The organism is Streptomyces sp. NRRL S-350 (assembly GCF_000719705.1).
Lineage (GTDB): Bacteria > Actinomycetota > Actinomycetes > Streptomycetales > Streptomycetaceae > Kitasatospora.
In genome coordinates this window covers 1-55,268 of sequence record NZ_JOHO01000007.1, presented here as the reverse complement: position 1 = coordinate 55,268, position 55,268 = coordinate 1, and the positions used below count along the sequence as shown (strand labels likewise).

At 73.5% G+C, this 55,268-nt stretch carries 53 protein-coding genes (1 of these 53 running past the window's edge); 26 read left to right on the top strand and 27 right to left on the bottom strand.

The features are described from left to right. Both IF30_RS43355 and IF30_RS43350 read right to left on the bottom strand, forming a co-directional pair. Window positions 1-598 carry the 5' portion of a hypothetical protein gene (locus IF30_RS43355; protein ID WP_158834858.1) on the bottom strand. The gene continues 59 nt to the left of window position 1, outside the view, so only the first 598 of its 657 coding nucleotides appear in the window; it begins with the start codon at window positions 596-598; its stop codon lies beyond the left edge, outside the window. Between the two features lie 161 nt (window positions 599-759). Continuing rightward, a complete protein-coding gene (locus IF30_RS43350) occupies window positions 760-1,392 on the bottom strand; it encodes an RNA polymerase sigma factor (protein WP_030234589.1) in 633 nt (210 codons plus the stop codon). A 225-nt stretch (window positions 1,393-1,617) separates the two neighbouring features. Between IF30_RS43350 and IF30_RS0109130 the strand changes: the two genes are divergently transcribed. The 5 genes from IF30_RS0109130 to IF30_RS0109110 all read left to right on the top strand — a co-directional run bounded on the left by IF30_RS0109130 (window position 1,618) and on the right by IF30_RS0109110 (window position 6,263). Then, window positions 1,618-2,421, top strand: coding sequence for an SAM-dependent methyltransferase (locus IF30_RS0109130; RefSeq protein ID WP_030234587.1), 804 nt, complete (start codon window positions 1,618-1,620; stop codon window positions 2,419-2,421). A 183-nt stretch (window positions 2,422-2,604) separates the two neighbouring features. Continuing rightward, entirely contained in the window at window positions 2,605-3,579 is a 975-nt protein-coding gene (gene bla / locus IF30_RS0109125; protein ID WP_051709665.1) for a class A beta-lactamase, read from the top strand. Between the two features lie 163 nt (window positions 3,580-3,742). After that, the gene (locus IF30_RS0109120) at window positions 3,743-4,630 is read left to right on the top strand and encodes a hypothetical protein (RefSeq protein ID WP_030234579.1); all 888 of its coding nucleotides are present in this window, start codon (window positions 3,743-3,745) and stop codon (window positions 4,628-4,630) included. Window positions 4,631-4,708: 78 nt separating this feature from the next. Further along, window positions 4,709-5,509 (top strand): SDR family NAD(P)-dependent oxidoreductase, encoded by an 801-nt coding sequence (locus IF30_RS0109115; RefSeq protein ID WP_051709579.1) that lies wholly within the window; start codon window positions 4,709-4,711, stop codon window positions 5,507-5,509. A gap of 7 nt (window positions 5,510-5,516) precedes the next feature. After that, entirely contained in the window at window positions 5,517-6,263 is a 747-nt protein-coding gene (locus IF30_RS0109110) for a polysaccharide deacetylase family protein (RefSeq protein WP_030234573.1), read from the top strand. 99 nt (window positions 6,264-6,362) lie between these two features. On the opposite strand, the gene IF30_RS0109105 is transcribed toward IF30_RS0109110, so the two are convergent. From IF30_RS0109105 to IF30_RS0109095, 3 genes are read right to left on the bottom strand one after another with little or no spacing between them, the layout of a single operon-like run. Continuing rightward, window positions 6,363-7,454 (bottom strand): glycosyl hydrolase, encoded by a 1,092-nt coding sequence (locus IF30_RS0109105; RefSeq protein ID WP_030234569.1) that lies wholly within the window; start codon window positions 7,452-7,454, stop codon window positions 6,363-6,365. Window positions 7,455-7,467: 13 nt separating this feature from the next. Further along, on the bottom strand, window positions 7,468-8,409 hold the full coding sequence (locus IF30_RS0109100) for an NAD-dependent epimerase/dehydratase family protein (protein ID WP_037899412.1): 942 nt from the start codon (window positions 8,407-8,409) through the stop codon (window positions 7,468-7,470). 32 nt (window positions 8,410-8,441) lie between these two features. Continuing rightward, window positions 8,442-9,596 (bottom strand): DegT/DnrJ/EryC1/StrS family aminotransferase, encoded by a 1,155-nt coding sequence (locus IF30_RS0109095; RefSeq protein ID WP_030234564.1) that lies wholly within the window; start codon window positions 9,594-9,596, stop codon window positions 8,442-8,444. 495 nt (window positions 9,597-10,091) lie between these two features. On the opposite strand from IF30_RS0109095, the gene IF30_RS0109090 reads away from it, so the two are divergent. From IF30_RS0109090 to IF30_RS0109065, 6 genes are all read left to right on the top strand, one after another. Beyond that, window positions 10,092-10,439: a PRC-barrel domain-containing protein gene (locus tag IF30_RS0109090; RefSeq protein WP_030234561.1), complete on the top strand. Its 348-nt coding sequence runs from the start codon at window positions 10,092-10,094 to the stop codon at window positions 10,437-10,439. A gap of 107 nt (window positions 10,440-10,546) precedes the next feature. Next, on the top strand, window positions 10,547-10,807 hold the full coding sequence (locus IF30_RS0109085) for a metal-sensitive transcriptional regulator (RefSeq protein WP_030234559.1): 261 nt from the start codon (window positions 10,547-10,549) through the stop codon (window positions 10,805-10,807). A gap of 376 nt (window positions 10,808-11,183) precedes the next feature. Further along, window positions 11,184-12,620, top strand: coding sequence for an endonuclease/exonuclease/phosphatase family protein (locus IF30_RS0109080; RefSeq protein WP_030234556.1), 1,437 nt, complete (start codon window positions 11,184-11,186; stop codon window positions 12,618-12,620). Between the two features lie 44 nt (window positions 12,621-12,664). Beyond that, entirely contained in the window at window positions 12,665-14,656 is a 1,992-nt protein-coding gene (locus IF30_RS0109075; RefSeq protein ID WP_030234553.1) for a phosphocholine-specific phospholipase C, read from the top strand. A 92-nt stretch (window positions 14,657-14,748) separates the two neighbouring features. Beyond that, a complete protein-coding gene (locus tag IF30_RS0109070) occupies window positions 14,749-15,222 on the top strand; it encodes a VOC family protein (protein WP_030234551.1) in 474 nt (157 codons plus the stop codon). 4 nt (window positions 15,223-15,226) lie between these two features. Beyond that, window positions 15,227-15,676, top strand: a complete 450-nt coding sequence (locus IF30_RS0109065) for an SRPBCC family protein (RefSeq protein WP_037899410.1) — start codon at window positions 15,227-15,229, stop codon at window positions 15,674-15,676. Window positions 15,677-15,801: 125 nt separating this feature from the next. Here IF30_RS0109065 and IF30_RS0109060 read toward each other — a convergent pair whose 3' ends face one another. The 3 genes from IF30_RS0109060 to IF30_RS41160 all read right to left on the bottom strand — a co-directional run bounded on the left by IF30_RS0109060 (window position 15,802) and on the right by IF30_RS41160 (window position 19,831). Then, a complete protein-coding gene (locus tag IF30_RS0109060) occupies window positions 15,802-17,082 on the bottom strand; it encodes an FUSC family protein (protein WP_051709576.1) in 1,281 nt (426 codons plus the stop codon). Between the two features lie 159 nt (window positions 17,083-17,241). Then, window positions 17,242-17,976, bottom strand: a complete 735-nt coding sequence (locus IF30_RS0109055) for a polyprenol monophosphomannose synthase (protein WP_030234542.1) — start codon at window positions 17,974-17,976, stop codon at window positions 17,242-17,244. A 241-nt stretch (window positions 17,977-18,217) separates the two neighbouring features. Beyond that, window positions 18,218-19,831 carry a N,N-dimethylformamidase beta subunit family domain-containing protein gene (locus IF30_RS41160; RefSeq protein ID WP_078891247.1) on the bottom strand — a complete coding sequence of 538 codons (1,614 nt, stop codon included), beginning with the start codon at window positions 19,829-19,831 and terminating at the stop codon, window positions 18,218-18,220. 538 nt (window positions 19,832-20,369) lie between these two features. Here IF30_RS41160 and IF30_RS0109045 point away from each other — a divergent pair. Then, window positions 20,370-22,271 (top strand): APC family permease, encoded by a 1,902-nt coding sequence (locus IF30_RS0109045; protein ID WP_051709574.1) that lies wholly within the window; start codon window positions 20,370-20,372, stop codon window positions 22,269-22,271. Between the two features lie 219 nt (window positions 22,272-22,490). On the opposite strand, the gene IF30_RS0109040 is transcribed toward IF30_RS0109045, so the two are convergent. From IF30_RS0109040 to IF30_RS0109030, 3 genes are all read right to left on the bottom strand, one after another. Continuing rightward, window positions 22,491-22,760: a GlsB/YeaQ/YmgE family stress response membrane protein gene (locus IF30_RS0109040; protein ID WP_030234533.1), complete on the bottom strand. Its 270-nt coding sequence runs from the start codon at window positions 22,758-22,760 to the stop codon at window positions 22,491-22,493. 203 nt (window positions 22,761-22,963) lie between these two features. Then, window positions 22,964-23,764 carry a HEAT repeat domain-containing protein gene (locus tag IF30_RS0109035; RefSeq protein WP_030234530.1) on the bottom strand — a complete coding sequence of 267 codons (801 nt, stop codon included), beginning with the start codon at window positions 23,762-23,764 and terminating at the stop codon, window positions 22,964-22,966. 185 nt (window positions 23,765-23,949) lie between these two features. After that, window positions 23,950-24,660 carry a TetR/AcrR family transcriptional regulator gene (locus tag IF30_RS0109030; RefSeq protein WP_030234528.1) on the bottom strand — a complete coding sequence of 237 codons (711 nt, stop codon included), beginning with the start codon at window positions 24,658-24,660 and terminating at the stop codon, window positions 23,950-23,952. A 268-nt stretch (window positions 24,661-24,928) separates the two neighbouring features. On the opposite strand from IF30_RS0109030, the gene IF30_RS0109025 reads away from it, so the two are divergent. After that, window positions 24,929-26,143 carry an FAD-dependent monooxygenase gene (locus IF30_RS0109025; RefSeq protein WP_051709572.1) on the top strand — a complete coding sequence of 405 codons (1,215 nt, stop codon included), beginning with the start codon at window positions 24,929-24,931 and terminating at the stop codon, window positions 26,141-26,143. 159 nt (window positions 26,144-26,302) lie between these two features. Here the strand turns inward: IF30_RS0109025 and IF30_RS0109020 are convergent, their stop codons facing one another. Continuing rightward, window positions 26,303-28,249, bottom strand: a complete 1,947-nt coding sequence (locus IF30_RS0109020; protein WP_158834855.1) for a hypothetical protein — start codon at window positions 28,247-28,249, stop codon at window positions 26,303-26,305. Window positions 28,250-28,767: 518 nt separating this feature from the next. Between IF30_RS0109020 and IF30_RS0109015 the strand changes: the two genes are divergently transcribed. Together IF30_RS0109015 and IF30_RS0109010 are read left to right on the top strand one after the other, a co-directional pair. Beyond that, a complete protein-coding gene (locus IF30_RS0109015; protein ID WP_234322642.1) occupies window positions 28,768-29,397 on the top strand; it encodes a CBS domain-containing protein in 630 nt (209 codons plus the stop codon). Window positions 29,398-29,555: 158 nt separating this feature from the next. Further along, window positions 29,556-30,206: a beta-glucanase gene (locus IF30_RS0109010; protein WP_030234514.1), complete on the top strand. Its 651-nt coding sequence runs from the start codon at window positions 29,556-29,558 to the stop codon at window positions 30,204-30,206. Window positions 30,207-30,350: 144 nt separating this feature from the next. Here IF30_RS0109010 and IF30_RS0109005 read toward each other — a convergent pair whose 3' ends face one another. After that, a complete protein-coding gene (locus tag IF30_RS0109005; RefSeq protein ID WP_030234512.1) occupies window positions 30,351-30,740 on the bottom strand; it encodes a hypothetical protein in 390 nt (129 codons plus the stop codon). 150 nt (window positions 30,741-30,890) lie between these two features. On the opposite strand from IF30_RS0109005, the gene IF30_RS0109000 reads away from it, so the two are divergent. Beyond that, window positions 30,891-31,223 (top strand): SHOCT domain-containing protein, encoded by a 333-nt coding sequence (locus IF30_RS0109000; RefSeq protein ID WP_030234509.1) that lies wholly within the window; start codon window positions 30,891-30,893, stop codon window positions 31,221-31,223. Between the two features lie 205 nt (window positions 31,224-31,428). On the opposite strand, the gene IF30_RS0108995 is transcribed toward IF30_RS0109000, so the two are convergent. Beyond that, a complete protein-coding gene (locus tag IF30_RS0108995; RefSeq protein WP_030234505.1) occupies window positions 31,429-31,839 on the bottom strand; it encodes an organic hydroperoxide resistance protein in 411 nt (136 codons plus the stop codon). A 165-nt stretch (window positions 31,840-32,004) separates the two neighbouring features. Between IF30_RS0108995 and IF30_RS0108990 the strand changes: the two genes are divergently transcribed. From IF30_RS0108990 to IF30_RS46430, 3 genes are all read left to right on the top strand, one after another. After that, on the top strand, window positions 32,005-32,478 hold the full coding sequence (locus IF30_RS0108990) for a MarR family winged helix-turn-helix transcriptional regulator (RefSeq protein ID WP_030234502.1): 474 nt from the start codon (window positions 32,005-32,007) through the stop codon (window positions 32,476-32,478). A gap of 243 nt (window positions 32,479-32,721) precedes the next feature. Continuing rightward, window positions 32,722-33,294: an RNA polymerase sigma factor gene (locus IF30_RS0108985; protein ID WP_030234498.1), complete on the top strand. Its 573-nt coding sequence runs from the start codon at window positions 32,722-32,724 to the stop codon at window positions 33,292-33,294. Between the two features lie 521 nt (window positions 33,295-33,815). Continuing rightward, window positions 33,816-34,256, top strand: coding sequence for a hypothetical protein (locus tag IF30_RS46430; protein ID WP_051709567.1), 441 nt, complete (start codon window positions 33,816-33,818; stop codon window positions 34,254-34,256). 137 nt (window positions 34,257-34,393) lie between these two features. Here IF30_RS46430 and IF30_RS0108975 read toward each other — a convergent pair whose 3' ends face one another. Beyond that, window positions 34,394-35,062, bottom strand: coding sequence for a GAP family protein (locus IF30_RS0108975; protein WP_030234493.1), 669 nt, complete (start codon window positions 35,060-35,062; stop codon window positions 34,394-34,396). A 248-nt stretch (window positions 35,063-35,310) separates the two neighbouring features. Continuing rightward, the gene (gene argG / locus IF30_RS0108970; RefSeq protein WP_030234490.1) at window positions 35,311-36,723 is read right to left on the bottom strand and encodes an argininosuccinate synthase; all 1,413 of its coding nucleotides are present in this window, start codon (window positions 36,721-36,723) and stop codon (window positions 35,311-35,313) included. Between the two features lie 601 nt (window positions 36,724-37,324). On the opposite strand from argG, the gene IF30_RS47605 reads away from it, so the two are divergent. Continuing rightward, complete coding sequence (locus IF30_RS47605; RefSeq protein ID WP_158834852.1) at window positions 37,325-37,477, top strand: hypothetical protein; 153 nt, start codon at window positions 37,325-37,327, stop codon at window positions 37,475-37,477. Between the two features lie 125 nt (window positions 37,478-37,602). Beyond that, entirely contained in the window at window positions 37,603-38,013 is a 411-nt protein-coding gene (locus IF30_RS0108960; RefSeq protein ID WP_030234489.1) for a cupin domain-containing protein, read from the top strand. Between the two features lie 67 nt (window positions 38,014-38,080). Here IF30_RS0108960 and IF30_RS0108955 read toward each other — a convergent pair whose 3' ends face one another. Further along, window positions 38,081-38,737, bottom strand: a complete 657-nt coding sequence (locus IF30_RS0108955; protein WP_078891246.1) for a rhomboid-like protein — start codon at window positions 38,735-38,737, stop codon at window positions 38,081-38,083. Between the two features lie 268 nt (window positions 38,738-39,005). On the opposite strand from IF30_RS0108955, the gene IF30_RS0108950 reads away from it, so the two are divergent. Continuing rightward, entirely contained in the window at window positions 39,006-39,716 is a 711-nt protein-coding gene (locus IF30_RS0108950; protein ID WP_051709565.1) for a rhomboid-like protein, read from the top strand. A gap of 362 nt (window positions 39,717-40,078) precedes the next feature. Here the strand turns inward: IF30_RS0108950 and IF30_RS47600 are convergent, their stop codons facing one another. The 9 genes from IF30_RS47600 to IF30_RS0108895 all read right to left on the bottom strand — a co-directional run bounded on the left by IF30_RS47600 (window position 40,079) and on the right by IF30_RS0108895 (window position 48,874). Further along, window positions 40,079-40,345, bottom strand: coding sequence for a hypothetical protein (locus tag IF30_RS47600; protein ID WP_158834849.1), 267 nt, complete (start codon window positions 40,343-40,345; stop codon window positions 40,079-40,081). Between the two features lie 21 nt (window positions 40,346-40,366). Next, window positions 40,367-40,936 (bottom strand): GNAT family N-acetyltransferase, encoded by a 570-nt coding sequence (locus tag IF30_RS0108940; protein WP_030234477.1) that lies wholly within the window; start codon window positions 40,934-40,936, stop codon window positions 40,367-40,369. Window positions 40,937-41,376: 440 nt separating this feature from the next. Continuing rightward, complete coding sequence (locus IF30_RS0108930; RefSeq protein ID WP_030234474.1) at window positions 41,377-41,760, bottom strand: VOC family protein; 384 nt, start codon at window positions 41,758-41,760, stop codon at window positions 41,377-41,379. A gap of 752 nt (window positions 41,761-42,512) precedes the next feature. Further along, window positions 42,513-43,469, bottom strand: coding sequence for an STM4011 family radical SAM protein (locus IF30_RS0108920; protein ID WP_234322641.1), 957 nt, complete (start codon window positions 43,467-43,469; stop codon window positions 42,513-42,515). Then, window positions 43,466-44,800 (bottom strand): STM4012 family radical SAM protein, encoded by a 1,335-nt coding sequence (locus tag IF30_RS0108915; RefSeq protein WP_030234469.1) that lies wholly within the window; start codon window positions 44,798-44,800, stop codon window positions 43,466-43,468. Before IF30_RS0108915 ends, IF30_RS0108920 begins: the two co-directional genes overlap by 4 nt. Further along, window positions 44,797-45,669 (bottom strand): STM4013/SEN3800 family hydrolase, encoded by an 873-nt coding sequence (locus IF30_RS0108910; RefSeq protein ID WP_051709658.1) that lies wholly within the window; start codon window positions 45,667-45,669, stop codon window positions 44,797-44,799. The genes IF30_RS0108915 and IF30_RS0108910 overlap by 4 nt, the downstream gene beginning before the upstream one ends. Window positions 45,670-45,710: 41 nt before the next feature. Beyond that, window positions 45,711-46,898 carry an STM4014 family protein gene (locus IF30_RS0108905; RefSeq protein ID WP_199807841.1) on the bottom strand — a complete coding sequence of 396 codons (1,188 nt, stop codon included), beginning with the start codon at window positions 46,896-46,898 and terminating at the stop codon, window positions 45,711-45,713. Window positions 46,899-46,913: 15 nt separating this feature from the next. Continuing rightward, on the bottom strand, window positions 46,914-47,846 hold the full coding sequence (locus tag IF30_RS0108900; RefSeq protein ID WP_030234461.1) for an STM4015 family protein: 933 nt from the start codon (window positions 47,844-47,846) through the stop codon (window positions 46,914-46,916). Between the two features lie 50 nt (window positions 47,847-47,896). Further along, window positions 47,897-48,874, bottom strand: a complete 978-nt coding sequence (locus IF30_RS0108895; RefSeq protein WP_030234458.1) for an STM4015 family protein — start codon at window positions 48,872-48,874, stop codon at window positions 47,897-47,899. A gap of 200 nt (window positions 48,875-49,074) precedes the next feature. Between IF30_RS0108895 and IF30_RS0108890 the strand changes: the two genes are divergently transcribed. The 4 genes from IF30_RS0108890 to IF30_RS0108875 all read left to right on the top strand — a co-directional run bounded on the left by IF30_RS0108890 (window position 49,075) and on the right by IF30_RS0108875 (window position 52,818). Further along, window positions 49,075-49,401, top strand: coding sequence for a hypothetical protein (locus tag IF30_RS0108890; protein ID WP_030234456.1), 327 nt, complete (start codon window positions 49,075-49,077; stop codon window positions 49,399-49,401). Between the two features lie 131 nt (window positions 49,402-49,532). Then, window positions 49,533-50,639, top strand: a complete 1,107-nt coding sequence (locus IF30_RS0108885) for a DUF6745 domain-containing protein (RefSeq protein WP_234322640.1) — start codon at window positions 49,533-49,535, stop codon at window positions 50,637-50,639. Between the two features lie 152 nt (window positions 50,640-50,791). Beyond that, complete coding sequence (locus tag IF30_RS0108880; protein ID WP_030234452.1) at window positions 50,792-51,598, top strand: MerR family transcriptional regulator; 807 nt, start codon at window positions 50,792-50,794, stop codon at window positions 51,596-51,598. Beyond that, a complete protein-coding gene (locus IF30_RS0108875; RefSeq protein ID WP_030234448.1) occupies window positions 51,595-52,818 on the top strand; it encodes a glycosyltransferase in 1,224 nt (407 codons plus the stop codon). Before IF30_RS0108880 ends, IF30_RS0108875 begins: the two co-directional genes overlap by 4 nt. Before the next feature lie 1,630 nt (window positions 52,819-54,448). Here IF30_RS0108875 and IF30_RS0108865 read toward each other — a convergent pair. After that, on the bottom strand, window positions 54,449-55,222 hold the full coding sequence (locus tag IF30_RS0108865; RefSeq protein ID WP_030234445.1) for a class I SAM-dependent methyltransferase: 774 nt from the start codon (window positions 55,220-55,222) through the stop codon (window positions 54,449-54,451). Between the last annotated feature and the right edge of the window lie 46 nt (window positions 55,223-55,268).

The window sequence follows — 55,268 nt, the reverse complement described above, 5'->3', positions numbered from 1 at the left end:
AGGTCGCTCCCGAGGTGAGCCCCCACGGGCTCGGCACCTCCTCCACGTCGTCGTCGCCCTGCAGCGGCAGCCGGTCGATCACCGCGACCAGCGCGGGCGGCAGTTGCGGGGCCATCCCCCGGTGCACCCGGGAGAGGATGTCGCGGCGCACGTCCTCCGGCAGCAGCGGCCTGCTCATCCGCAACGGCCTCGGCCCGGGCGTGCGTTCGTTCGCGGTCAGCTGGTCCGACCAGGCCCGCCAGTAGTCGGCGTCGTCGGTCTCGCCGAGCATCAGGTGGTGCAGGTGCAGGCAGTACGCGGCCGTCCCGCTGCCCGAGCCGGCCGCGAAGCGCCACCAGAACTCGGCGCCCTCCTCCTTGCCGGTGGCGTACAGCAGGGCGCCGAACACCTCGGCCCCTTCCGGCTGGATCCGGCGGGCGTTCACCAGCAGGTCGAGCCCCTCGGAGGCGTCCGGCGCGCCCAGCACCAGGGCGACCACCAGGCCGAGTTCGAAGGCGGCCTGCTCGTGCTCCGAGGACAGGTGGGTCGGTGCGGCGGTCAGCCGGGCCCGGCGCACGGCTGCGATCCGTTCGGCGTGGGCGCGTTCGGGTCGGGGCACGTGGATCACCGCGCGCCCCCCGGCCGCCGTGGACGCCCCGGCTGCCACCGTGCACTGCTTGCCCGCGGCACGCGCCCCGCTCGCCGTGCACGCCGCGCCGGACGGCTCGGTCGACGGCTCGACCGGCGCCCTGGCCACTGCCCCGTCCGGGGGTCGGCCCGTCACAGTTCGCCACCGCGGTCCGGTAGTTCGCCCACCCCGAGCCGGCGCGCCAGCCGCTCGCGGGCGTGCCGAAGATTGGAGTGCACCGTCGCCACCGGCCGTCCCAGGTACGCCGCGATCACCTTGACGTGCAGGCCCAGCAGGTACCGCAGGATCACCACGTCCCGCTGCCGGTCCGGCAGTTCGAGGATCGCGGCGTACAGCCGCACCTCGTCCGCCTCGCTGTGCAGCAGCCCGTTCGCGACCTGCTTGAACGCGCCGATCACCGCCGCGAAGGTGACGGCCTCCACCTCCACCGGCTCCTCGGCGGACACCCAGTCCGCGACGTACCGGTTGGCCAGCCGCCAGGCGTAGGCGGCCGGTTCCTCGAACCGCAGCACCTGCGGCCAGCAGCGGGCCAGGTCGGCCTTGACCGCCTCGACCACCAGGGCGGCGTCGGCCTGGCTGCCTATCCGGGTCAACGCGAGGGCGTGCCAGGCCGGTTCGTGCGTCTCGCAGAACGCGGTGTAGGTGAGGTCCAGGCGCAGGCCGAGGTCCGGACCGGTGGTCCGCTCCGGCGCCGTCCCGCCGACGCACTCCACCGCCGTCCCACCCCGGTACCCGCGCACGAGGGCACCCCTGTCGATCGTCATCGAGCCTGCTTTCCGTGGCCGTGGGCTGCTCGCCGGGCCACCCGAGGGTCGGGCTGTCCGTGCCCATCCTCATTCCAGCAGGCCTGTCACTCCAGGCTGCAAAGCGAATACAGATTGTCATCTCATTTGAGCCGATGGGTGGTTGAACCGGACCGGCCACGATTGACCGCCGCGCACCGTGGGCAGCAATCGACCGGTTGCGAGCGATCTACCGAGGGGAACGCGATGGGTCTCTACGACGGGGTGGACCTGCGGCTGAACGTGCCGCACTCCGCCCGGATGTACGACTACTACCTCGGCGGTTTCACCAACTTCGCCGCCGACCGCGAAGCCGCCGGACACGCCCTCGCCGTCGCCCCCTGGCTGCGCACCGGCGCCCGGGCCAACCGCTCCTTCATGCGCCGCTCCACCCGCCACCTCGCCGAGGCGGGTTTCGACCAGTTCCTCGACATCGGCACCGGCATCCCCACCTCGCCCAACCTCCACGAGATCGCCCAGAGTGTCCGGCCAGGCGCCCGCGTCGTCTACGCCGACAACGATCCGATCGTGCTCTCCCACGCGCAGGCCCTCCTCACGGGCACCCCCGAGGGCCGCACCGCCTACGTCGAGGCCGACGTCACCGACCCCGTCGGCCTGCTCGCCGCCCCCGGGCTGCGCGACACCATCGACCTCTCCCGCCCCGTCGCGCTCTCCCTCAACGCCCTGCTCCACTTCGTCCCCGACGGGCACGGCGCGTACGAACTCGTGGACCACCTCAAGTCCGTCCTCGCCCCCGGCAGCGCCCTGGTGATGAGCCATGTCACCCCCGACTTCGCACCCGACGACATCGCCCGCCTGGTGCGCATCTACGAGTCCGCGGGCACCGCCGCCCAGGCCCGCACCCTGGCCGAGTTCGTCCGCTTCTTCGACGGCTGGACGCTGCTCGCCCCGGGCGCCGTCCCCACCCCCCAGTGGCGCCCGGCGGCCGACGAGCCGCCCATCGACGCCCCGGACGCCTCGGCGTACGCGGCGGTGGCCGTCAAACCGTGACGGGCGGCACGCCGACCGGGCGACTCCGGACGACCCCGGGCGGCCCGGGCCGGTTCCGGGTAACCCCGGGTGCCTCCGCGTGGCTCCGGGCCGGTTCCGGGCGCTGACGAACCATCGGCACGTCGGCCGCGTCCTGTGATCGAGAAGGCGGCCCGCGCCGCGACGCTCGATCAGAGAGGCCCCATGTACCCGCAGCCTTCGGAACCCCACCACGTCCGTGACGGCCGCGACAGCCGCAGCCCCGGGCACAGCCGCCGCGCCCTCCTCGGGCTCGGCCTCGGAGCGGCAGTCGCCGTGACGACCGCGACCGGCGGAACCGCGCATGCCGCGAGCGCGACGGGAGCCACCGGCGGCGCCGACCCCCACCGGCTCCTCGCCGCTCTCGAACAGGAACACGCCGCCCGGCTCGGCGTCTACGCCCGGAACCTGACCACCGGCCGGACCGTCCGGTACCGCGCCGACGAGCCGTTCCCGATCTGCTCGGTCTTCAAGACCGTCGCCGTCGCCGCCGTCCTGCGCGATCTCGACCGCGACGGCGAGTTCCTCGCCCGGCGGATCCGCTACACCCAGGCCGACATCGACCGGGCCGGCGGCGCGCCGGTCACGGGTGAGCCCGGGAACCTGGCGAACGGCATGACGGTCGCCCAGCTCTGCGCCGCCGCCATCGACCACAGCGACAACACCGCCGCCAACCTGCTGCTCCACGAACTCGGCGGCCCGACGGCCGTCACCCGCTTCTGCCGCTCGATCGGCGACGGCGTCACCCGGCTGGACCGCTGGGAGCCCGAACTGAACTCGGCCGAGCCGGACCGCCGCACCGACACCACCAGCCCGCGCGCCATCGCCCGCACCTACGAACGCCTCGCCCTCGGCCGCGCGCTCCCGCCCGCCAAGCGCGACCAGCTCCTCGCCTGGCTGCGCGCCAACACCACCAGCACGCACCGCTTCCGCGAGGGGCTCCCGCAGGACTGGGCCCTCGCCGACAAGACCGGCACCGGCTCGTACGGCACCACCAACGACGTCGGCATCGCCTGGACCCCGGCCGGGGCCCCCGTCCTCCTCGCCGTCCTCGCCACCAAGCCGACGGACCCCGCCGCCCCCAAGGACGAACCCCTCGTCGCGAGGACCGCCGCGCTCCTCGCCGCCGCGCTCGCCTGACGGCCGGACGCCGACGAGCCGCCCCCGGGTGCCGTGACGCCGCACGGCGCCCGGGAGCTCCTCCCCGCGCCCCGGCCCGCCGTCCCCGCCCACCCGTGCGCCCCCGCTGCCCCGGGGACAGACTGGTGAGGGACCGATGCTGCCCCGCGACGCTGGGAGACGCATGCTGCTGGGACTCACCACCGCCCTGGTCGCGACCGGTTGCTTCGGCTTCGGGGCGGTCTTCCAGGCGCGCGGGGCGCGTTCGGCCCCGCGCGCCGACCGGGTGCGGGCCGGGCTGCTGGCCGCGCTGGTGCGGTCCTGGCAGTTCCTGGCCGGGACGCTGCTGGACATCGTCGGCTTCGTGCTGAGCATCGTCGCCCTGCGCAGCCTTCCGCTCTTCCTCGTCCAGGCCGTCACCAACGGCAGCCTGGCGGTCACCGCCCTGGCCGCCGTCTGGCTGCTGGGCGCCCACCTCCACCGCGGGGACGTCGCGGGCATCCTCGCGGTCGTCGTCGGCCTGACCCTGCTCGCGCTCGGCTCCGGCCAGGAGGGCCGGAACCACGCCCCGGCCGCGTTCCACTGGTCGCTGCTCGCCACCACCGCCGTGATGCTGCTCGCCACCCTCGTCCTGGCGCGCCGGGACGGCACCGCGGCCGCGGCCGGGCTGGGCCTGCTCGCCGGGGTGGGCTTCGGGGTGACCAGCCTCGCCGTGCGCGTCCTGGACGTGTCCGGCCCGTCCGCGATCCTCACCGACCCGGCCGCCTACTCCCTGGCCGTCGGCGGCCTCGGCGGCTACCTCGCGTACGCGCTCGCCCTGCAGCGTGGCACGGTGACGGCCGCGACCGCCGCCGGGACGGTGGTGGAGACCTTCGGCCCGGCCCTGGTGGGGGTGGCGGCGCTCGGGGACGCCGCGCGCCCCGGTTTCGAGTGGTGCGCGCTGACGGGCTTCGCGGTGGCGGTGGGCGGCACCTTCCTGCTCTCCCGTTTCGGCGAACCGGAGAGCGAGTCGGCCGGGCCGTCGGCTCCGCACGCGGACACCGCGGCGGAGGCTGCCGCGCCGCCCCGGTAGCCCGGGCGGCGTCGCCATGCGAAGGTGACTTGCCGGACAAATCGGACGGCTGGACGGCCACAGAGCGGCAGGTGCGCGATGGCGGAGGAACCCCGATCGGAACCCCACTCCCGGTCCCGGCGGCCGGGCCCGACCGAGCGTCCCGTCGCGCTGGTCACCGGCGCCTCCTCCGGCATCGGCCTGGCCACCGCGCTCCGCCTGGCCGAGGCCGGCTGGCACACGCTGCTCTCCGGCACCGACCGCGCCCGCCTCGACGAGGCCGCCGACCGCACCGGGGGCCTCGCCCTCCCCGAGGACCTGAGCAAACCGGACGGCGCGCGCCGCCTCGCCGACGCCGCGCTGGCCGAGACCGGCCGGGTGGACGCCCTGGTCGCGAGCGCCGGCCTCGGCTGGCGCGGCCCGTTCGCACAGACCCCGTCGGACACCCTGGACCGGATGGTCGAGGTCAACTTCGCCGCTCCGCTGCGCCTGGTCCGCCACCTCCTGCCCGGCATGCTGGAGCGCCGCCGCGGCCGCATCGTGCTGCTCGGCTCGATGGCCGGCCAGGTCGGCGTACGGGACGAGTCGGGCTACGCGGCCACCAAGGGCGGCCTGACGATGTTCGCGGAGAGCCTCTGGTACGAGCTGCGCGGCACCGGGGTGGGAGTGCGCCTGGTGCTCCCCGGGGCCGTGGACACCCCGTTCTTCGACCGCCGCGGCACCCCCTACCAGCGCGAACGGCCGCGCCCCGTCTCGGCGGAGCGGGTCGCGGACACGGTGGTCGCGACCATCACCACCGAACGCGACCGCCTGTACGTGCCGCAGTGGCTCGGCTTCCCGGCCCGCGTCCACGGCGTCGCACCGGGCGTGTTCCGCCGGATGGCCGCGCGCTTCGGGTGAGCACCGGATGGGCCCCGCCACGACCACCCTCGCCACCACGGCCGCCGCCGCGGTCGCCGTGGAGTTCCTGCACCTAGCCCCGGCCGCCGTCCGACTCCCGCCGCTGCGCCGCACGGTGGCCCGCCGCACCGCCGGCCACGGCACCGCGCCCGGCCACATCGCCCTGACGTTCGACGACGGCCCGGACCCGCGCAGCACCCCGTACGTCCTCGACGCCCTGGACGACCTCGGCGCCCGCGCCACTTTCTTCCTGCTCGGCTCGATGCTGGAGCGCGCTCCAGCGCTCGGCCGGGAGCTGGTCCGGCGCGGCCACGAGGTCGCCGTCCACGGCTGGCACCACCGGCAGCAGTGGTATCCGGCCCCCGCCCGCGACCTGCGCGAACTGCGCCGCGCCACCGAGGCCGTGACCGACCTGTGCGGCGCCGGACCGCTCTGGTACCGCCCGCCGTACGGCGTCCTGACCGCCGGCCCGGCCCTGGCCGCCCGGCGCCTCGGCCTGCGCAGCGTGCTGTGGACGGCCTGGGGCCGCGACTGGACGGCACAGGCCACCGGCGCCTCCGTCTACGCGACCGCCCGGCCCGGCCTCACCGCCGGCGCCACCCTCCTCCTCCACGACTCCGACTGCACCTCCGCCCCCGACTCCTGGCGCGCCACCCTCGCCGCCCTTCCCCTGATCGCCGAGCACTGCCGCACCCGCGACCTCACTCTCGGCCCCCTCCGTGACCACGCGGTGCGGTCCTGCGGCGGGCCCTGAGCCCCTGCGGGCCCTTCGGGGCTCAGGGCCCTTCGGGCTCGGGGCCGCCGCGGCAAGGGGCGCCGGAGCGGCAAGGGTCGGCCCCGCCGGAGCCTGCGCCTACCCCAGCCCCACCCGCCGCAACGCCTCCCCGAACCCCGTCCGCCACCTCTCCGGCGTCGCGCCGGGGGACGGTCCGGGCGAGGGGCGCTTCAGGGCCGCGAGGGCGTTGCGGACGACCTCCTCGGGGCGGGCGGTGGCGACGTCGGCGTGGCCGAGTTCCAGCTCGTGCTGGAGGTTGTCGCGCCCGTGGCCCTGCACCACGTCGAGGAGCAGCAGGCGCCGGCCGAGGGCGCGGGCCTCACTGCAGGTGTCGCCTGAGCTGGTGACGACCAGGTCGGCGGCGGCCATGAGCGCGGGGATCCGGTCGGTGTAGCCGAAGGGGTGCAGCCGGGGCTCCCGGCGCGCGGCGGCACGCAGGCGGCGCTCCAGTTCGCGGTTGCGCCCGGCCACGGCGAGCACGTGCGGCCCGGCGGCGGCGAGCGAGGCGGCCGTACGGGCGAGCGGTCCCAGCCCCCAGGAGCCCGACATCAGCAGGACGCACGCGGCGTCCGCCGGCACGCCCAGCTCCCGGCGCGCCTCGGCCCGCTCCGGCGGCCGGTAGAACGGCTGCCGCAGGGGCGCGGGCACGACGGCGATGTCGGCGTCCGGCCGGTAGCGCCGCACCGCGCAGGCGGCGACCTCCGAGGTGACCAGGAACAGGTCCGTTCCCTCCTGCACCCAGAGCCGGTGCGGCGTCACGTCCGTGCAGAACACGAAGTGCCGGAACCCCCGGCCCCGCCCCCACTCCTGGAGCCGGTTCACCGCCGAGGTCGCGGTGGCGAACACCGAGACCACCAGCTGCGGCCGCTGCGCCGCGACCAGCTCCCGCAGCGCCGGGACGAGCCGGGTGCGGGCCGCCGCGTCGGCGAGCCGCGCGATCCGCGCGCCCGGCCGCAGCGCCGAGAAGTGGAAGGCGTCGTACACACCGGGCAGGTCCAGCAAGCGGCGGAACACCGCCTCCCCGGCCGCGCCCGAGCGCTCCCCGAGCAGGGCCATGGCGTCGACGGTGGCGGTGGTCCAGCCGCGCTCCCGCAGGGTGTCCGCGCAGGCCTGCGCCATCACGTCGTGGCCCTGGCCGAGCGAGCCGGAGACCAGCAGGGCGTGCGGCATGGGCGCGCTCCGGTCAGCCGGCGGACGCGGCGGTGGCGGCCCGGTACCAGTCCGCGTAACGCCGCACGCCGTCCGCGAAGTTGGTCCGCGGCGACCAGCCCAGCAGCCGCTTGGCCTGGGCCGAGGAGATCCGCCGCCCGGCGTAGTCGGCCTTCCGGCCGTCGATGTGCTCGATGGTGACGGGCCCGAGCAGTCCGTCGACGGTGTCGGCGATGTCGCGCACCGAGACCGCCGTCGAACCTTCCAGGGCGAAGGTCTGGTCCTCGGCGGCGGGGGAGAGGGCCCGGACGTGGGCGTCGGCGAGGTCCTCGACGTAGACGAAGTTGCGGCTCTGCCGGCCGTCGCCGGCGATGGTGATCGGCCGTCCGGCCAGCGCGGCCTGGACGAACCGGGCGACGACGAGCTCGTCGCGCATCCGGGGGCCGTACGGGATGCCGTAGCGCAGGATCGTGAAGTGCTGCCCGTACAGCTCGCGGTAGCTGTGCACCAGCATCTCGGCGGCCAGCTTGGTGGCCACGTACAGATGCCCGCTGTGCTCCAGCTCGATCGGTACGTGTTCGTCCAACTCCTGCTCTTCGCCGCCGAGTTGCTCACCGGCGAGGGCTGCGCCGTAGACCCAGACGGTGCTTGCGAGGACGGTCCGGCTGAGGCCGCTGCGCCGGGCCGCCTCCAGGACGGCCTCGGTGCCGTCGATGTTGGTCCGCACGGCGCGGACCGGGTCGGCGGAGACCTGCTCGACGTCGGCCATCGCGGCGAGGTGGTAGACCACTTCGCTGCCCGCCAGGGCCGAGGTCAGCGCCTCCAGGTCGAGGACGTCGATCCGCGCGTGCTCGGCGTCGGGGTTGAGGTACTGGTCGGTGGTGTCCACCGCGAGGACCTCGTGGCCGGCCGCGATCAGATGGTCCACGACGTGTGAGCCGATGAATCCGCACCCCCCGGTGACGGCTATCCGCACGTTCCTGCTCCTTCGCTCTCTTCCGCGCTCTCTTACGGCTGCCCGGCCGGCCGGCTGCCCGGTTGCCCGGCCAGCCGCCGGTGCACCGTCGAAACGGCCTCGACGACCTGCTCCGCCTCGTCCTGCGTCATGTCGGAGTGCACCGGCAGGCAGACCTGCCGCGCGCAGACGTCCTCGGCCACCGGCAGCGGACCGCGCCGGTACGCGGCGAACACGGGCTGCAGGTGCAGCGGCAGGTCGTACACCTCGCCGGACAGCCGCACGCCGTGCTCCTCGGCGACCGCGCGCTTGAACGCCGCGCGGTCCGTCCCGGGCGGCAGCAGCGCCACGTACTTGTAGTAGTTGCCGCGGCAGCCGGGCGGTTCGAGGACCGGCTCCAGGCCGTCGAGCCCGGCCAGCGCCTCGTCGTACCGGCGGGCGACGGCCCGGCGGGCCTCGATGAACTCCTTCAGCCGGCGCAGGTGCACCGCGCCGACCGCCGCATGGAGCTCGCTCATCCGCCAGGAGTAGCCGGGCAGGACGTGGTGGTTGGTGGTGAAGGACCCCTTGCCCTGGTCGCGGTAGATCCGGGCCTCGTCGCGCAGCTCCGGGGACTCGGTGAGGATCATGCCGCCCTCGCCGCTGGTGGTGACCTTGGTGGGGTAGAAGGAGAACGCCCCGGCCAAGCCGAACGTCCCGGCGGCCCGGCCGCCGAGGCTGCTGCCGTGGGCGTGCGCCGCGTCCTCGACCAACGGGATGCCGCGCTGGTCGCACAGCGCCCGCAGGGCATCGACCTGCGGGGTGATCAGCCCGCCGATGTGCACCAGGACGACGGCGGCGGTGTCCGGGGTGAGGGCCGCGGCCAGGGTCTCGGGCGACAGCGCGAGCGTGGTCGGGTCGACGTCGGCGAACACCGGGCGCCCGCCGGCGTGGACGACCGCGCCTGCGGTCGCGTAGAAGGTGACGGCGGGCACCACCACGTCGCGGCCCCGGACGTCGACGGTGCGCAGGATCACCTCCAGCGCCGCCGTGCCGCTGCTCACCGCGACGGCGTGGGAGGCGCCGTGCTCGGCGGCGAAGGCCTGCTCGAAGCGCTCGGTCCACGGGCCGAGCGTCAGGGCGCCGGTGGTGAGCATCTCGGTCACCGCCTCGGCCACGGCCGCGCGGTCGCTCTCGTCGAACACGATGCGGGCGGCTGGAACGCCCATGGGCACCTCCGGCGGCGGGCTGCGCGAGCAGCACCGATCGGGTCGGATCCTCCCGAACCGCAGGAGAAGCGGTCGGGTCAGGCACATCACGCTACTTCGCCCGGTGGGGGCGCGGCCCGTCGTCGCCGCCCGCACGGGTGACCCGGCTGCTTCCGCCGCAGGTGGGAGGCCTACTCCCGACGCAGGGCGTGCGCTCCTTCCCCCGGGGGAGGCGCGTACTGCGTCCGCAGTACGCAAACGGCCTGTGCAGGGAGGACGACGGAGCAGGGGCCGGCGACCAAGGATTGGCCACCCTGTGGCGGACCCCGCCCGCTCGGCGTGCCCTCAGCGCCCGCTCAGCGCCCCCTCGGCGCCCGGGCTCGCCGAGCGCGTCGGGCCGTCCCGGCGCAGGATGGAAGATCCGGGCGGTGAAGCGCCGGGGTGGTGGAGCACCCCGGCGGTGGAGCCCGGGAAGTGAACATCCGGCGACGGGAGGTCCGGGCCGTGGGAATCGCAATGGCAGACATCCGCGAGTGGCGCGGCCATGCCGTGGTCGACGAGAAGAGCCACCGCATCGGCACGCTGGAGTCGGTGTACGTCGAGACGGCCAGTGACGCGCCGTTCTTCGCCACCGTGGCGGTCGGCTTCGCCGGCCGGCGCCGCCTGGTGTTCGTCCCGCTGGACGGTGCGGTGGCGGGGCCCGACTACGTGCGGGTGGCGTACTCCAAGAACCAGGTCAAGGACGCTCCGGCGATCGGCACCGACGACGTCCTGCCCGCCGAGGACGAGCCCGCCGTGTTCGCGCACTACGCGTTCCCGTACGAGACCGGCGCGGGCGGGGAGCGCCGCCTGGCCCGCCGCTGAGGCCGCCCGGGAGGGGCGGTCGAATCCCCGCCGGGTACGGCTGCCCGTCGACGGTCGATGCGGAGGACGCCGCGACGGTCGATGCGAAGGGCGGCCCGGACGCGCGGGTGGACGAGGAGACGGTCGGCGCGGGCCTGAACCGGCTGCGTCGGGCCCAGGGCCAGCCGGCCGGGGTGATCGCGATGATCGAGGCGGGCCGCGACTGCAGGGATGTGGTCCCCCGGCTCGCCGCAGTCCCGCGCGCCCTCGACCGGGCCGGGTTCAAGATCGTCGCCCGTGGCATGCGCCAGTGCAGGGCCGCCTCCGACGAGGGCGCCCCGCCGATGAGCGAGGCGGAGCCGGAGAAGCTGTTCCTCGCCCTGGCCTGACCGGCGGCGCGGGCCGGGGAGCCGGCCCGCGGTAGGCGGGAGCACTGCGGAGGGCCGTGACGGACGATCCGTCGCGGCCCTCCTCGCGTGCGTGCCGGGTGTGCGTGCCGGGTGTGCGTGCCGGATGTGTGCGCCGGATGCCGCCCCGCCCGCAACGGCTGCCCGCCCCTCCCGCCCGCGGAAGTTCCCGAACCGCCCGACGTTCCGTCATGCGCCGTTCATGCCCAGGTCGCCGGTCTTCGGATGAATGAGGCCGCGCCCAGTTGTACAGCCAACTGTGGCTTCCCTCCCTTCTCCAGCCTCCGTGACCAGCCGTACCCGGCTCCGGCGAACCGTCCCCCGGCGGCCCGGGCCCCGGGCGGCGGACAGGAAAACCGTGGCCGCAGTCAGCGCCCTGACCCTCACCTCCTCCACCGACCCCACCGAAGGCGACCGGCTCACCTTCCACTGGACCACCGACGCCCCCGACGCCAAGAACTGGGTCGGCGTCTACGACGGCGGTCGGACACCCGGCACCGGCTCCTCGCTCCTGTGGAAGTACGTCCCGGACGCCTCCGGGGACGTCCGGCTCGACACCTCCGCGCTGACCGGCGGTCCGTACACCGCCTACCTGCTCGCCAAGGACGGCTACGGCGTGCTCGCCCGGACGGCGCCGTTCAGCTTCCGCGCCAAGCCCGCCGTCGTGCGCCCGCACGCCGCGGTGGACGCCTTCACCGCCACGCCCGTCGCCCCGGGCGCCGCCGTGCGGGTCAAGCTCGGCGGCCTGTGGTCCCGACCGGCCGGCAACCCGCCGGGCTCCGCCACCTTCCGCAAGGTCAGCGGCCCGGCCTGGGCCGCGGTCGACGCCGACGGCACGCTCACCGGTACGGCCCCCGCCACCCCGGGGAAGAACCCCGAGCCGGTCGTCGTCGGCGTCAGGGACAGCGCGGGCGCGACCGACACCGTGACCGTCCTGGTGCCCGTCGTCGACCCGGCCGCCGCGCCCCGCCTCAAAGTCGCCGGCTGGAACCTGCACGACGCGGGCGCGGCCTCCACCGACGCCCTGGAGAAGCAACTACGCGTGGTCCTCGCCCAGGGCCTGGACGTGCTGGCCCTGCAGGAGACGGCAGGGGAGCGGGCGAAGACCCTGGCGGACGCCCTCGGCTGGTACGCGTACCAGAGCCCGGGCAGCGTGGGCATCCTCAGCCGCCACCCGCTCACCGACGTCACCCCGCCGACCGCCGACCTGCCCGCCGCCGCGGCGACGCTCAGCCTGCCCGGGGGTCGCAGCGTCCGGTTCTGGGCCGTTCACCTGGACGAGGCGGGCTACGGGCCGTACGCCGTCCAGGACGGCCGCTCCGCCGCGCAGACGGAGGCCGCCGAGAACGGCTCGCTCCGGCTGAAGCAGGCCAGGGCGCTGGCCGCCGCCGTGCGCGCGGACGCCGTCCGGCGCGTCCCGGTCGTGCTGGCCGGTGCGCTCTCCTCGCCCTCCCACCTGGACTGGACGGCCGCAACCGCCGCCGCCCACGGCGGGGTGGGCCCGCTCGCCTGGCCGGTCACGGTGGAACTGCAGGCCGCCGGACTGACCGACGCCTTCCGCGAGGAGAACCCCGACCCGGCCAAGGCCCCGGGGGTCACCTGGTCGCCCACCCGCAAGCAGCGCGGCGACCGGCCGGAGCCGCAGGACCGCATCGACCACGTGCAGTACGCCGGACCGCTGAAGCTGGTCGAGGCGCACACCCTGGTCACCGGCCGGCCGCGGCCCGAGCCCGACGCGGCCGCCAACGAGTGGCCCTCCGACACCGCAGCCGCCGTCGCCACCTTCCAGCTCTGAGACCCACGGCTCCGAGACCCACAGCTCCGAGAGGCCAGTCCGTCATGCCCGAGCTCTCCCGCCGCACCTTCGTCGGCGCCTCCGCGGCCGTCGGCGCCACCGCCCTGACCGGCCTGGCGGCCGCCCCGGCCGAGGCCGCGCCCGTCGCCGACCCCACCGGTTCCGACCGGCTCTCCGGGACCGTCAAGGACGTCAAGCATGTCGTCGTCCTGATGCAGGAGAACCGTTCCTTCGACCACTACTTCGGCACCCTCGCCGGCGTCCGCGGCTTCGGCGACAAGCAGGCGCTGCAGTTCCCGGACGGCACCGACGTGTTCCGCCAGCCCGACAGCCGCCGCAGCGACGGCGGCGTGATGCTGCCGTACCGGATGGACACCGCCAAGTACAACGCGCAGAACGCCGGCGGCCTCGCCCACGACTGGGCGACCGGCCACCAGGCCATCAACAACGGCGCGATGAACAAGTGGATCGCCGCCAAGGGCGAGCGCACCATGGGCTACTTCTCCCGGGACGACATCCCCTACCAGTACGCCCTGGCCGACGCGTTCACCATCTGCGACGCCTACTTCACCTCCCTCGCCGGCCCCACCGACCCCAACCGCCTCTACCTGTGGACCGGCACCGCCGGACCCGGCCGCGACGGCACGACCGGCCCCTGGATCGACAACACCCCGGTCACCGACAACCCCGTCGCCGACTGGACCACCTACGCCGAGCGCCTGGAGGCGGCCGGCGTCAGCTGGCGCGTCTACCACAACCCCAGCAAGGACGACCGCACCGGCGACTACGACGACAACGCGCTCTCCTACTTCAAGCAGTTCCACGCCTTCCCGCACGACGACCCGCGCTACGTCAACGCGATGACCAGGTTCGACCCGGCCGACTTCGACCGGCACTGCAAGGACGGCACCCTGCCGACCGTCTCCTGGCTGGTCGCGCCCTACCTGTTCTCCGAGCACCCGGAGGCCGGCCCGGCCTACGGCGCGCACTGGGTCGACCAGGCGCTGCAGTCGCTGATGTCCAACCCGGACGTCTGGCGGCACACCGTCTTCCTGGTCATGTACGACGAGAACGACGGCTACTTCGACCACATGGTCCCGCCCACCCCCGAGCCCGGCACTCCCGAGGAGTTCGCCCAGGGGCGGGCCATCGGCCTCGGCAACCGCGTCCCGCTCTGGGTCATCTCGCCCTGGTCGCGCGGCGGTTGGGTCAACTCGCAGGTCTTCGACCACACCTCGGTGCTGCGCTTCATGGAACTGGTCACCGGCGTCGCCGAACCCAACATCTCCGCCTGGCGCCGGTCCGTCTGCGGCGACCTCACCAGCTGCTTCGACTTCGCCGCCCCGGATCACTCCCTCCCGGTGCTGCCCGACACCAAGGCCCTGATGGCCAGGGCCGACGCGGGGGCCAAGCTGCCGGGCGTCGCCCTGCCCGCGGCCGGCGCCCAGTCGATGCCCGTCCAGGAGCGCGGCGACCGCCCGCACCGCCCGCTGCCCTACCAGCCGTGGGCCGACGCCGAGGTGGACCGGAACACCGGCAGGGTCACCTGCACGATGAGCAACGACGGCGCGGTCGCGTTCCCGTACACCGTCTACCCGAACATCCTGCTCCCCTTCGCGGGCACCCCGTACACCGTCGCCCCCGGCGCCACCGCCCGGTACGTGTGGGACGCGGCCGCCACCGACGGCCGGTACGACTTCACCGTCCACGGCCCGGACGGGTTCGTGCGCCGCTTCTCCGGCACCGTCGTCCGCGACGGGCCGGACGGCCAGAACGACATCGGCGTGCCGATCGTCACCGCCGACCTGCGCGGCAACGGCAAGTTCACGCTCCAGCTGGCCAACGACGGGATGACCGACGTGGCCTTCACCGCCGCGCCCAACGACTTCGCGGGCACCGCGCGGACCGTCTGGGTCAAGCCCGGCAAGCAGGCCAACCTGCCCTGGCCGCTGGACAAGCAGGGCCGGTACGACGTGGTCGTGGCCGCGCACACCGGTCAGCGGTTCGTCCGGCGCTACGCGGGCTGGGTGCACTGACCGACGGCCCGGCCGCGGCCGGGGGCGCCGAACCGGTGACCCCCGGCCGTGGCTCGGCCGACCTGTCGGACCCCGCCGCTACCGTCGGGCGCATGCAGAAAATCGCCACCTTCCTCTGGTTCGACGGTCAGGCCGAAGAGGCCGCCACCTTCTACACGTCCCTGTTCCCCGACTCCCGCATCACGCGCGTCGCCCGCTACGGCGAGGCCGGCCCCGGCGCGGCCGGCTCGGTCATGACCGTCGACTTCGAACTCGCCGGACGCGAGTACACCGCCCTCAACGGCGGCCCGGAGTTCACGTTCACCGAGGCGATCTCGCTCCAGGTGGAGTGCGACGACCAGGACGAGATCGACGAGCTCTGGGCCAAGCTCACCGCCGACGGCGGGCAGGAGGGCCCGTGCGGCTGGCTCAAGGACCGCTTCGGTCTCTCCTGGCAGATCACTCCGCGCGTCCTGCTCGACCTGGTCGCAGGCGAGGACCGGGCCAAGGCCGACCGCGTGATGGCGGCCATGCTGCGGATGCACAAGCTCGACATCCAGCCGCTGCTCGACGCGGCCCGGGGCTGACGCAGTGGCCGCCTTCACCCACCGCACGATCCTCTACCTGCGGGCCACCCCCGAGCGGGTCTGGCACGCCCTCACCAACGCCGACGAGTCCGGCCTCTACTGGGGCCACCGCAACGTCTCGACCTGGCTGCCCGGCGCGCCCTGGGAACACCAGCGCACCGACGCCTCCGGGACGGCCGACGTCATCGGCACCGTCGAGGCCGCCGACCGCCCGCACCGGCTGGTCACCACCTGGGCCGGGCCGCAGGAGCAGCGCCCGGGCGGGCCCTCCCGGGTCACCTTCGAGATCCGGAGCTGGCAGGACCTCACCCGGCTCACCGTCACCCACGAGAACCTCGCCGACGAGGCCGAGCGGGCTGATGCCGAGCAGGGCTGGGCGGCGGTGCTCTCCAACCTCAAGACCTACCTGGAGACCGGCCACCCGCTCCCGCAGCAACCCTGGCTGATGCCCTGATGCCCTGATGCCCTGATCCACTGAGCGTGCTGATGCACTGATGCACTGACGCGCTGAGCGCCCGACCGCCCGCTGCCGTGGGCCCCTGAGCCCCTGAAGTCCCCGACGGCCCGATGTCCACCGGATCAGCGCCCGGCCTCCGCCGCCGGGCGCCCCGTCGTTCCCCGCCCGCGCCCGCGCCTGCGTCCGCGCGCCCGCCCCCGCTCGCCCCGCAGGAAGCGGCGCAGCCCGGCGAAGCGCGCGAACCGTTCCTGGTTCGCCACCGAGGCCCGGTCCAGCTCCTCCATCAGCCGCCGGCTGCGGTGCTCCAGGTCCAGCTCGTCCAGGATCCGGTCCACCTCGGCCAGGATCGAACCGTGCAGCTGCCAGGCCTCCGGGTGCTCCTGCACGGTGCGCAGCAGCTCCCGGGCGACGTTCTCCCGGCAGGTCCAGGCCGCGGTCAGTTCGGAGGTCAGCCGGGTCTCGGCCTCCTCGGCGCTGCGGCTCACCTGGGTGGACACCAGGACCGCGAAGCTCACCATCGCCCCGCCGACGTGGTCCAGCAGCTCCTCCAGGGCCACCGCGACGTCCGGCGGGAGGAGTCGCTCGCCGGGCGCCCGCCGCTTGGCCAGGTCGGTCAGCGAGCGGGCCAGCACCCGGATCACGACGACGCAGATCTCCAGGGTGTCGAGCCCGGTGCGCAGCACCAGCCGGGACAGCAGCCCCTCGCTGATGCGCGGGTTGAACCGCAGGCTGTCCTCGGCCTGCCGCAGTGCCGCGTCCACCTCGGCGATCGCGTGGTCGAGCCGGCGCGCCTCGTGCAGCCGCTCGGCGGCCCGGGCGACCGGTGTGGGCCGGCCCAGTTCCTCGGAGATGTCGAGCAGCAGTTGTCGGGCCCGCCGGGCCAGGTCCTCGATCGACTCCCCGGCGGTGTCCACCCACACCGGCGGTGCGAACAGCAGGTTGAACAGCAGGCCGACGGCGGCGCCGATGAGGGTCTCCAGGACCCGGTCCCAGGCCTGCGAGGTCAGCTTGGAGACGCCCAGGATCAGCATCGCGCTGATCGCGACCTCCTGGACGAACTCCTCGACGCGGACGAACCGGCCGACGACCAGGGAGGCCAGGATGATCAGGCCGAGGCTCCACCAGGAGAGCCCCACCACGGCGCTGAAGCCGATCGCGATCAGCACCCCGACCACCACCGAGTTGACCCGGCGGATACTGGTCTTGAGCGTCGAGTAGACGGTCACCTGGACGACCAGCAGCGCGGTCAGCGGTGCCGTCAGCGGCGCGGGCTCGCTGCTGAGCTGGGTCGCCACCGCGAAGGCGATGGTGGCGGCGACGGTGGCCCGGACGGTCTGGACGACGAAGGGTTCTCGGGCGTTGCGGCGGATCAGCGTCGTGAGTGTCTCCGGGAGAAGGGCCATGACGCCCTTCTTTCCCCGCCACTGCCGTTCACACCGGTCTCCGGGCCGTCCGGCACCCGTATGACCCCGTAGAACCCCGAGGTGGCGGCCGGTTTCCGGTGCCGGCCGCCCCGGTCGCCGCCCCCGGTCGTCCTCGCCCGGGGGCGGGCCGGGAGGCCGTCAGTTGTCGCGGTTGAAACGCAGCTTCCAGGGCGCCAACGCGGACTCGAGCTGCACCCCGACGCTCATCTTCGAGGCACCCTCGATCCGCTCCTCGAAGCGGATCGGCACCTCGCGGATCGTCATGCCCCGCTTGACCACCCGGTAGTTCATCTCGACCTGGAACGAGTAGCCGTTGCTCTGCACGGTCGGCAGGTCGATGGCGCGCAGGGTACTCGCGCGCCAGGCCTTGAACCCGGCGGTGGCGTCCTTGACGCCCAGGCCGAGGATGGTGTTGACGTAGAGGTTGGCCCAGGCGGACAGGGCCTTGCGGTGCCAGGGCCACTCGGCGGCGGTCGAGCCGCCGGTGACGTAACGGGACCCGAGCACCACGGCGGTGTCGTCGGCGAGCAGGGTCCGCACCATCTCGGGTATCGCCGAGGCCGGGTGCGAGAGGTCGGCGTCCATCTGCACCACGACGTCGGCGCCCTCGTCCAGGGCCCGTTCCATGCCGGCCAGGTAGGCGCGGCCGAGGCCGTTCTTCTCGGTGCGGTGGAGCACGCCGACGGTGCCGCCGGAGTCCGCGGCGAGCTTGTCGGCGATCTCGCCGGTGCCGTCGGGGGAGTTGTCGTCGACCACGAGCAGGTGCAGGTCGGGCACCGCGAGTTCCGCGAGCAGGCCCGCGAGGACCGGGAGGTTCTCCCGCTCGTTGTACGTGGGGACGACCACAACGACCTTGGGGGAGGCCTCGACCATGTTCTGTTTCCCTCGTGTCCTCGCCGGTCGGCAGCCATGCCGCACCGGTCGGTTCGCCTGGACGACCTTCGCTGGTTGAACCGACTGAGTATATCGGGGGCGTCGGCGCGCTCCCCTCCCGGGGCCGGGCGACCCGGGACGGGAGCGCGCCGCCGACGCGGACGCGGAGGCGAGGCGGGTCGCCGCGGGCCTGCCACGCCGCAGCTCCGGTACGCCGCAGCTCCGGTACGTCGAGGCCCGGCTACGCCGTGCCGTAGACCGCGGCCAGGTTGTCCTGGGCGGGGTGGGTGCGGGCGGCGGGGCCGGCGGCGAAGGTGCGCAGGACGTTCTCGGTGACCTTGCGGACCACGTCGCCCGCCTGCGAGTCGATGCCGTGGTCGGCCTTGCCGCCGCCGGGGCCGTGGGCGTCCAGGGCCTCCACCCAGCGCATCGTGCCGCTGGCGAAGACCCCGGCGCCGCTCGGCACGGTGTAGTAGGCGGTGTCGGAGTGGGAGCGGCGGCCCTCGCAGACCACGGGTGAGTGGGCGATCACCTCGATCGGGCGCGGGGTGGGGAAGGCGGTGTCCACCCGGTCGTACTCGACGCCGACGAGGTGCGGGAAGGACGCGCCCGCCGCGACGCCCGTGCCCTCGAAGGCCCAGTGCCCGGGCGAGGAGACCACGTACGGGGCGTCCACCGGGTAGCCGTCGTAGATCACGCCGAGCATCGAGCTCTCCGGGTCGGCGCCCGGGTCGGCCCGGAAGTCGGTGGTCGCCGGGGCTCCCGCCCGGTAGCCCGGGTCCTGCGCCCACGCGGCCTTGTAGCAGACCACCGTGCGGTCCGGGCCGAGGGCGGTCGGCTCGAAGCGGACCCGGCGGAAGCAGCAGTTGGCGCCCAGGATCGCCAGGTTGGTCCCGGTGTCGCGGGCCGCGACCACGTGGGCGCGCTGCTCGGGGGACCAGTACTCGTCGTGGCCCAGCGACACGACGGTGGTCGCGCCGGTCAGCAGCCCGGGCTCCCGGGCCACGTCGATGCCGGTGGTGTAGGCGAGCGGCAGGCCGAGCCGCTCGGCGAGGGCGATCAGCGGGGCCTCGTAGACCAGGAACAGCCCGGCGCCGTGGTCGTAGTCGTACGGCCGGTCGAAGACGACCTGCAGCGAGCGGGTGGCCAGGCCGCCGGTCGGGCCGTTGTAGAGGCTGTGGCCGCCCCACTCGTTGTAGGCCTGCCAGGTCGCCGGAGCGCTCATGACCACGGTCTTCCCGGCGGTGACGGCCGAGCGGACGGTGAGCGGGACGTACCGGCGGCCGGAGCCGTCCTCGGCGTCCAGGCGCAGCAGGTAGGCGCCCTCGGGCCAGCCGGCGGTGTCCACGGCGAGGGTGCGCTGCCAGCCGGTCTGTACGGTGCGGGTCGCGGGGTCCACGTGCGGGGCGGCCTGCTTGCTGCCGGGGACGTGCTCGCGGCGCCAGACCAGGCGGGCGCGAGCGCCGTCGTACCAGCCCATCCGGTAGGCGGAGACCGTGAAGGCGGCGGCCGGGGTCGATACGTGCAGGCCGAAGGCCTCGCCGGGCAGGACGCTGACCCGGTCGGCGAAGCCTTCGATGGCGGCATCCGGGCCGGGGTCGGTGATCTCCCAGCCGGGAGTGCCGGGGAGGGACTGCTCGCCCGTCGGGCCGTCCTTCCCGGCGGCGTGGTGGGCGGGGGCGGGGCCGCGTGCACCGGGACCGTCCGTACCGGGGCTGCCGGTGCCGGCAGCGGCGGGGCCACCGTCGGACCGGTGCGGGACGGGGGCCGCATCCGGGTGACGGGCTCCGCAGGAGGTGACGGCGGCCGCCATCAGACCCAGGCCCAGAATCCCCCGCCGGCTCGGTTCCGCCACCGCGGCCTCCCTCGTGTGTGTCCGTGCTGCTGTGTCCAGGTCGTGCCGGTGCCGGTGCCGGTGCCGGTGCCGGTGCCCGTGCCCCTGCTGCGGCCTGCTGCCGTGCCCGTGCTGCTGTGTCCGGGCGGCCGTGCCCGTGCGGCGCCCGCCTCCGCGCTTCGGGGGTGCGGTGACCGGCTCGAACGATCCGGCGCGTCCAGGTGGCGCGGCGTCAACCCGCTGCGTCAACATGCGCGGACATCGTCGCCCCTTTCGGAGGTGGCGCGCAGCCCAACGCGCCGGGCCGCCGGGCGCGACCGGAGGCCGCCCGCCACCGGGGAGAGCCGTCCGGGCACACCCCGGCGTGTTCACCTGCGGGTTTGCGGGGCGGCGGTGGCGCGGGCACCTAACCTGACCGGGGCCGCCGTCCGGCGGCCCGAAGGGGGTCCGGAACCGCATGCGGCCGGCCGAGTCGTGGACAGGGGTGTTCGTGGTCTCGTCGGGTTCGGTCGAACCGGGGGCAGCGCCTCGGACCAGGGGCGAGCGGTTCCGGGAGTGGATGCTGGAAGGCCTGGCGGACAGGGCCAAGCAGCACCCCGGACCGCACGCGGAGGCACCGGCCGAGAAGGGCGGTCGCTGGTGGCGCGTCATGTGCCTGACGGGCCTCGACTACTTCTCCACCCTCGGCTACCAGCCGGGCATCGCCGCCCTCGCCGCCGGCCTCGTGTCACCGCTGGCGACCATCGTGCTGGTGGTCGTTACCCTGGGCGGCGCGCTCCCCGTCTACCGTCGGGTGGCCCAGGAGAGCCCGCACGGCGAGGGCTCGATCGCGATGCTGGAGCGGCTGCTGTCGTTCTGGCAGGGCAAGCTCTTCGTGCTGACCCTGCTGGGCTTCGCGGCCACCGACTTCATGATCACCATCACCCTCTCCGCCGCCGACGCGAGCGCCCACCTCGTCGAGAACCCGCACGTGCACAGCGCGCTGACCGGCAAGGAGGTCATGCTGACCCTGATCATGATCGCCCTGCTCGGAGCCGTCTTCCTCAAGGGGTTCAGCGAGGCGATCGGCATTTCCGTGGTGCTGGTCGCGGTGTACCTCGCGCTCAACGTCGTGGTGGTCGTCAACGGGTTCTGGCACGTGCTCAGGGCCCCGCACGTGGTCGGCGACTGGACGGACGCGCTGACCGCCGAGCACGGCAACGCGATCGCGATGATCGGCGTCGCACTGATCGTCTTCCCGAAGCTCGCGCTCGGCCTGTCCGGCTTCGAGACCGGAGTCGCCGTCATGCCGCACATCGAGGGCGATCCGGACGACACCGAGGACAAGCCCACCGGCCGGATCCGCGGCGCCCGCAAGCTGCTCACCACCGCCGCCGTGATCATGAGCTGCTTCCTGATCGCCACCAGCTTCATCACCACCCTGCTCATCCCGGCCGCCGCCTTCGAGAAGGGCGGCGAGGCCAACGGGCGAGCACTCGCCTACCTCGCCCACCAGAACCTCGGCAGCGCCTTCGGCAGCGTCTACGACCTGTCCACGATCGCCATCCTCTGGTTCGCCGGCGCCTCCGCGATGGCCGGGCTGCTCAACCTGATGCCGCGCTACCTGCCCCGCTACGGCATGGCCCCGCACTGGGCCCGCGCCGTACGGCCGACCGTCATCGTGCTGACCCTGATCGCCTTCCTGGTCACCTGGCTCTTCGACGCCAACGTCGACGCCCAGGGCGGCGCGTACGCCACCGGCGTGCTGGTGCTGATCAGCTCCGCCGCGATCGCCGTCACCATCGCCGCCCACAAGGCCGGACAGCGCCGCCGGCGGGTCGGCTTCGCGGTGATCGCCGCGGTGTTCCTCTACACCACGGCGGTGAACATCGCCGAGCGGCCGGACGGAGTCAAGATCGGCGCCTGCTTCATCGCGGGCATCATGCTGGTCTCCTTCCTCTCCCGGCTCAAGCGCGCCTTCGAGCTGCGCGTCACGGACGTCGTGCTGGACGACGTCGCGGAGCGGTTCGTCCGGGACTACACCCACCGCCCGCTGCGGTTGATCGCCAACGAGCCGAACAGCCGGGACCTCGCCGAGTACCGCGACAAGATCCACCAGATCCGCCGGGACAACGACATCCCCCTCGAGGACGACCTGGTCTTCGTCGAGGTCACCGTGCGCGACCCGTCCGACTTCGAGGCCGTGCTGACCGTGCGCGGCGAGGTGCTGCACGAGCGGTACCGGGTGCTGTCCCTGGAGAGCTCCAGCGTGCCCAATGCGCTGGCAGCCCTGCTGCTGCAGGTGCGCGACCTCACCGGGCAGCAGCCGCACATCTACTTCGAGTGGACCGAGGGCAGCCCGTTCGCCCAGTTCCTGCGGTTCTTCCTGTTCGGGCAGGGGGAGATCGCGCCCGTCACCCGGGAGGTGCTGCGCGAGGCCGAGCCGGACCGCAGCCGCCGCCCGGCCGTCCACGTGGGGTGAGCGGCGCGCGTGCGCTGGGCGGCCCGGCCGCAGCCGGGCCGCCGTCAGCGGCATCGGGGCGCCTCGTCACCGCGGCCCTGCGGCCGGGCGCCGTCGCGCCGGAAGTCCTACCCGGCTGCCCGCCACTGACGATCCGGTCCGGCGCCGGGGCAGTGGTTCCCGCCGGGGCAGCGGTTCCGGTGGGGCAGCGGTTCCGGTGGGGCAGTTGTTCCCGCCGGGTCAGCGGTTCCGGTGTGACCGGCTCCACGCGGGGGCGACGAAGGCCACCAGGGCGACGGCGAAGGCGAGTTGCAGGATGTGGCGGATCCAGTCGATGCCCGAGGTGTGCCGGACTCCGAGCCAGCCGGAGACGGCGTTGCCGAGCCAGGCCCCGGCGGCGCCGAGCAGCATGGTCAGCCACCAGGGGATCGACTGCGGCCCGCGCAGGATCAGCTTGGCGAGCACGCCGAGCACGAAGCCGATGAGCAGAATCCACAGGATCTGGAACATCGCGGTCCATCCTTCCGGGCGCCACCGGAGCGGGCCGGTGCGTCGAATCTCCGAAGTCGCAGTTCGTCCCATGATCACCCGGATCGGCGGCGGCGGCATTTCGAGGACGACTCGGCAGGCCAGGGACGTGTACGGAGGACACGCCCGGCGGGGAAGGGCTGAATCGTGCCGACGGACGGGGCCGCCCGGACGCTGCCCGGGCCTCAGCCGTCCCGGACCGCCTCGACGGCCTCGCGGACGTCGGGGTGCGGATCGTCCGCCAGACCGGCCAGCAGTTCGGCCACACCCGGCGTGGACCAGCGGCCGACGGTCCAGACCAGCTCCTCCCGGACGGCCGGGTCGGGGTGGGAGGCCAGGCGGGCCAGCCGGTCCACCGGGCCGCGTCGGCGCATCCCGAACCAGTGCAGGACGGCCCGCAGTTCGGCCGGGTCACCGGGGTCGCCCGCCGCTTCGAGGCGGCCCAGCAGGACGGGAACGGGTGGCGGCGGGCCGTCGGACGGATGCGGATGGCGCTCGCGCAGCCGGCGGTTGCCGTACTCGCCGCGGATCCGACAGCCCGAGCAGGTGCAGGGCCGGACGCCGTGGGCGTCGGGCAGGTAGCGCCAGCCGGCGACCTGCGGCACCGTGCGGATCCGGTGCACCTCGCGAGCGCCCACGGCGCGCGGCAGGAAGACCTCCCAGCCGCGCGGGTCGGCCAGTGCGCCGATCAGCCGGACCGCCTCGGCCGCGGGCACGGACCGCTGGGCGCCCTTGGCGCGGTCGCGGTAGTGCCCGGTGAGCACCTCCTGTGCGTCGTCCAGCCGGACGTGCACCGCGACCAGGGAGCCCCGGGGGCCGAAGCGGGCCAGCTCGCGCAGCCACTGGTGGGTCAAGACGTACGAGGGCAGCACGGGGAAGCAGTACAGGCCGCGCGCCCCGCCCTGGCCGGTGCTGTCGGCCCGGATCCCGGCCCGGCGGATGCGCGGCGCGTTCGCCGCGGCGGTCAGGTGCACGAACATCGCCATGGGGCGCGATGGTAGCGGGCTGGTGGGCGGCGGTCCGGAGGGAGTTCGTTCCGGGTACGCCGCGCCCTCGGTGCCCGGGGTTTCCGATGCTTGGGGGCTCCGATGCCCGGGGTTTCCGGTACACCGGGGGTTTCCGGGTGGGCGGCTTGGCGCGCGCCGATGGTCGGTCGGGCTCCGCGGGACGGTCAGGCGGACTCCGCGCGGCGGTCGATCAGGGCGGCCAGGCCGTCCAGGATCCGTGCCAGGCCGAAGTCGAGGGCCCGGTCGCGTCCGTTCGGGTCGGCCATGGCAGCTGCGACGGCGGGGTAGCGGTCGGCATGCTGCTGCACCACCGTGCCGAGGGCGGCGAGGAGTTCGGCCTCGGGGGAGCCGGCCGGGCCGGCCGCACGGGACTGCGAGGCGATCTCGCGCACGTGTCCGGCGAGCAGGACGGCGGCGTCCATCCGCTCGGGGCCGGTCAGTCCGTGGCCGTCGAGCGCGGCCACCACCCCTTCCAGCCAGGCGAGTTCCTTCGGCCCGACCACCCGGGGGCCGACGGTGGCGTCGAGCAGCCACGGGTGCCGGCGGAAGGATTCGGTCAAGTGCCGAGCCCAGGCGGTGAGTTGATCCCTCCAGTCGGTGTCGTCCGCGGCCGCCGGGGGCGTGTCGATGGCCGACTCGACCATCAGCGCGACCAGTTCGGCCTTGCCCGGGACATAGCGGTAGAGGGACATCTTGGTGAAGTCGAGCAGCCCGGCCACCTTCTGCATCGACACGGCGCCCAGTCCCTCCGCGTCCGCGACCTCGACACCAGCGGCGGCGATGCGCTCCAGGCTGAGGGCCGGCTTCGGCCCGCGGGTGGGCTTGGCCGGCGGGCCCCAGAGCAGTCGCACCGTGTCGTTTGCCGCGCCGGTCATGGTCCGCTCCCGTTCTCGTTCCGTGCTGCTCGGTCTGCCCGTGGGTTCCCGCCCGCGCGTTCCGCCTCGGGGCTTCGTCCTTGGGGCCCGCTTCCGAGTCCTGCTCTCGGGGGTCCTGCTCGTGGGTCCTGCTCTTGGTTCTGGTCTCGGTTCTGGTCTCGGTTCTGCTCTCGGGGTTGTCCGCCCGCTTCAACTGTGTCTATCGTACACAGCAGTGAACAGTGTCTATGGGACACAGTTTCTCGATCCTCAGACGGAGTGGTTTCCCATGAGCACCAAGGTCCTGATCTCGGGCGCGAGCATTGCCGGCCCCGCGCTGGCCCACTGGCTGAGCCGGTACGGCTTCGAGGTCACCGTGGTCGAGCTGGCCCCCGCGCTGCGCGACGGCGGCCAGGCCGTCGACTTCCGCGGCCGCACCCACCTGACCGTGCTGGAACGGATGGGCGTACTGGACGAGCTGCGCGCGCTCTCCACCGGCGGCAGCCCGATGACCTTCGTGGCCGCCGACGGCCGCCAACTGCTGCATCTGCCGGCCGAGTTCGCGGGTGGCGACCTGGAGGTCCCGCGCGGCGAGCTCGCCCAGCTGCTCCACCGGCACAGCAGCGCCCACGCCGAGTACGTCTTCGGCGACTCGATCACGGCCCTGGAGGAGACGCCGAACGGCGTCCGGGCCGCCTTCCGGCACGGCGCGCCGCGCGAGTTCGACCTGGTGATCGGCGCCGACGGGCTGCACTCCAACGTCCGCCGGCTCGCCTTCGGGCCCGAGGAGCGCTACGTCCGCCACCTCGGCTACTACGCGGCCACCTGGCAGCTGCCGAACGAACTCGGGCTGCCGGTCGGCTCGGTCGGGCTCAACGTGCCCGGCCGGCTGATGTCGGTCGGCGCCGACCACCGGGACCCCGGCCGGGCAGGCGCCTTCTGTCTGTTCGCCTCGCCCGAACTGCGGTACGACCGTCACGATCCGGCGCAGCAGAAGGCGCTGATCCGGGCCGCGTTCACAGGCCTCGACGGGCGGGTGCCGCAGCTGCTGGAGAGCCTGGACGTGGCTCCCGACCTCTACTTCGACTCGATCAGCCGCGCCGACGTGCCCTCCTGGTCGACCGGCCGGATGGCCCTGGTCGGCGACGCCGCCTGCGGCGCGACCATCGGCGGCATGGGCACCGGGACGGCTGTGGTCGCCGCGTACGTCCTGGCGGGCGAGCTGGCCCGGGCGCGCGGCGAGCACCGCGGCGCCTTCGAGCGGTACGAGCAGCGGCTGCGCGCCTACGCGCAGGGCTGCCAGAAGGGCGGCGACCGCACCGGACCGTTCCTGGCGCCGCGCACCCCGACGGGGCTGCGGTTCCGCAACGCGGTGCTGAACCGGCGTTGGGCGCTGGACCGGATGCTGGCGCTGGGCAAGCAGGTCAGCAGTGTCGATCTGCCGGACTACGAGGCGGAGTTGTCCGGGTGGAGCGGGGCGGTGCGGTGCGGTGCCTCAGGCTGAGCGGGGCGGCCCGAGGCCGGCGGGAGCCGAGCGGTCAATTGAGTGGTCGATGCGAGTGGTCGATCTCGGGTGGTCGCTTGAGCGGTCGATCGAGGGGGCCGGACCGGACCGGACGGGACCGGACCGGACGGGACCGGACGGGACGGGACGGAAGGGGTCTCAGTGGGGCGGGCCGATGCGGGTGCCGTTGTCGAGCACGGCCTCCACCTGGACGGCCGCCCGGGCCGGGCGCTCGACGGCGACGGCGTGGTCCTGGGCAGGCCGGTCGGCGGACCAGTCCGGCCCCTTGACGGTGAGCCGGGTGACCCGGCGGCTGCCCGCCGCCAGCAGGAACTCCGCGCCCTGCGGGGAGCGCCACCACGTCCAGGCCACCGTGTCCTGATCGAACCGGCTGCAGGCCCGGCCCGATCCGCCACCGGTCCGCTGCGGGCCCCGGGCGGTCGGCAGGACGACAGCGGTGGCTGCGCTGCCGTCGCCGTTCCAGCGGTCGGCGCGCAGGCAGACCCAGGCGGCCGAGCCGGCGTTCTGCGGCAGCGGCTGGACGGCGAAGGCCCACAGGTCGAGCTGCTTGACGCCCGGCTTGCCGTCCGGGACGGCGCATCCTGCCCGGGCCCAGGCCTGCAGCGCGTCCTGCGCCGTCGCCTCGCGCGGTGCGTGGGAGGTCTGGGCGGTCTGAGCGGTCTGGACCGTCTGACCACGGTCGGCCTGGGGCCGGTCGGACGGGGAACGGTCGGCCTGGCCGCGGTCCGCAGGCGGGGAGTAGGTGAGGTGCGCGGGGACGAGGCCGCCCAGGTCGGCCAGCAGGAACGAGTGCTTCTCGGCGATGACGGGAGCGGAACGCAACTGCAGCAGGGTGGCGCCATGGCAGTCGTTGAGTCCGCCGCCCGGGATCGCACCGGTGACGCCGTCGGAATGGTCCAACGGGCGGGCTGGGGTGTCGGGTTGGTCGATCCTACGGGTCTCGGCGGAGTCGACCCAGGGCGCCAGCAGGTACCGGACGGCGGCGCCCTGACGGCGCAGCGCCACCGCGCCCGCGGTGGTCACGTCCGAGTCGTCCGCCCTGGCGAGGTCCAGACCGCCGCCGCGGCCGTCGGTGTAGCGGGCGATCCGCCGACCGTCGTACAACAGCACCACGCCGGTGCCGTCCACCGTCCCGGCGAAGAGCAGGTGCGGTGCTTCGACGGGTGGGGCGGCGTCCGTGCCGGGTTCGGCGCGGCTCTGCGGGCCCGGCCGGACCCACGCGGTGAGGGCACGGCCGAGCAGCGCCCCGTCCTCGCGGCGGTCGCCGCGGGCGGGCCAGACGGAGAAGTCGATCCGGGCGGTGTGCTGCCACGCGTCGGACCCGACCCGGACGAGACGAGCCGGGTCGGCGTCCACGGCCGGGAGCGGCGCGGACGCCGGACGGTCGGAGCCGGCCGAGCCGGCCGAGCCGGAGCCGCCCAGCACGGCCGCCGTGGTGGTGAGCCCCAGGACGCCCACCGCCAGCGCGGCCGTGACCGTCCGGCGGCGGCGCAACAGGTCGGTGGGCTGCACCCGGACCGCGCACGGGTCGAACGCGGGCGGCTCCGGCTCCGGTGAGGACAACACCCAGGCGGCGGCGACCGCCCGCTCCGGCTGCGCCACCCCGGCCTGCCGCAGCACCTCGGCGCACCGCCGCTCGTCCAGTCCCTCGACCGCCCGCAGGCCGAAGGCCGCCCGGGCGGGCGCGTCGAGCGCCGACAGTGCGTGGTCGAGTTCCGCGTCCTCCTCACCGCCCTGCGGGGTGAACAGCCGCAAGCCGAGGACCCGGGGCGCCAGCAGACGGGCCGCCGGATGCGGTCGGAGCGCGGCGCGCAGCACTCGCAGCCTGAGGGCCGCGTACGCCGGGTCCGTCTCGGCGGCGGTCGGCTCGTCACGGCGGGTCCAGCGGAAGGGCAGGGCGCGCTGCACGGCGGCGTGGGCGGCGAGCACCCGGCTGTGGCGGTCCCGGTCGGCGGGCAGGGCGAGGTAGGCGAGTCGGACCAGCCTGCGGTAGTGGCGTACCAGCGCGGCCTCGGCCTGCGCCACCGGACGCGTCGCGCCGCCGCCCTGGGCCGGCGGTGCCGCGCCCACCGTCCGTCCTGCCAAGGGAACCCTCCCGGGAGCCGTGGTGTTGTTGTGGTGCTGGGTGCTGGGTGCTGGGTGCTGGGTGCTGGGTGCTGGGTGCTGGGTGCTGGGTGCTGGTGTGCGGTGGTGGTGAGTCGTGGTGGACGGTTCAACGAGTCGATCATGTGATGGTTGCGCCGTCCGGGGTGACCGGCGGGCCTGCGGCCGGTGACGGGCACACCACCGGGGGCATGCTTCGGACCTTTCCACGCGGGGCGGTCACCCTGGACACGGTGGGCGTCGGTGCTCGTCCCCTCGGCGCCCCGAGCCCCCGGAGCGGTCCCGTCCACGACGCGGATGGGGGGCGGGCTTCCGAACCCGTGTCGGGGCCGTGTTCGTCGGTCGGGGCCGAAAGTCCCACCCGTTCGGCCCCTTGGCCCCTGGCGGGCCGCGCTGCGGCACGCCATGCTGCGGGTACCGGCCGGGACGATCCGCGCCCGGTCGAACAGCACCGTTGGACGAGGTGAACCGGCGTGCGGCATACCACCGTCGAATCCGTGATGACCAGCCCCGCGGTCCTGGTCTCGCCCCTGACCGGATTCCGGGACATCGTGACACTGCTGAGCGAGTACGACATCACCGGGGTGCCGGTGACGGACCCGGAGGGCCGACCGCTCGGTGTGGTCTCGGAGGCCGACCTGCTGCGCACCCTTGCCGCGCAGGACGACCCGGGGAGCCTGCTCCCGGCGCCCGAGTCGGTGAAGGCCGGACCGAACGGCGAGGTCACCGCCGCCGATCTGATGACGACCCAGCCGGTGTGCACGACGCCCGGCACCAGTGTGGTCGCGGCGGCCCGGATGATGAGCCGGCACGGGCTGAAGCGGCTGCCCGTGATCGACGAGGAGGGCCGGGTCATCGGGATGGTGAGCCGGGGAGACCTGCTGCGCGTGTTCCTGCGCGAGGACATGGTGATCCGTCGGGAGATCGTCGAGGAGGTGCTCGGCCGGGTCGAGGGGGTCAGCCCGGCGGAGGTGGGGGTCGAGGTCAACCAGGGACGGGTCGTGCTCAGCGGCACCGTGCCCGAGGCGCACCTCGTGCCGATCGTGCTCAACCTGTGCCGATCGGTCGACGGTGTGGTCTCGGTGACCGACCGGCTCGACGCCGGGGGCGCGGCGGCGGCCCTCGGCTGATCCGGTCCGTCGGCTCGCCGGCCCGTTCGATTGCCGACCGCCGGTCCGGCTTCGGACCAGGTGGGTCCGCTTCGCATACAGCGGAACGTACCGGGTAAGTCACTCTGTGTGCCCGGTCGATCGGACCGCCGGGACATCGGAGCACCGGGGAGGCGGCCGTGGCAGTCGTGTTCGACGCGGACTTCACTTCGACCAGGCAGTGGACCGCCGGGCGCAGTAGCGCCTATCCCCGGATGGGGCCGACCAACCGGAGCGACCACAAACTCGACTACCTCAGTCACGGGTACTGCCCCGGCGGGGTGTTCACCGCGACCCGCAGGCCCAGCGGCGGGCTGTGGAACTGCAACCTGCTGACCACCGAAGGCAGTCCGGAGGGCTTCCAGGTCCGCACCGGTGACGTGCTGTCGGCGCGGGTGACGCTACCCGTCGGGCTGGGCGCCTGGCCGGCGATCTGGACCTGGCGGGACGGCGGCAACGAAGTCGACGTCTTCGAGTACCACCCGGACAACCCCGACCTGCTGGAGATCTCCAACCACGTCCGGGGAGGCTTCCGGTACTGGCACGGCGGCGGCGCCGGGATCGCCCCCGGGGCGACCTTCGGCATGCGGGTCGTGCTCGGGTCGCACTCGGTCGACTGGTACGTCGAGAACGAGCTGGTCTACGCGGACCTGCACGGGGTGGGGGCCGGCTGGCACGCCTACCTGATCGTCAACCTGTCGGTGGCGGACGGGACGTACCACGACCGGCCGCCGACCGACGGGCCGGACCGGCTCAGCTGGGTCTGCCACAGCCTGCAGGTCGAGCGCTGAGGGGAAGTCTTTTACGGCTGGCGGCTGGCGGCTGGCGGCTGGCGGCTGGCGGCTGGCGGCTTCCGGCTCCCGGCGGGCAGCTTCCGCCTGGCGGTCGTCGGTCTGCGTTCGTCGGTCTGCGTTCATCGGCCGCATGGGGGCTGCTCATGGCGCGAGTGCGGCGGTGATCGGGCCGTGCGGGCCCGAGCGCTGGAACCAGACCGCCCGGCGGTGCGGGCCGATGTGGGCCGGGTCGGTCACGTACAGGTCGTCGCGCGGGGCGCGCTCGTTGCCCGGGGCGAGGGCCGCGTCCACGGCCTGGTCGGCGAGCGCGTGCAGCAGTGCGGTGGCAGTGGCCTCGGCGGCGGACGGCGCGATGGCGAGAGCGGTGAGCTCGGTCCAGAGCCCGGTGGCGACGTAGGCGATCGGGGAGTGGCCGAGCGCCGGGTGGGGGCTGGGGTCCGCGTGGCGCCGCAGCACTCCGGCGGCGACGAGCTGCTCGGGGGAGCGGCCGTCGTCCGGGAGGTGGTGGGTCGTCTGCGGGTGGTGGCTCACGGGCGGCACGCTACCTCTCGGGTGTGGTCCCGGGCGCCGGAACGTTTTCTCAGGCTTCCTTCACAGCACTTTCACCCTGGTCGGGCGCACGATGGTGGTAAGGCGCTGATCACCTCGGCGGGCCCGGTCGGGCCGGAGGAGGAGGTCCTGATGAGGCACTGGCACGGGTACGGGCACGGCCACGGCATGGGGGGCTGGGGCATCGGCCTGATGGCGATCGGGACGCTGCTGGTCCTGGCGCTAATCGTGCTCCTCGCCGTTGTCCTGTTCCGGTACGTCTCCCGTTCGCGGCAGCCGGTTCCGCACGGCCCGTCGACTCCGGGTGCGGCCGCACCCGGGCCGGGCGGTGCGCGCGGCTGGGCGGCCGGGGCGACACCGGAGCAGTTGCTCGCGGAGCGGTTCGCGAGGGGCGAGATCGATGCGGAGGAGTACCGGCACAGACTGGAGACGCTGCGCTCGGCGAACGGGCCGGGCGGCGGTTGACCCCGCCGCCGGGTGGTGTGTGCGGTCCTGTCCGTCCGGTCCTTCTGGGCGTCTCCGGCGGCCCTCTGGATGGTTCGGGTGCACCCGGGGGGTCGTCCGGAGCCGGATCGGGCCCGCCGCAGGGTTCTGCGGCGGGCCCGATCCGGCGTTCGAGCCGTCGTTCCCGGCGTCGCGTCGGGCGGTCGCCCGCCCGGAGCGCGGGTGCCTACTCGACGACGAGCTCGACCGGGATGTTGCCCCGGGTGGCGCGGGAGTAGGGGCAGACCTCGTGGGCCTGCTTGACCAGCAGCTCGCCGGTCTCGCCCGCGAGGGCCTCGGGCAGTTCGACGCGCAGCACGACGGCGAGACCGAAGCCGGCGCCGTCCTTGCCGATGGACACCTCGGCGGTGACGGAGACCTCGCTGGTGTCCACCCGGGCCTGGCGGCCGACCAGGCCGAGGGCGCTCGCGAAGCAGGCGGCGTAGCCGGCCGCGAACAGCTGCTCGGGGTTGGTGCCCTGGCCGTTGCCGCCGAGCGCCGCCGGCATCGCCAGCGCGAGGTCCAGCTGTCCGTCGGAGCTGACGGCGCGGCCCTCCCTGCCGTTGGCGGTGGCGGCGGCGGTGTAGAGCGCGTCCATGGTCGGTTCCCTTCGTGGTGCTGCGGTTGCTCGGATGGGGCCTGGCCCGGGTCGCGCCCCCGTCTTCGTCGGTGGCTCGACCGGCGCCCTGCCGTGCCATAAGTAGAGCACGCAATTCAATTGCGCACAACTCAATGGCGCGATGGCAATCGGTACCATGGATCCATGACCACGCTCCCCGGCATGGCGGACGAGGAACTGCTCCGCCTCGACCAGCAGATCTGCTTCTCCCTCAACGCGGCCTCCCGCGCCTTCGGCGGGGTCTACCGGGTGCTGCTCAAGGACCTCGGCCTGACCTACCCGCAGTACCTGGTCCTGCTGGTGCTCTGGGAGGACGGCGAGCTGCCCGTCAAGCGGATCGGCGAGCGCCTGCGCCTCGACTCCGGCACGCTCTCCCCGCTCCTCAAGCGGCTCGAGACGGCCGGGCTGGTGCGCCGCGAGCGCAGCCCCGAGGACGAGCGATCGGTCACCGTCCGGCTCACACCCGAGGGGTCGGCGCTGCGCGAGCGGGCAGGGCAGGTCCCGCGTCGACTACTCGTCGCGACCGGGCTGCCGATCGAGGACCTGGCCGCACTGCGGGGACTGCTGGAGCGGGTGACCGCCGCCCTGGACTCGGCGCCGGTGGAGCCGGCGCCGTAGGGCTTGTCAAGCCGACCCCTCGACCGATGTGATCTGGGTCACGTCCGATGGAACCCGGTGGGGTCCGAGGGCCTGAACCGGCAGGTCAGCGGGGCTGTGCGAAAGTGAACGGAATCGTTCGCCAATTGTCCGCCCGATCCGGTCAACATCCCACGCCCCCCGGACGGTTACACCACGAGCCCCCAAAGGGCCGTCGGCGTGCCATCCGGTGGGTCGGCCAGCTGACCCAGGAAAGGGACGTGCGTGAACACTCCCGGGCCGGGCGAGGAGCGGAGCCTGCGGACGGACCCGCTCGCCGACCTGCCGACCGACTTCGAGGCCTTCTTCACCCGCGAGAACTCCGGCTACCTCCGCTACGCCCAGCAGCGCCTCGGGCATCGCGAGGACGCGCAGGACGCGGTCCAGAACGCCGGCGCCACCCTCTACAAGAACTGGCCCCGTGCCCTGGCCAGCGCCGACCCCCAGGCCTTCGCCTTCAAGATCGTGAAGGACGCCGTGGTGGACGTCCTGCGCGAACGCCGTCGCACCGAACGCAAGCGGCTACGGGTGATCGCCCAGCGCCGCCCCGACACCAGCCAGGACGAGCTGGACGAACTCGCCGAACTGGATGCCCTGGACTGGGCGATGGACGAACTCGCGCGGGCCGCACCCGTGCAGGCCGACGTCGTCCGGCTGCGCCAGTCCGGCCTGTCGTACCACGACATCGGCCGGTCGCTCGGCATCGCGCACACCACCGCCCGCACCTACTACAGCCTCGGGCGGCGGCACCTCGAGTACCTCCTGGAGCACCCCGACGACGGCGGAGCGGAGACATGAAGGTCGCGGACCTGCTGCTGGCGCACTCCGCCGAACTGGAGCGGGAGTTCGACGACCACGACCCGGTGGCCTTCACCCGGCGGCTGGCAGAGCGGCTCGCCGCCGCTCGTCGGACCGCCCCGAAGCTGCGCGAGCGCCCGGCCCGCCCGCCCGCAGGCGCCCGGCCGTCACACGCTCCCGCTGCCCGCCCCGGCGCCGGGGCGGCGGCCGGCGGCGGCGCGGGCTCCGGTCGGGGGGTCGGATCGGGGGCGGTACCGGGCCCGGGCTCGGGTCCAAGCTCAGGCCCGGGCGCGGGTGGGGGCCCGGGAGCCGGTTCGGGTCCAGGGGCCGGTTCGGGCCTGGCGGCTGGTTCGGGCCCGGGGGCTGGTTCGGGCCCGGGGGCTGGTTGGGGCCCGGGCTTCCGAACCGGTCCGGTCGCGGGGCCGGGCACCGGCTCGGGGACGACTTCTGCCTCGGGGCAGTCCCCTTGGGCCGGCGGCCGGGCGGAACTCCGGCGGGACCTCCGGCACCTGTGCGCGGGCGTGGCGGGAGCGGCGGAGCCGGGAGAACTGGCCCTGGACCTCGAACTCGCCGAGAAGACCGCCTTCCGCACCCTCGGCTGCCTGCTGTACGGCATGGGCCGCGCGGCGGACGGTGTCTTCTGGTGGCGCATCGCCGCCCAGTACGGCGACCAACTGGCCGTCCACTGCCTGGCCGTCCACTACACCGCCGAGGGCGAACGGCGCGACGCGGCCCGCTGGGCCGCCCAGGCCCAGGACCTCAGCGCCCCCGGTCGACTGCCGGAACTCGCCCCCGACGTACGGCCGGGCAGCGCCGCCGAACTGGCCCGGGTGCTGGCGGAGCGCTACGACGGGGAGATCCTGCTGACGCTGCGCGAGACGCTGGCGGCGCGGCCACGGGCGACCCCCGCACGGTTGGGTGTCCGCGCGGTGCGGGGGAGGGGCGTGGTGCGGATACGGTGACAGTGCTGGTGCTGGTGCTGGTGCTGGTGCTGGTGCTGGTGCTGGTGCTGGTGCGGGGCCGGGGCCGGGGTGGTGCTGGCGTCGGCGCTGGGGGCCGGGGTGGTAGCGGTGTGGGGCTGTCCCTGCGGGGTCGTCGATCAGGTGAGCCCGGAAAGGGCGTCGCCCACGTACGCAGCTCCGAGCACGGCCGGCACCGTGGTCAGGATCGCGGCTTGGTGGGCGGCCGTCCAGGCTCTCCACTCGCCGAGCGGCCGCACGGAGCCTTCCCCGCCGCGGAGGCGGGCCGCGAGCGGCAGGAACGTGCCGAGCGAGCCGATCACCACCATCAGCGCCGCCGCCACCGCCTCGGCTCCGGCGCCGGTCCCGGCGGCGGAGACCGCGGCGGCGCCGCCGACGGTCGGCAGCAGGGTCCTCGGGGCGCCTGCGGCGAGTGCGCAACCGAGGCCGGCGGACCTGGCGGCCCGGTAGCGGTCGACCGCCTGCAACCACGAGGGTGGCGGGGTGACGTGCCCCGCTCGGGGTCGGTCGTGCCACTGCTGGGCGGCGGCCATGAGGAGCAGCGCTCCCAAGCCGAGCTTGAGCCAGGACGACCAGGTGGGGGCGGACTGCGCCCGGGTCAACACGGTGCCCACCGTCACGACGGCCGTCACCAACGCGGCGAGGCCGAGCACCCAACCGGCTGCGAAGGCGAGCCCGTTGACCAGGCCGCGCGGGGTGGCCAGGATCAGGGTCATCGCGATCAGCGGCAGTGGGCTGAAGGCGACAGCCACCGCCGAGGCCAGCATCGCACCGACCGCTTCACCCACGGACCGCTTCACCCACCGACCGCGTCCCCATTCCGGTTCGTGCCTTCCCGGCGCCGGGTGCACGTCCGCCATTCAGCTACGGCAGGGTCAGGAGCGCGCGGTCGGCTCCGCCGTCCGGGTGAGGGGCGCGGGCTCGTGGGATCGCGGCTGGGGCTCGTTGGGGGCCGGTGCGAACGACGGAGGCCGCCGCACCGGTGCGGTGCGGCGGCCTCCATCGAGGAGAGGCCTGGCGGGGCCCCGCGGACGCGTCAGTCGGTGCCGGACTCGATCGCCGCGTGGTCGAGCGCCGTGGACGACTCCTCGTCGCCGGTGCCCGCAGCGATCGGCGCCGCGCCGCCCGGGGCGAGCTCGCCGATCAGGCCGCTCCACGGCGCCAACTGGCCGTGCACCGCGTACTGCTCCAGCTTGCTGCGCGAGTCCGCGATGTCGAGGTTGCGCATGGTGAGCTGGCCGATGCGGTCGTCCGGCACGAACGCGGCGTCGACGCTGCGCTCCATGGACAGCTTCTCTGGGTGGTAGCTGAAGTTGGGGCCCTGGGTGTCGATGACCGAGTAGTCCTGGCCGCGCCGCAGCCGCAGGGTGACGCTGCCGGTGACCGGGTGGCCGATCCAGCGCTGGATGCTGTCCCGCAGCATCAGCGACTGCGGATCGAACCAGCGGCCCTCATAGAGCAGTCGGCCGAGGCGGCGGCCCTGGGTGTGGTAGGTGGCGAGGGTGTCCTCGTTGTGGATGGCGTTGAGCAGCCGCTCGTAGGCGGTGTGCAGCAGCGCCATGCCGGGGGCCTCGTAGATGCCGCGGCTCTTGGCCTCGATGATCCGGTTCTCGATCTGGTCCGACATGCCGAGGCCGTGGCGCCCGCCGATGCGGTTGGCCTCGTGGACCAGGTCGACGGCGCTGGCGAACTCCTGGCCGTTGATCCGGACCGGGCGGCCGAACTCGAACTCGACAGTGATGTCCTCGGTCTGGATCTCGACCGCCGGATCCCAGAAGGCCACGCCCATGATCGGGCTGACGATCTCCATCGAGGCGTCGAGGTACTCCAGCCGCTTCGCCTCATGGGTGGCGCCCCAGATGTTGGCGTCGGTGGAGTAGGCCTTCTCGGCGGAGTCCCGATAGGGCAGGTCGCGCTCGGCGAGCCACTCGGACATCTCCTTGCGGCCGCCGAGCTGGTCGACGAACGCCTGGTCCAGCCACGGCTTGTAGATCCGCAGGTTGGGGTTGGCGAGCAGGCCGTAGCGGTAGAACCGCTCGATGTCGTTGCCCTTGTAGGTGGAGCCGTCGCCCCAGATGGAGACCCCGTCCTCCTGCATCGCCCGGACCAGCAGGGTGCCGGTCACGGCGCGGCCGAGCGGGGTGGTGTTGAAGTACGTCTGCCCGGCGGAGCGGATGTGGAAGGCGCCGCAGGCGAGGGCGGCCAGGCCCTCCTCGACCAGCGCCTCCCGGCAGTCGACCAGGCGGGCCTGCTCGGCGCCGTACGCGCGGCCCCGGGCCGGGACGTCGGAGAGGTTGGGCTCGTCGTACTGGCCGATGTCGGCTGTGTAGGCGTACGGGACGGCACCGTGCTCGCGCATCCACGCGACGGCGACGGAGGTGTCCAACCCACCGGAGAATGCGATGCCGATCCGTTCACCGACCGGCAGCTTGCTCAAGACCTTCGACATGGATGCACCCTTGACCGACCCGCGCGAGCGGGCCCCTGATTTAGCGATGTGTGACGGGATTCGGCGTACTCGATCCGATGCCCGAACTCTGGCATAGATTTGCAGAGCAACGCAAGAGCATGCGATCGAGTCCGTGGGTGGGAAGGCTCGCGGAGCTCTCCTCAGTCGGCCGTCGATCTGCTCAACTCTGCTGATCCGATAGGTGGTTGGGGGGAGTGGTGAGCCGATCATGGCATGCACTGCCGGAACGCGCTTCGTCGGAGGCTCCCGATCGCTTCGGCCTGCGGTTCTCTTGGGACGGATCGGCGAAGCTTCCGGCGCCCCGGCGTGCCGCCCCGGTTCCTTACGGGTGCGCCGTGGGGTGTCACCGGTGACTCGCTGCCCTGGCGGAACGCGGGTTACCTGGACGTGTGGGCACTTCCGGATGCGGTGGGGCCGCTCGCTCCCCACCTCCCTACCCCCTCTCTGTTCCTGCCTCCCCTTCCTCCCCTCTTCGGTGCACGGAGGCCTCTGATGCGAGGAGCAGTGATCCACGGCCCTGGCGATGTGCGATTAGAGACCCTGGAGGACCCGAGTCGGTCTGCGCGGTTGCCCGGCCTCTATGCCGCTACGTGCCTCACCCCACCCCCTCGTCCCGACCGGGCGGATCCAGCCAGGGAAGGCCTTCGACCTCACCCTGCCCCTTGCGGAGATCACCGAGGGCTGCCAGGCCAGGGACGAACGCCGAGCCATCAAGGCGCTCCTCAACCCCTGATCCGTACCGCATCCGTTCCAGGCTGGCCGAGCCGGCTTGCCCTCGTTGCCCGCCGGCCCACCGTCCCACTGGCGCACCGCTCACTGCCCATCGCCCCACCTGCCCCCCCGCTTGGGAGGAACCACATGCAGATCACCCGAAGCTCGATCGACACCGTCAAGGGCCCCGCCGACTGGTTCACCGGCGACGTGTACATCGACTCCGTCGCCGCCGCACCCGCACCGTCCCGGGTCACCGCCAACCTGGTGCACTTCATGCCCGGCGCGCGCACCCACTGGCACCGCCACCCGCTCGGCCAGACCGTCTACGTCACCGAGGGCGTCGGCCTGTGCCAGCGCCGAGGCGGACCGATCGAGATCATCCGACCCGGCGACCGCGTCCTGTTCGAGGCCGACGAGGAGCACTGGCACGGGGCCGCGCCGAACCGGCTGATGGTCCACCTGGCCATCAACGAGGGCGACGCCGAGCACGACGTGGTGCACTGGCTCACTCCCGTCACCGATCAGGAGTACGCTGCCGCGCCACCCGCCAACTGACCCCGCCGTACCGGTCGTCGGGCTGGCTCAGGGGGTGGCGTCCGGCCCGATGACCGTGGCACGGGTGTCAGTTCGGCACGGGCGCGCGGGCGCGCAGCCAGGCCGTGCGGGAGGCGAGCACGCCGAGGCCGAGTGCGACCAGGTGTCCGGCGTCCGCCAGTTGCTGGTCGAGCGCCCAGGCGGTGGCCAGAGCGAGGGCGAGGGCCGGCAGGCCGTAGCGGCGCAGCGGGGCCGGTCCCAGGGCGAGCAGGCAGGCGCCGGTGGCGACCAGGCCGTAGCTGATGCCCACGTCCCGGGCCCGGGAGAGCGCACCCGGGATGTGGGAGGTCAGCATCACCCACATGGCGCCCTCGGTGAGCAGGGTGGCCCCCAGGTGCCCGAAGGCGAAGACGGCTGCGGCCCGGGCCGGTCCCCAACGCCACTCCGCCAGGCCCAGCACGACGGCGACCGCCGCGATGCCCGCCCACGCCGGTACCCCGTCGACCACCAGACCGCTGGTGAACATCGTCCACCACTTGCCCACTTCCATGTGGTGGACGTTGCTGCTGTTGTGCCGGACGAACCTGGCGCGCCCGGCGTGGCCCTGGCCGGCGAGCCAAGAGGCTGTCACGGTCAGCAGGAGGACGTACGCCGTGGTGAGGGACAGGCGGCCCGCTACTCTCAGCACCGGGTGCCGGGAGGCAGTGGGGCCGGTCGGTGTCCGCGTCGCGAGGCGGTCGCTCATCGTGCCTGGTGCCCTTGCTCTGTGGTACCCGGCAGCGGCACGCCCGGTGCGTGGCCGGCGGGCCGTGACCGGGTGGGTCAGTGGCCGGGTGGGTCAGCGGCCGGGTGGTCAGGTCGCCAGCGTACGTCAGCCGACGGCCATCGTCGGGGCCCGCCGTCAAAGGGACCGGAAGGCCAGATCACCCGTACGGGTCGCCGCGGCGGCGGGCCGCCCCGGGGTCGGGTCAGGGTGAGGGGAGGAGCATCGTGGGGGCGTCGAGGAGGCGTCGATGGCCGGTAGCACCACCCGGGGCTCGCAGGCGCACCCTCGGCCCTGGTGGTCGCGCACCGCCCGTGCGGTGTGGGCCTACGTCCGGCGCGCCCCCGGCACCTACACCTGGCTGGCGATCCTGTTCGTGACCACCCAGGTGATCCGGCACGTCGACCAGGCGACCGCCGATCGCATCCTGGAACGGCGTTCGACCAACCTCCACCACCTGCAGGTCTCGCCGGTCCGCGTACTGGTGACCAGCGCGCTGTGGATCGCCGGCGGGGGCTGGCCGACCTACTTCCTGCTCTACAACCTCTTCCACGTGCCCGCCGAGCGCTGGCTGGGCACCCTGCGCTGGATCTCGGTGGCGATGCTCGCGCACGTCGGTGCGACCTACCTCAGCGAAGGCGTGCTCGGCTGGGCCATCCACCGCGGACTGGTCTCGCCGAGGGCCGTCTACACCCTCGACTACGGCGTCAGCTACGCGCTCGCCGGAGTGGCCGCGGTGCTCACCTACCTGACCGTGCGGCCCTGGCGGTACTTCTACGCGGCCGGGGTGCTGGTCGTCTACGGCCTGGGTGTCCAGCAGAGCCGCGACTACACGAGCATCGGCCACTTCAGCGCGGCACTGATCGGGTTCGCCTGCTACCCGATCGCCCGGGACCGCCCGGGCTCCTTCGACCCGGCCGCCATCGTGCGGACGAGCTGGCGCCGGGTGCGCGGGCGGTGACCGGTACGGACCGACCGACCAGGCGGATCGGCCGGTGTGCTGCCCTGCCGGTGGGTGGTGGAGGTGGGCGGTCCGCGGTGGGCACTGGGTCAGCACCGAAGCGACCGGGCGAAGGGCCGGGCAGGTTCAACGAGCAGCCGGTGCTGCCGAACCCGGCCTGGAGAGGGGTTGGGGGTAGGGGCCAGGAGCGAGAGGACGCCGAGTGGGCCAACGATACGCGGCAGCCGCGGCAGCTGCGGTCACTGCTGTTCGCCATGGCAGCCCGCGACCCTGCCGCCGGGTCGAGGGGGTGAGGGGCACCTGGGCCCAGCAGCAGCCGGACCTGCCGGATCGCGGCGGATTACAGGAGAGCGGTCCACTCCTCACAGCACAGCCAGGTCCGAGTGCGGAAGATCGGGTCGCAAGGGCGCCAGCGTGACCAGCACCCGAGCGACGAACGCCAGACGATGCTTCGGGCCGGCACCGGCCTCGCGGCGGCGATCGCCGCCGCGCCGCTCCCGCAGCGCACACTCCTGCTCCGCCTCCCACACCGGGGCGAACTCAGCGACGAGTTCGGCAAGATGCTGTCGAGATATGCCCGATAGGGCTTGATGAGACAAGGCCGCGTGGGCTGATGACTTCACATCCACGGGCGCCGCGCCTCGCGCCACCTACGCCTGCCGCCGCTCCCACTGCTCCTTCGTGATCTCGTACCGCACACCCCCGTGTTCGGAACCCTCAACCGCCATCATGTCGTCCGGTACGGGGATGCTCTTCGCGAGCATCATCCCGAGCTTCTCCATGACGTTGCGCGAAGGGCGGTTCACGGTCATCGTCTCGGCCCAGACCATGCGGATCCCAAGCTCGGCGAACCCCTTCGCCAGCAGCGCCTGTGAGACCTCCGTGGCGTAGCCCCGACCCCAGGCCGCCTGGCGCAGGCGGTAGCCGAGTTCGGCCTCCTCACGAGGGCCGCTGCGGAGCGGACGCAGGCAGAACCAGCCGATGAACGCGCCGCCGTCCTTCTCGTGCGCGGCGAACAGGCCGAGGTCGTGATTCCAGCGCTCGTAGCCGGCGAGGATGCTGGGGATGGCGCGGTCGCGGATGTCCTCCGGCGGGGTCGGAGCGCCGCCGGTCAGGTAGCGCATCACCGCCGGGTCGCTGTCCAGCTCGATCAGCAGGTCCGCGTCAGTGGCGGCGAAGGGGCGCAGGGTCAGGCGCTCGGACTCGAGGTAGGTGGTCACGTGAGGATCATGGCCGAGGCGGGTCTGACGGTCCAGGCGTTTTCGGACCGCATCTGTACCCGGGTGGGGTAGTGGAGGAGGTAGTGGAGGAGCAGCACGGCACGGCCGCCTTCACGCCATGGCCGAGGACCCGCCTCTATTGCTCCCCAAAGTCGTAACCCCGGCGCCGGCGTGCACGTGCTGGCCGATCCCCAAGCACGGTGAGTTCCCGCCGGGCAATCCTCCACGCGCTGCGCTTCGATGGCGGCAAGGCGTGGGCGCCGACCAGCCGTGGTGTGTGAAGCCACTCGGAGACGGACCTCTCGGGCCCGTGGATGCTCGCATTCGGCTTGGGTCCGGCTGGCGCCCGGCTGACACCGGTCGCCAGCCGGTCGTCTCGCCGGTGCCCGGGCCGGTCACCGCGAGCGGGCCGAGCACCGGCGTCGGGGTCGAGCGGTTTGCTAGGTGGTGGGCCGCTCGGCCACGCAGAGGATGTTGCCCTCACTGTCCTTGAACCAGGCCGCCCGCAGGCCGTCGCTGCCCTCGGCGACGCCGTTGACGGTCTTCAGGCCCGGGAAGTCGTACTCCTCGAACGTGACGCCGCGGCCGCGCAGTGTCGACATCTCGCCGTCGAGGTCGGCGACCTTGAAGCTGGCCAGGGTGTGTGCGGCCTGGCCTCCGCTTGCTGTCTCGTACATCCCGAGCAGGGCGCCGCCGCTCTCGAACGTGAGGTCCTCCGGGGTCTCCTCGACGAGTTTCAGGCCCAGGGTGTCAGTGTAGAAAGCCTTGGCCCGCGCCAGATCGGCGGCGGGGATCATGGCCAGCACCGGTGCGTCTCCCAGCATGGTGATTCGCCTCCTTCTGCTTCCAGGCTAGGTACCTCGGGGCAGGTGTGCCCACGGGTAGGACCGGCGGCTCCGTTGCGTGCGCACTAGGTGGCTGGGTGCTATGCGGGCGCGAGTCCCCGGAGAGTGGAGGTGGGCGCAACAGTTCGGAGCGGAGGCCCAGGGCGCCCGAGGTGATGGGCGAGGCCGGCGCGGTGGTCGTCGTCGCGGGTGCAGACGAGCGCACGCCGGTTGGTGGTGGATGCGGGCGCCGAGTGCGGGCATCTCGACACCCCGGATGCGCCGCTGGTGGGCGCCGAGGACCCCGCGGAGCTCGCGCACGGACACGATGCTGTGATCAAGGATCGGTTGTGAGGGAACAGCCCTTAGGCCGCCGGATAGGGCTCGCGGACGTCGGATGCCCCCGCCCGGCAAGTCGCGGTGACCAGCGGCGAGCGGCACCGGCAGCACACCGGGGAGATGCGCGTGGTGGGCGCACCCCCGAGTGTGCTGATGGAAAGGGCACGGAGAGCACGTCGACGAGGAGGCGAACAGCGGCTGCCCGAGTGGTGCCGCCGCCCCAAAGGGGATGCGACGTCAGGCCGGGTGAGGCTCTACGTGTCGAAGCGAGCCTGGGGCGTCACCGAGTGCGAGACCCGCTTCGGCAGCGCGTCGTATATCGCTGAGCATGTCGGGCCTCCTTCCTGAACACGCTGGTCCTGCAGGGTGGTTCGTACGCTTTCACACAGAGTGGTCGGTTCGCAACCGATTTATCACCCGCCCTGCGGCCACGCCACCGGCACGCGCTCCAGGACGCCCGCGCCGAACAGTTCGTACAGTGGCAGGCTCTCCAGGTGGACGTAACCGATGTGGCAGTCGCAGACCGGCAACGGGCAGGCCCGCGGCTGCAGTCGGGCGCGGTAGCTGCCGTCGTAGAGGTTGCCGAGGACGTCCCGGACGAAGTGGCAGCGGCGCACCGTGCCCTCGCCGTCGACCGAGAGCACGGATTCACCGGTGCGGCACGGACGACCGGCACTGGGGTGGGCGTGCCGGCTGTAGCCGAAGTGCGGATCCAGCTCGGCCCATCCGGCAGCCTCGGTATCGGTGTAGTCAAGTCCCTCGGCGGCGTTGACCCACAGGTAGACGGCCTCCGCGAGTTCGGCGCGCAGATGGCGCGCTTCGGCCAGGTGCTCGGGCTGACCGACCACGCCGACGCTGTATCGCACGCCGAGCGCGTCCAGCTCGCGGCACTTGGCGAGGAAGCGGTCGCGGGTGACCTGGCCGGGGTGGTACGTCACCCAGAGGGCGAGGGTGTTGAGGTCCGCCTCGGCGAGCCAGCCGGTGCGGCAGCTGAGGTTGGTCTGGATCGCGACCCGGCGGATGTGCGGGAGGCGGCTCAGCTCGACCAGCGCGCGGCGGTACCAGGAACGGACCAGGCCCTCACCCCAGGGGGTGAAAAGCAGCGACAGCGTGTCACCGGTGCCCGCCCGGTCGGTGGCCCAGCCGGCGAAGCGCTCCAACGCGGCCCGGTCGGCACGCAGTTGCGCGGGAGTGTCACGGCGCTTGGCGAACGGGCAGTAGGGGCAGTCGTAGTCGCAGGAGGCCAGCGGGCCGCGATAGAGCAGCGTGAGGTCCCGCGCGTGGCTTTCGTCGACTGGCGCGGGGAAAGGGAGGGTGGCGGGGGAAGCCACGGCGCCGGGTGCGGCGCCGGGCATGCCGAGGAAGGTCATTTGGCCTCGTACGCCGCCATCAGGGCCCGGACCGCCGGCGAGAACAGCATCGGCCCCACCGCGTCCGAGTGCGCCAGCCCCTCCGGGGTGAGCCGCAGTCGCTCCCGGTCGTCCGGGGCGAGCCAGCCGAGCTCGGCGAACGCTGTCAGTTCGGCGGGGAAGTCGTCGGCGGGCGAAGCGTCGAACCGGGCCCGGTAGTCGGCCAGGGGCATGCCCTCGGCCTGCAGCAGCGACTGCACGAGGTGGCGCCGGCGAGGCTCGTCGCCCTCCATCCAGTGACCCTCCTCGGCACGGTGGAAGTCCTCGGTGGCGACGTAGGCGTCGATGATGCCGCGCACCTGGGTGGCGTCCACCGCGTAGTCGAAGGAGTAGTGCAGCCGCGAGGTGTAGGAGCGGGCACCGCAGCCCAGTCCGATCATGCCGTCGGTCTGGCAGGCGTACTCGCTTGCGCCCGCCTGCGGGGAGGCTGCGCGGCGGAACATCCGCATCGACACCTGCTGGTAGCCCTGGGCGAGCAGGTGGTCGCGGCCGGCGCGGTAGAGCGCGAGCCTGCGGGCGTCCCAGGCGGAACGGCTCTCCTGCTCGCCGCGCCGGGCCAGGCCGGTCAACGGGCGGACGTACAGCGGGTAGAGGTAGAGCTCCTCGGGCTGCCAGGCGAGCGCGGCGTCCAGCGACCGGAGCCAACTCGCCTCGGTCTGACCGTCGATGCCGTAGATGAGGTCGATGTTGAGCACCGGGAACCCGGCGGCGCGGATCCGGCCGAGAGCGGCCTCCACCTCGGAGCGCCTCTGGGGGCGGACGGCCGAACGGGCCTCGGCGTCGTCGAAGGACTGCACGCCCAGGCTCAGCCGGGTGGTGCCCCGGGCGGCCAGCACCTCCAACCGGTCAGCGGTCGAGGTAGCGGGCGAAGCCTCCACCGAGAGCGGTATCGACCGCAGGTCCGCGCCCATTCGCCGCTCGGCGATGTCACACAGCCGTTCCAGCTCACCGGCTGTCAGGTAAGTGGGCGTTCCGCCGCCGAACGCGGCCAGCGCGAACCGGGCGTCGTCGGCCAGCGCCTCGCGGACGGCCGAGGCCTGGCGCTCCAGGGCGTCCAGGTAGGCCGTGGTCAGGCCCTCGGGACTGCCTATCCGGGTGAAGAGGTTGCAGAAGCCGCAGCGGACCTCGCAGAACGGGATGTGCAGGTAGAGCGAGAGCGCGTGCTGCGCCTCCCCGGCCCACAGTTCGCGCAGCGGCGGCCGTTCGGGCAGCGGACGGTAGGACGTCTTGTGCGGGTAGGCGTAGACGTACGAGAGGTACGGCGTTTCGGGGCGCGGGGGCGAGGTGGTCATGCGCGCTCCTCAGCGGTGGCCGTGGCCGTGGCCGCGGCGGTGGCGGTGGCGGTGGCGGTGGCGGTATTGGCGGGGATGGTGAAGTGGGCGTACGGGACGGTCCAGACGACCTCGTGGCCGATCCGGTGGCCGGTGTAACCGTCCTCGCCGTATGCGGTGCCGTGATCGGAGCAGATGATCGCGAAGCACGGGCGGCGGGCGCTCATCGCGGCCAACAACCTGCCGATGTGGGCGTCCACGTACTTCAGCGCTGCGGCGTGGCTGGCCCGGTTGTCGCCGTGGTCGCTGGTGGCGCCGGGCAGGTGGAACCAGTTGGGCTGGTGCAGCGCCGAGACGTTCAAGAAGAGGAACAGCGGCTGCTCGGCGGGTTGCTCGGCGGCGACCCGCTCGGCTCGGGCGACCTGCTCCTCGAAGGACGTCGGGGACGTTACGCCCATCTCGGGCGACCAGTGGCTCTCCTGGAAGAGGCCGGGCAGCACCGAGCCGAGGGGGCCCTGCTTGTTGAAGAAGCCGACGCCGCCGATGCACACCGTGCGGTACCCGGCAGCGGAGAGGCCGGTCGGCAGATCGGGGGCGTCGAAGACCCAGGTGCGCGGGGCGGTGCTCTCGGAACCGGCGAAGCGGGCTGCGAACAGGCGGGGGTGCGGGCCGTCGGGGGACGCCGGGGTCGGCAGGAAGCCGGCCAGGATCGCCTGATGGGAGGCGTAGGTGAAGCTGCCGGGGGCGTGTCGCCGCTCCCAGCGGCCGCCCGGGAGGAACGCGGCGAGGTTGGGGATCCGGCCGGCCGCGGCCAGGTCCTCGGCGACGTCGAAGCGCAGGGTGTCGAGGGTGACGAGTAGCAGGTCGTGGGTGCCCACGATCGCGTTCATGTCGGGGGCCGTGGCTGGGGCCGGGGCGGTGGGGTGGTGATTCATCGAGCGGGTTCCGTGATCTGTTGGTTCGTTGGTTCGGTGTGATCCGTCTGGCTCGCCCGGTCCAGCCGGCTTGCCGGGACCGTCCGGCCCGTAGCCGAGTGGAGCGGCCGGGACGGTGCGGTGAGCGCCGCGAGCTGGGCGCCGTAGGTGTCGAGGCCCTCGGCCGGGCCGCCCGGCAGCCCGGTGAGGTTGGGGAGCAGGTCGCCGAAGGCGTTCACCTCGCCGACCAGAGCGCGCCGCCAGCCCGTCGTGGGGAGGACGTCGACGCCGACCATCGGCGAGGCGGGGAAGCAGGCCGCGGCACGCTCGGCCGTCTCCAGGATGGACGACCAGGCGGCGCCGGCGGCCTCCCGAGCCTGGTCGAGGCTGCCCCGGGCGCCACCGAGGTGCAGATTGGTCATCGGCTGGGTGCTCGTGCGCACCACGGCGTGGGTGGCGCGGCCCGAGACCGCCACGATCCGCAGGTCCGCCGCGCGGCCGGACTGCGAGGCCTTCGGGATCCACTGCTCCACGTGCAGCCCGTCCGGGGCCAGGCGGTCGATGATCGCGGCGACCTCCCGCTCGGTGCGGTAGCGGCGTACCCGCAGCGAGTTGTGCAGGCTCCCGTCGGCCAGCTCCACCGAGGTGGTGGCCAGCAGTTGGCCGCGCGGCCCGAACTCCAGGGCCGTCACCCCAGAGGCCGAGGAACCGTGCGCGGGCTTGACGAAGACCCGGTGCAGACCTGCCTCCGCGAGGCGTTCGCGCAGGTGCGACCAGCCGGTGACCTCGCCGCCGAGCGCCCGGGGCACCGGGACTCCGGCCTCCGAGAGCAGCGCGTGCGCCCGGCGCTTGTCGAACATCACGGCGATCTCCTCCGGATCGCCCAACAGCCGGACGCCCGGCCGCGCCGCCAGCTCGCGCAGCGCAGCCATCACCCCCGTGTACCAGGCCGCGGTGCCCTCGACCCTGGTGGGCGCGTAGCCGGCGCCGAGCACCGGGCCACGCAACAGCCGATCGACTTCCGGCTCCTCGCCGGGCGACTCGATGCGCAGCAGAGCGCCTTCGGGCAGCCGGTACCGGCCGCGAAGCACGTCCAGCCACGGCAGGACGGCGGGTTCGGGCAGTCCGGCGGCCCGGGCGGCGGCGGCGAACAGCGCGACCCGCCGGTGGCCCGGATTGCCGAGAACGGTCAGCTGCGGCGGCATCGTCGAGTCACCCGCCTACTCGGCGACCGATACGTAGCGGTCGCCCTCGTCGTCCAGGTCGTCCTCGGCCTCGCTGAGGTCGATCTCGACGTCGGGCAGGGCTTGGCGCAGGCGCTGCTGCATCTCGTCGGTGAGGTAGTGGTGGTGCAGGTCGAGCGCGCGCAGGTGGTTGAGCGGCTGGCCCTCCAGCAGGGCGGCCGCGCCTTCGTCGGAGAGCACGCCCATGGAGAGGTCGAGCGACTCCAGCCGGGCCACGACGGGCGCGTGCGCGAGGGCGCCGGCGATCTCGTCCTGCAGCTCGCTGTCGGCCAGCCCGAGGTGGCGGAGCTTCGGCAGGCGCGTGCCGTCGAGGAAGGGCGCGAGATCGTCGATCGATGCGTCGCCGCCGTACTCGTCCACGCCGAGCCAGAGCGTCAGGCGTTCCAGCGCGGGCAGTTCGGAGCCGGCGACGGCCCGCACCACGGTGGCCGGCAGGCCACCGGACTCGAAGCGAAGGCTCGTCAGGCGGTCGTGTCGCACCGGCTCCAGTGCGAGGTCCATGCCGCCGCGTACGGTCAACGACCTCAGGCCGGGGAAGGCGGTCAGCAGCGGGGTGACGTCCCCCATCTCCAGCCAGGAGATCTCGCACTCGTCGAAGGTCACCTCCCCCAGGAACAGCGCCTCCAGGGCGGGCAGGCGCTCCGCCTCGGCCGTGACGGCCTCGACCACGCTGCGCACGGACGCGTAGTCCTTCTGCCACCATGCGCCGATCACCACGGCACGGACGCCGGTCGGGTCGACCTTCCGGAGGAAGGACTGCCAGAGCTGCCCGAAGTCCTGCTTGGAGCCGTACTCCAGGGACAGGCGCCAGGCGACGGCATCGGCGGCGGGCTGCGGCTGGGCGTCGTCGGGCGTGAACTCGTGGACCGGCAGCTCGTGGAAGCGTTCGAGGTGGTGGGAGACGGCCATGTCGGATCCTGGTGGCTCGGTGGGTGGGGCGGCTGACGTGGTGCTGACGGCTACTCGGCCACGGCGACGTAGCGCCACTGGTCGTCCGGCTTGCCGGGCTCGGAGAGGTCGACCTCGACGTCGGGCAGGGCTTGGCGCAGGCGCTGCTGCAACTCGTCCGTGAGGAAGTGGTGGTGCAGGTCGAGAGCGCGCAGGTGGGTGAGCGGCTGGCCCTCCAACAGCGCGGTGGCGCCCTGGTCGGTCAGCACGCCCATGGAGAGGCTGAGCGACTCCAGCCGGGCCACCACGGGCGCGTGTGCCACGGCGGCCGCGATGTCGTCCTCGAACTCGCTGTTCTGCAGGCCGAGGTGGCGCAGCGCGGGGAAGCGGGTACCGTCCAGGAAGGGCGCGAGGTCGTCCATCGTGGCGTCGCCGCCGTAGTTGCCCACGCCGAGCCAGAGCTCCAGCCGCTCCAGGGCGGGGAAGTCACAGGCCGCGACCGAACGCACGACTGAGCCCGGCAGGCCGCCGGCTTCGAACCGCAGCGCCGTGAGGGACTCGTGCCGCAGCGGCTTCAGCGCCAGACCGCCCTTGCCCTCCCAGTCCTCGGAGGATCCGCGCACCACCAGCTCGGCCAACCGCGGGAAGGCCGTCAGCAGCGGCGTGATGTCGCACTGCTGGATCCAGGAGATCTCGCACTGCTCGAAGGTGATGTCGCCGACGAAGAGGGCACGCAGGGCGGGCAGCCGGCCGCCGGCGGCGACGATCGCTTCCATCGGCTCCTGGAAGCTGTCCGGCTCCTCCGGCGACCACTGACCGATCACGAGGGCGGAGACCCGCTCGGTGTCGACGGTGTCGAGGAACTGCTGCCAGCGTTCCTGGAACGTCGCCTCGGACTCGTATTCGACACCGATCCTCCAGGCCGCGGAGGCCGCGTCCGGCAGCTGCGCGGCGCCGGATCCGCCCTCCCCCTCGGCCTCCTCCAGGGCCTGGACGAAGTCGAAGACGGGAAGGCCGTGGAACCGCTCGATGTGCTCGTTGACTGTCATGCGCTGCTCCTCTGTGATCTGGGCCGAACGACTGTCTACCAGCCGGGACTGACAATCCGGTGGCCGGGTCCTCGCCAGGACGCGTTGTCAGACCCTTGCTCTATGTTCGGGTCGTGGCTCCGGAGAGTGACCGCGGAAGGCGCGGCGGAGCCAGGGATTCCGGCGCCCGCCGGATCCGGCTCTACGACGAGGGAGAGCTGATGTACCGCCAGGGGGATGTGCTGATCGTGCCGGTCGAGGAGAGCGCGGTGCCGCCGCGGGTGGCAGAGCTGGCCGTGCAGCCCCGGGACGCGCGGGGCCGGATGGTGCTGGCGCTCGGCGAGGTCACCGGCCATGCGCATGCCGTGGTCGGCCCCGGCGAATTGCGCCGGGAGAGCGGGCCGTTCGGCGCCGGTTGGCTGCACCTGCCCGAGGGCGGCCGGGTGGTCCACGAGGAGCACGCGGCGATACCGCTGCCCAAGGCCTGGTACCGGGTGGTCCGTCAGCGAGAGTACGTCCCGGGTGCGGTGCGGATGGTCGCGGACTGACTCGCGGTTCGCCCGCCGCGTGGGGCGGAGGGCGATGGTGGCCCGGGTCGGCGGCCGGTGGCAAGGCACGGGTGGAATGGGAACGGGAACGGACGGCCGGGTGGGGAGCCCAGCCGGGAACGGAGCAGACGATGGAAACGGTGGCTCACGACAACCCTGCGGACGGACGGACGCTGGTCGGCCCTTCCGAGGCGACGGCCCGCTGGCGGGCGGCCGCGGCGGCCGTCGGTCCGGGTGACCGGGTGGCGGCCGAGCGGGCCGTCCGAGCCGCTTACCGAATGGCCGGGTTGCCCGAGCCCGGGGAGGTCCGGTGGTTCGGCTCCCCGCTCGCCGCGGCCGAGGCAGCGATGGAGCTGCGGGCCGCCGGTGCCGAGAGCGTGCGCGAGGCGGTGCGCACCCGGCCGTGGGAGGAGGCCCGGCGGCGGGCCGTCGAGCAGGTCGGAGCGTCCGGGTGGGCGGCGCACTGGGCACTGACCGGCGGCGAACTCGGCCCGGTCACCACCCCGCTCGCCGACCGGGTGCGCAACGCCGTGCTCGACCGGCTCGCCCCCGAGGCCGACCGAGAGGCCGACCTCGCTGTGGCCGCCGAGGCCCGGGCCCGCCGCACCACCGTCCGGCTCGCGCTGCTGGACGCCGTGCGCGGCCAACACGACGCGCCGTGGTTCGCCGCCTTCGAGGCGGCCGGGGCGGGTGCCGACGCCGTCGCGCCGCTCGCCGCGCTGGCCGGCGAAGCCGGCTGGTGGTGGCCGTACCGCGAGGTGGCCCTGATCAGCGAGCGGCCGACCTCGCTGCACCGCGACGAGGCCGGGCGGCTCGACCGTGCGGACGGCCCCGCACTTGAGTACTCCGACGGGTTCGCCCTGCACGCCTGGCGCGGCATGCCCGTCCCGGCGGAGTTCCTCGCCGGGCTGGCGGAGGTGACGGTCGAGCGGATCCGCACCGAGGAGAACGCCGAACTTCGCCGCGTCCTGCTGGAGCACTACGGCTACGAGCGCTACCTGGCGGACTCCGGCGCCGAGCCCATCCACCGCGACGAGACCGGTGTGCTCTGGCGGATCGTCCTTCCCGACGACGAGCCGGTGGTGATGGTCGAGGTGGTCAATTCCACCCCGGAGCCGGACGGTACCTACCGCACCTACTGGCTGCGTGTCCCTCCGAGCACCCGCACGGCTCGGGCCGGGGTCGCCTGGACCTTCGGCATACCCGAGACGGCCTACCACCCGCAGCGCGAAACCTGACGGGCCCGGTTCCGGGTGCCCGCACGGTCCGGCGAGCTGCGCGTGTTGACCCTTACCCCACGTCAGGCCGCACGGTGGGTGCAGCGAACGCACGGGTACCCGGACGCACGGATGCCCGGACGTACCGACGCACGGATGCACGGGAGGTACTCATGAACTGGTCGGTGGGACAGGTCTCCGGATTCGCCGGGGTCACGATCCGGACCCTGCACCACTACGACCGGTCCGGGCTGCTGTCGCCCAGCGAACGCAGTCCGGCCGGGTATCGGCTCTACAACGGCGCGGACCTCGCCAGACTCCAGCAGATCCTCTTCTACCGGGAACTCGGCTTCCCGCTCGAGGAGATCGCCGACATCCTCGCGGCCCCGCAGGCCGACGCGCTCGACCACCTGCTGGCCCGGCGGCAGGCCCTCACCGAGCAGATCGCCCGGCTGCAGAAGCTGGTCGACGTCGCCGAGCGGGCCATCGAGGTCCAGCGCACGGGCGTCGAGCTCAGCCCTGCGGAGCGGTTCGAGGTCTTCGGTGACGTCGTCTTCGACCTCAGTTATGCCGCCGACGCCCACCTGAAGTGGGGGGAACGGGAGAGCCATCAGGAAGCACTGGCCCGCGCCGCCGCCCACTCGAAGGAGGACTGGCGGCAGCTGATGGCCGAGGCCGCCGAGTGGCGCGGCCGGTTGCTGGCCGCCTTCGACGAAAACATCCCGGCGGACCACGGGGTGGTGCTGGACCTCGCCGAGGAACACCGGCAGCACATCGCCCGGTGGTTCACACCCTGCCCGCCCGAGATGCACTGCCGGATCGCCGACGACTACGAGGCGGACGCCCGCGCCTTTGCACTCGTCGTGCCGGCCGCGGAACAACGCCCGGGCCTGGCGGCCTACCTCCGTACGGCCATCGGCCGCAACGCCGAACAGCAGGCTGCGAACGGCCCCCGTGCGGCCCGGGGGGAGGCCCGATGAGGATCCTCGTCATGGCCGCCGGATCCCACGGCGACGTCGCCCCCTACACCGGCCTCGGCGCTCACCTCCGCGTGGAGGGGCACGACGTCGCGCTCGCCGCGCCGGAGACCTTCCGCCCCCTGGTGACCGACAGCGGCCTCGACTTCCGCCCACTCCCCGTGGACCCGCGCGGGATACCCACCAGTGCGGCGGGCGGCCGTTCCGAACTCCTCGCACGAGCCACGGCGTTCATCGAGCAGCTGGGCGACGCGCTCGCCGACGCGGCGGCGCCCGGCGCGGATCTGCTGCTGCTCAGTACCACCACGGCGCCGCTGGGGTGGCACCTCGCCGAGGCGATGAACATACGAAGCCTTGGTGTCTACCTCCAACCCACGCTTCCGACGGGTGACTTCCCGCCGGTCGTCGGTGGCGGCCGATCGTTGGGGAGGTGGGGCAACCGGGCCGCCGGGGCGCTCGGCCAACGGATCGTCGACCGTCTGCACGCCGAGTCCGCACGTCGTCTGCGGGCGCGGCTGGGCCTCCCGGCGCAGTCCCAGGGCGCACGCCGACGGTCCGTGGAACGGGCGGACTGGCCGGTGCTGCACGGCTTCAGCCCCACGTTGGTGCCGCGCCCGTCCGACTGGCGCGCAGGGGCGTCGGTGGTCGGCAACTGGTGGCCGCACGTAGCGGTGGACTACCGCCTCCCGGCCGAGGTCGAGGACTTCCTCCAGGCCGGGCCACCGCCGGTGTTCATCGGCTTCGGCAGCATGGCGACGGGACAGGGCGAGCGGCTGGGCGCCCTGGCGGCCGATGCCCTACGGCGAGCGGGTGTCCGGGGCGTACTGCAGGCGGGCTGGGCCGGGCTCGTCGGAGAGGGGGACGACGTCCTGAGCATCGGCGAGGCGCCGCACGGCCACCTCTTCCCACGCATGGCGGCCGTCGTGCACCACGCCGGCGCCGGAACGGCGGCCGCCACGCTGCGTTCAGGCGTCCCGAGCGTGCCGGTCCCGGTGATGGCGGACCAGCCGTTCTGGGCCAACCGGCTCGCCCGCACCGGCGCGGCGACCACACCGGTCGGGTTCGCGGACCTGACTGCCGCCCGCCTGGCGGAGGCCATCCGTCGGGCGGTTGAGGACCGGTCCCTGCGGGAGCACGCGGAGGCGGCCGCTCGCGCGATGGCGGAGGAGGACGGCGTGGCACGGGTCGCGGAGGCGGTGGCGGCCATGGGAGGTGATCGGTAGTGGATCCGCGCGCCGAGAACTCGACCCTCACCCGGCCATCCTCCGCAGGGAGCCGGCACTGGCAGGAACCACCTCGCCGAGGCCTCCGCCCCCACGCCATGGACGCCGACCTACCGGTCCGCTGTTGCACCCTCGAACCGCTGACCGCCGGCCATGGACGCGTCTCCGTCGACAACCCGGTCGCCGCCCGCGCGGTCGCCAAGATCGCCCGAGACACCCTGATCGTGGTTGACGACTCGGCCGCTGCCCTGCGGCCAGGCCACCGCCGAGGCGCTCCCGCGTCGTTGACGTCGCCTACGAACGCTGCTCGGTACCGCCGGGCCGGCCCCTTGCGGGTGGTCCAGTTCGGTGATGATCGCCCCGGTGTCCAGCAGGTCCGCCGAGGCAGGTCGCAGACTCCGTCTGGCCACCGCTCACCAGCGGCGATCACCACTACGGGATGCTTTGCGGTCCCGCAGGCGTGCCGGGCCAGCCATCGTCCGACAGCAGCGGCTTTTCGCTGACATCCCTCCACTACCGTCGAGTCGCCCGCCGCCGCAGCGATGGCGGATCCGTTGGGTGAGGGCGGGACGAGGCGGGGCGTGTAGGGGGCTTGCGCAGTACCGCCGGCGACCGGGACCACGGCGCGGTAGAGATGGCGGTCCGCCGTCCTGCGGCCGATGGCGGTCCGCCGTCCTACGGCCGGCACCGCAGCCTGTCCTTCGCCGGGCGAAGGAGGACGCCGCCTCGACAGCGACAATCACCGAGGTCGTGAAGGACAGCACGTCGACCACCACCAGCCAGGTAGGCAGCGCTCTGCGCCAGCTGCTGGGCACCGGCGGGGCCCCAATCGAATCGGACGCCGTGCTCTTGTCGCACGAACCGACCCCTCATGGTGGCCGATGTCTTTCACCGATCGACTACTGCGGCGGCCGAGTTTCCGGTGATGGCTGGCCGGCCGCCGTCCGGGGGCGACGTGGTCCACGAGGTCGATGAGGGCGGCCTGCGATCTGCGCCGAAGGGGGCGGCGACGAGTCCGGGGGCCGGCGTCCTCACGAGGCCGACCAGGCGGGTGCTGCGTACCAGCTTGGGCGGGAAGGCGCAGACGTGAGGGCGGCGGAGAAGCAGGGCGCTTGCGGCCCCTGGGCAGCGTCACGGGAAGGCCTCGATGTCGTACACGTCGACGAGGTACCAGGTGCCGCCGGGCGCCCATGGCTCCCCCGCCCGCCATCTGTGAGGACAGCGCCTCCACCTACGTGGGGCCGCCCCGGATTGCCGCCCCTCAGGCCGGCCACGGCCGAGTTAGGCTCGACCTCCGTTGTGGACGGCCGCCGATCACCTGGGCCGCGACGAATCCCGGGACAGCACGGAGGTCGGTGCTCGGCGAGTTCGCCTCGTGGCTGCACTGGGTCTCGAACTGGCACCCGTAGCTGCCTTGCCGGGCCCCCTGTACGTCGCAGTGACCGGGCCCGGTCAAGCAACAGGGCCCGGTCAAGCAACCGGCCCCGGCCAAGCAACAGGGCTCGGTCAAGCTGACAGGGCCGTCCATCCGCGCCCGACTGCGCAGCAGTTCGACGAGTACGCGCACAGGTGGGCTGGGTGTGGAGCACGTGCAGGGCAGCGCCTGGACGGTCGGGTCTCCGCCGAGCGCTCAGGGTGCCCGGGCGATCAGGAGGGGCTGGAAGAAGCCCGTCTCTGCTGGCTGTGCCCAGCCGGGGTCGGCGAGGCCCGCGTCGACGGCGAAGCCGCTCAACTGGTCGCGGGTCAGCGACCAGTAGGTGGAACGGTGGACCGCGACCTGCCACTGCCCGGTGGTGTCCCGCAGGAGCCGGAAGAGCTCCAGGTCGTACCGCTCGCCGTCCTCGTGCCACTGCCAGAGTTGGAAGACCACCGATCGCGCGCCGCCGTACTCCGTCGTCTGCGGCGGGGTGGAGGTCGGCCGGGCGCGACGCAGTTCGTCGTACGGGCGGGTGGACACCAGCAGCAGTCCGCCCGGACGCAGGACCCGGCGCATCTCGCCGAGTGCGGCGCGGACGTCCCCGGCCGAGAGCAGGTGGGGAAGGGCGTTGTCGGCGCAGACCACGACGTCGAACCGCCCGTCGGTGAACGGCAGCCCGCGCATGTCGGCGGCGGCCGTGGGCAGCCGGAGTCCGCGCTGGGCGGCCTCGGCGGTGGCCCGGGCGACGGAGGCCGGGCTGAGGTCGGTGCCGGTGACGTGGTGGCCGAGCGCAGCCAGGCCGATCGCCTGGGTGCCGATGCCGCAGGCGCAGTCCAGCACCTCGGCGGGGCGGTCGCCGAGGCGCGTCCGGATCAGGGCGTCGAGCGCGGCGCCCTGGCGGGCGAGCGAGGCGTCCCAGTCGGCGTAGACCAGGTGGTAGTCCGCGGCGAAGTCGTCGTAGAAGCGGCCGAGGGGGGACTGTGTCATGGCGTCGAAGCCTCCGCGGACAAGGGGGGAGGGGAAGGGGAGGGGG

Bases quoted from the DNA above. Each gene is read 5' to 3' on its own strand.
- IF30_RS0108995 (WP_030234505.1), bottom strand. From the start codon at position 31,839: ATGGACGCGCTCTACACCGCCGCCGCCACCGCCAACGGCAGGGAGGGC.
- IF30_RS0109105 (WP_030234569.1), bottom strand. From the start codon at position 7,454: ATGCCGCACGCCCTGCTGGTCTCCGGCTCGCTCGGCCAGGGCCACGAC.
- IF30_RS0108960 (WP_030234489.1), top strand. From the start codon at position 37,603: ATGCAGATCACCCGAAGCTCGATCGACACCGTCAAGGGCCCCGCCGAC.
- IF30_RS47605 (WP_158834852.1), top strand. From the start codon at position 37,325: ATGCCGCTACGTGCCTCACCCCACCCCCTCGTCCCGACCGGGCGGATC.
- IF30_RS0108890 (WP_030234456.1), top strand. From the start codon at position 49,075: ATGTACCGCCAGGGGGATGTGCTGATCGTGCCGGTCGAGGAGAGCGCG.
- IF30_RS0109025 (WP_051709572.1), top strand. From the start codon at position 24,929: ATGAGCACCAAGGTCCTGATCTCGGGCGCGAGCATTGCCGGCCCCGCG.
- IF30_RS0108895 (WP_030234458.1), bottom strand. From the start codon at position 48,874: ATGACAGTCAACGAGCACATCGAGCGGTTCCACGGCCTTCCCGTCTTC.
- IF30_RS0109045 (WP_051709574.1), top strand. From the start codon at position 20,370: ATGCTGGAAGGCCTGGCGGACAGGGCCAAGCAGCACCCCGGACCGCAC.
- IF30_RS0108905 (WP_199807841.1), bottom strand. From the start codon at position 46,898: ATGCCGCCGCAGCTGACCGTTCTCGGCAATCCGGGCCACCGGCGGGTC.
- IF30_RS0108920 (WP_234322641.1), bottom strand. From the start codon at position 43,469: ATGACCTTCCTCGGCATGCCCGGCGCCGCACCCGGCGCCGTGGCTTCC.
- IF30_RS0108900 (WP_030234461.1), bottom strand. From the start codon at position 47,846: ATGGCCGTCTCCCACCACCTCGAACGCTTCCACGAGCTGCCGGTCCAC.
- IF30_RS0109035 (WP_030234530.1), bottom strand. From the start codon at position 23,764: ATGGCGATGTTCGTGCACCTGACCGCCGCGGCGAACGCGCCGCGCATC.
- IF30_RS0108955 (WP_078891246.1), bottom strand. From the start codon at position 38,737: ATGAGCGACCGCCTCGCGACGCGGACACCGACCGGCCCCACTGCCTCC.
- IF30_RS0109040 (WP_030234533.1), bottom strand. From the start codon at position 22,760: ATGTTCCAGATCCTGTGGATTCTGCTCATCGGCTTCGTGCTCGGCGTG.
- IF30_RS0109120 (WP_030234579.1), top strand. From the start codon at position 3,743: ATGCTGCTGGGACTCACCACCGCCCTGGTCGCGACCGGTTGCTTCGGC.
- IF30_RS0108930 (WP_030234474.1), bottom strand. From the start codon at position 41,760: ATGCTGGGAGACGCACCGGTGCTGGCCATGATCCCCGCCGCCGATCTG.
- IF30_RS0109090 (WP_030234561.1), top strand. From the start codon at position 10,092: ATGGCAGACATCCGCGAGTGGCGCGGCCATGCCGTGGTCGACGAGAAG.
- IF30_RS0109110 (WP_030234573.1), top strand. From the start codon at position 5,517: ATGGGCCCCGCCACGACCACCCTCGCCACCACGGCCGCCGCCGCGGTC.
- IF30_RS0108865 (WP_030234445.1), bottom strand. From the start codon at position 55,222: ATGACACAGTCCCCCCTCGGCCGCTTCTACGACGACTTCGCCGCGGAC.
- IF30_RS0109030 (WP_030234528.1), bottom strand. From the start codon at position 24,660: ATGACCGGCGCGGCAAACGACACGGTGCGACTGCTCTGGGGCCCGCCG.
- IF30_RS0108880 (WP_030234452.1), top strand. From the start codon at position 50,792: ATGAACTGGTCGGTGGGACAGGTCTCCGGATTCGCCGGGGTCACGATC.
- IF30_RS0109115 (WP_051709579.1), top strand. From the start codon at position 4,709: ATGGCGGAGGAACCCCGATCGGAACCCCACTCCCGGTCCCGGCGGCCG.
- bla (WP_051709665.1), top strand. From the start codon at position 2,605: ATGTACCCGCAGCCTTCGGAACCCCACCACGTCCGTGACGGCCGCGAC.
- IF30_RS43350 (WP_030234589.1), bottom strand. From the start codon at position 1,392: ATGACGATCGACAGGGGTGCCCTCGTGCGCGGGTACCGGGGTGGGACG.
- IF30_RS0109075 (WP_030234553.1), top strand. From the start codon at position 12,665: ATGCCCGAGCTCTCCCGCCGCACCTTCGTCGGCGCCTCCGCGGCCGTC.
- IF30_RS0108910 (WP_051709658.1), bottom strand. From the start codon at position 45,669: ATGAACGCGATCGTGGGCACCCACGACCTGCTACTCGTCACCCTCGAC.
- IF30_RS0109130 (WP_030234587.1), top strand. From the start codon at position 1,618: ATGGGTCTCTACGACGGGGTGGACCTGCGGCTGAACGTGCCGCACTCC.
- IF30_RS0109070 (WP_030234551.1), top strand. From the start codon at position 14,749: ATGCAGAAAATCGCCACCTTCCTCTGGTTCGACGGTCAGGCCGAAGAG.
- IF30_RS0109000 (WP_030234509.1), top strand. From the start codon at position 30,891: ATGAGGCACTGGCACGGGTACGGGCACGGCCACGGCATGGGGGGCTGG.
- IF30_RS0109015 (WP_234322642.1), top strand. From the start codon at position 28,768: ATGACCAGCCCCGCGGTCCTGGTCTCGCCCCTGACCGGATTCCGGGAC.
- IF30_RS0108885 (WP_234322640.1), top strand. From the start codon at position 49,533: ATGGAAACGGTGGCTCACGACAACCCTGCGGACGGACGGACGCTGGTC.
- IF30_RS0108915 (WP_030234469.1), bottom strand. From the start codon at position 44,800: ATGACCACCTCGCCCCCGCGCCCCGAAACGCCGTACCTCTCGTACGTC.
- IF30_RS0108875 (WP_030234448.1), top strand. From the start codon at position 51,595: ATGAGGATCCTCGTCATGGCCGCCGGATCCCACGGCGACGTCGCCCCC.
- IF30_RS0108950 (WP_051709565.1), top strand. From the start codon at position 39,006: ATGGCCGGTAGCACCACCCGGGGCTCGCAGGCGCACCCTCGGCCCTGG.
- IF30_RS0109055 (WP_030234542.1), bottom strand. From the start codon at position 17,976: ATGGTCGAGGCCTCCCCCAAGGTCGTTGTGGTCGTCCCCACGTACAAC.
- IF30_RS0108990 (WP_030234502.1), top strand. From the start codon at position 32,005: ATGACCACGCTCCCCGGCATGGCGGACGAGGAACTGCTCCGCCTCGAC.
- IF30_RS0109060 (WP_051709576.1), bottom strand. From the start codon at position 17,082: ATGGCCCTTCTCCCGGAGACACTCACGACGCTGATCCGCCGCAACGCC.
- IF30_RS0109095 (WP_030234564.1), bottom strand. From the start codon at position 9,596: ATGGGCGTTCCAGCCGCCCGCATCGTGTTCGACGAGAGCGACCGCGCG.
- argG (WP_030234490.1), bottom strand. From the start codon at position 36,723: ATGTCGAAGGTCTTGAGCAAGCTGCCGGTCGGTGAACGGATCGGCATC.